The organism is Salinisphaera sp. RV14 (assembly GCF_052044135.1).
Lineage (GTDB): Bacteria > Pseudomonadota > Gammaproteobacteria > Nevskiales > Salinisphaeraceae > Salinisphaera.
Window position 1 is genome coordinate 115,343 of the sequence record NZ_JBQDYF010000009.1, and the last position, 46,134, is coordinate 161,476.

Consider the following 46,134-nt stretch of genomic DNA (forward strand, 5'->3'; position numbering starts at 1 on the left):
GGCAACGTCGCCGATGTGCCAGAGCCCGGCTCGCTGGCAATGTTCGGCCTGGGCCTGCTGTTTATGGTCGGCCGCATCGGTCTCCGTCGACGCTACCGGCAACCAGGCTTCTAGGGTCCGACTTATATGTGTCTTATCGCATGAGCGCGAGATATCTGCGTGCCGACCCGGGCACCAAGCCAAGCCAAGTCACGGCAATGCGACGGCGTAGGTTTGCGCCGCCATCAGGCGCGGTCTCGCTGCGCGCAATGCGCGATTAATGACGAAACAACGCGCGCCGGCCACGCCGCTGCGCACTTTGTGTCCCGGACTGAATCGAGCGCCCTGTCTCGTTACCGTACAAGGAGAATTTCATGACTGACCGTCCCTCTGACGACTCTAAGCAACTGCTGGAACAACTGGCCCGTGTGCCAGAGCTCAAGAGAAGAAGTCTGCTCAAAACGCTGGCCATCGCCCCGCTGGCCTCGCTTTATGGCTCCAGGGCACTGGCCGCATCAAGCGGGCAGACCGCATCGAGCGACAGCACCAGGCGATCGACCTTCTGCGTGCCGGTCCTGCCGGATACCCAGTACTATCCGCGTTACGCCTCGGAAAAGATGGGCAAGCTATTCCAGAAGAAATATCAAGGCATCCTTCCGCAGTATGACAACCCCTTCAAGACCCAGACCCAGTGGATCGTACGGAATCGCTATTTGCTGAACATTCCGTTCGTGATACACGTCGGCGACGTCGTCGACCAATCCTGGTATTACACGGCCGAGGGCTCTCAGCCATGGCATGCGAACCAGGATCTGGTCTATGGCAACCAGCTCGGCAATGGCAGCGTGAACAAGGAATGGGAATTGGCCAGCCAAGCCATGCAGGTGCTCGAAGACAGCCACTGCCCGTACTCGATCTGTGCCGGCAACCACGACATCGGGGCGATCGGCACAAATATCCAGTGGGGCCCGGACTGGGGCGTGGGCGTAACGGGCTTCAAAAACGACGATGGCTATCAGGACGGCGGCTTCCATCGACGCAATCTATTCGAACCCTATTTGCAGGTGTTCCCGACAGCGCGCGCCCAGCAGCAGAGCACGTTCGGTAGCCGACACCATTCCGGTTTCCACGAATATCACGTGTTCGAAGCCGAAGGTAACCGGTTCCTCGTACTCTCGCTGTCCTGGCGTGCCTCGGACGATGCGCTGAACTGGGCCAATCAGGTCATCGCCTCAAACCCCACCCTGCCGGTGATCCTGATCAACCATCAGCTGATGGGCATTGGCGACGACGGAACGACGGCCGCCGAAACCGGCTATTTCGAGTATTTATGGAAACACCTGATCCGGGACAACGATCAAATATTCATGGCCATCAGCGGCCACTATCACGGCTCTTGCCGCGTCACCAAGAAGAACAGTGCGGGCCATGATGTACTGCTGATCGTTGTCGATTATCAAATGTCGTATATGGGCGGCAACGGCCTGATGCGGTTGTACGAGTTCGACCTGACCCACAACAAGATATATGCCAGCACCTTCTCGCCGTGGGTACCGCTGAAGCCGAGCAGCGAGATCAACCAATTCGACGTGGCCTGGAAGACGGAGGACAACCACAACTACGCGCTGGACTTCGACTTCCAGCAGCGCTTTGCCGGCTTCTCCGATACGTTCCAGGTCCAGGCAGGCACACGTCCTGTCGGGCTCACCGACATCGCCCAGCAGCTGATCCTGGCCAACTATACCCAACCCGCCCAAGCCCAGCCCGTGCCGGCCCGGGACAGTGAAGACTATCCCAAGGTCAGCGGCACGCTCGCTCACTGGCGGTTCTTCAAGACCGGGGTCCGCGACGGCACCCAATTCAACTTTGACCATCGCAGCGGCGACTGGCCAATCGCCGATGTCTCGCCCGACGACGCCAACGCCAACCCGCTGTTCGTTAACACCTGGATGAAGCGGAACAGCAATCTGCTGTGGTCGACCGACCATCACCCGGCCTCGGCGGCACCCGGCAGCCTCCAGTTCGTGAACACCAAAAAACACGACTCGCCGTATTTTACAACCGACCGCAACGCCCCGATCAACACCGAACTGTTTGAAAACGGCTATACCATCGAGGCTTTCGTCAAGATCGGGGCCGATTTCGACGCCAAAAAAAATGCCTGGATGGGCATCCTCTATCGCCTGGGCGCCCGCTGGAATCTCTATAGTGGCGGCAGCGGAGACACCACGATGATGATGGCAATCTCCAATCTGATGGAGGTCCAGTGGGAGGTCGTGCCGGTCGGTCGATACACCAATATGACCTGTTGGTCGGGTAGCATCTCGGCTACCCAGTGGTATCACATCGCCGCTGTTAACGATCCAAACGACGACAATTCCGTGATCCTGTATGTCGAGGGCGCGCCGGTGCTGCGCAATATCGCCTCCTCCGCTCCCGGCATCCAGTATGTCAATGTTCAGACCGGCCTGCAGATGGCGATCGGCTGCAGCCAGTACGGCGGCCACATGGACAACGGTTTCCTCGGCAACCTGGGCGAAATCCGGCTCGTGAACCGACCGCTGTCCAGTGACCAGTGGCTAACCGCGCGGCGCCACACCAGCGCCTAGAAGAACAAGTGGCGGCCCCTTCGATCACTTCGACGGAGCCCTTATAAACCTCCCGAGCGCGGCCCGAGCGAGCGGCCGCGCTCTTTGTTGTCAGCCGACGGCGCGCGGCGCGACGACCGCGCGCCGGGATTCGTGATCACGGCTTCTTTTTGTCTCTCCATTTCAGATCGCCGCGCCGCGCCAACGTTCGTTGGATCGATTTGTTCCTATCGTTATTAACCCGGCACAAAAATAGATTATTTTTCGGGTTAATAGCGCGAGCATGCGACCGCATGCCCGCCGTGGCCATCGGGCGCCAAGCATTTGAAAATAAAAGACAGACAGGCGACGCCTTTTATTTTTCAAGACGTTGAAAACAGCTGACGAAGTCAGCTGTTTTGACGCTGGATTAATAACCCAAAATTCACGCAGACTGACATGGGTTCACGACACGGGCCCATCACTTGAAGCGCACTCATCTGCGTAGATCTGCGAAAAAAAGCGTCTTCCGATCCGAGCTTCCCATCCGCTGATTTATGCGCAGAGCAGACGCATATACCCAATCACAACACGAGCGACCGATGCCTGTCGATCGCGTTCTTGCGCGTAACCGAACGGCACCCGCCAGACCCATGTCCCCATTTGCCTAATCCGCGCCATCCGTGGATAAACCGCCTTTGGATCGAAGCCTTCGTTCTCTGGCTTGTTTGCAGATCAGGCAAATCTACACAAGATCACTTGACGCCATACCTGTCGCTAAAGCTCAGCTGCTGGCTGGCGCATCCTGTTGGACGGAATTGAGCTCGATAATTGTTTTCGCGCCGTAAGCACGAAGCGTAAGCAGCTCTTGGGGACTGCGTTTCGCGTATTTCCCGGCCAGGCGCACAAGCATTGCAACCCAGGCGTCTTCGTCCGACTTTTCTTGTTCCGTAGGCTCCTCCGGAAGCGTGAGACCATACTGCTCGTAGCGATAGTCAAACTCCGCAAGTTCATAGATAGTTTCACTACCGTCAACGTGTGAGTTGGGATTTGCCCCGTAACGCAGAAGCAACTCAACGACCTCAAATCGCCCATTGAAGATCGCTGCCATCATCTCGCAACCGCCACCACTGGGATGATTAGGCTTTGCTCCAGCTTCCAGAAGTAGCCTTACCGTGTCTGCGGGAAATTGGTTCGTTTCCCATGCCGTGCACGCCAGCCGGATAAGCCCTTCTCCTGATTCCGAAACAGTATCGGGATCGACGCCATTTTGCAGCAGCTTTCTGAGCAGTACGAGATCACCGTACCTGACTGCGAATGCTATGGATTCAGCCATACGATCCAATGCTGCCTCCTTGTTCGTGGCCAGATAGCGCCTAAGAGCCAGTGTTCCTCATTTGTGCAATCTGCGGATAAAAAGCCGACGCTTTCGTTCCTTGGTTTGTCCGCAGATGTCGCAATGTACGCAGATTCACAATAAAGAGGATTGGGTACCTCGGTTAATCGCGTATACATTCACGACTGTCCAGCTGAATATCGCCACCGCTCAGTCGACTTCGGCCTCGTGGCCGCGGGCCTCCAGCCAATCGCGGCGGTCAGCGGCGCGTTTCTTGGCCAGCAGCATATCCAGCATCTCGTCGACGCTCGCGCTCGCCTCGGCCGACGGCTCGATACCGAGCTGGACCAGGCGGCGCGTATCCGGCGCCATGGTGGTCTCGCGCAGCTGCAACGCGCTCATCTCGCCGAGGCCCTTGAAGCGGGTCACGCTGATCTTGCGCTGTTTCTTCTCGTTCTCCAGGCGCTTGAAGATGGCGTCGCGCTCGTCGCGATCCAGCGCATAAAACACTTCCTTGCCGGCGTCGATGCGAAACAGCGGCGGCATCGCGACGAACACGTGTCCGTGGGCCACCAACGGCCGGAAATGCTTGACGAACAGTGCGCACAGCAGCGTGGCGATATGCAGGCCGTCGGAATCGGCATCCGCCAGGATGCAGATCTTGTGGTAGCGCAGCCGGCTGAGGTCGGCCGAGCCGGGATCGAGGCCGAGCGCGACCGAGATATCGTGGATCTCGTTCGAGGCCATGATGTCCGCCGGCTCCACTTCCCAGGAATTGAGGATCTTGCCCCGCAGCGGCATCACCGCCTGGAAGTTGCGATCACGGGCCTGCTTGGCCGAGCCGCCGGCCGAGTCGCCCTCGACCAGAAACAGCTCGGACCGCGCCGGGTCATCGGTCACGCAGTCGGTGAGCTTGCCGGGCAGTGCCGGGCCCTGGGTCACCTTCTTGCGCTTGACCTTCTTGGCCGAGCGCGCCCGCGCCTGGGCGTTGCCGATGATCTGCTGGGCCAGCGTTTCGCCGGTTTCGGCGTGCCGGTTCAGCCATAGCGAGAACGCATCCTTGACCGCGCCGGACACGAAGCCACTGATATCGCGCGACGACAATCGCTCCTTGGTCTGGCCCGAGAACTGCGGCTCGTTCATCTTCACCGACAGTACATAGGTGCAACCCGACCAGACATCCTCCGGGGCGATCTTGACGCCTCGGGGCAACAGGTTGCGGAATTCGCAGAATTCGCGCACGGCTTCTGTCAGGCCCGACCGAAGGCCGTTCACGTGCGTGCCGCCCCCGGCGGTCGGGATCAGGTTGACGTAGGACTCGGCCACCGCGTCCACGCCGGGCTGCTCGGGCGCGATCCAGGTCAGGGCCCAGTCGACTGCCTGGCCACCCTCGTTCACGCCGCCCGTGAAGGCTGGCGAGATGACGGTGTCCACGCCCTCGAGCGCATCCGCCATGTAATCGGCGAGCCCGTCGGCATACTGCCAGACGAGGTCTTCCTCGGCCGCCTCGTCGACGAAGCGCACGCGCAGGTTCGGGCACAGCACGGCCTTGGCGCGCAGCAGATGCTTGAGGCGGCCGGTGGCGAAGCGGGGGCTGTCGAAATAACTCTCGTCGGGCGAGAACTGGAGCATCGTGCCGGTCTTGTTCTTCGCACAGCTGCCGATCTCGGTCAGATCCTGGGTCTTGTAGCCGCCGGCGAAACGCATTTCATAATGCTTGCCGTCGCGCCAGACCTGCACGATCAACTCGGTGGACAGGGCGTTGACCACCGAAACGCCCACCCCGTGCAGGCCGCCGGAGAACTGGTACTGCTTGTTCGAGAACTTGCCGCCCGCGTGCAGCCGCGTGAGGATCAGCTCCACCCCGGAGACGCCGTGCTGGCTGTGGGTATCGACCGGCATGCCGCGGCCGTCATCGACTACCGACAGGCTACCGTCGGCATGCAGGGTGACGTCGATCGCCTTGGCGTGCCCGGCGAGCGCTTCATCCACGCTGTTGTCGATGACTTCCTGGGCCAGATGATTGGGCCGCGCGGTATCGGTATACATGCCCGGCCGCTTGCGGACGGGGTCGAGCCCCGTGAGGACCTCGATATCGGCGGCATCGTATTGACTGGCCATCCATGCCTCGTGAAAAAACGAATAGTCGTACCGGCCGGCACGTTAAGCGTTTGGCCCGACCGTGGCAAGATGAACCGCCATCGCGCCGTCGGCACGACCTTGCATGACACGCTAAACTTCCGGCGCAATCACCCGGGCCTTCCTGTCATGAGCAAAGCCAAATCCGATAACGCGGCAAACACCGACGCCGATACGACCGATGCCCCGCCGCTGGCGGCCTTCGAGAGCTCGGTCGCGGAACTGGAGTCGCTGGTCGAGTCACTCGAGGCCGGCGATATCAGCCTCGAACAGGCCCTGGCCAAGTTCGAGCGCGGCGTCACGCTCGCGCGCCAGTGCCAGACCATGCTCAAGAGTGCGGAACTGCGGGTCGACCAACTGGTCGGCCAGGCGCCGGACGAGCGTACCGAACCGTTCACCGGCCCCGCCGAAGACGCCGCCGACTGAGCCCGCCCCGCCCTGGGCCAGGCGGCACGTCACTGCAACATGCAGTCGGAGTGCGGTGCGGGCATGGGCCGGATGTCGTCGCGCGCCTGAAACAGGCGCACGCTGGCCTTGCCCTCGTACTTGACGCGATACAAGGCGGAATCGGCATTGTGCATGAGTTCGTCGGCGTCGCCGCCGTGCTCGGGGTAAAAGGCGACGCCGAGACTGGCGCTGATTGCGACATCGATTTCCCCGGTTGATGTCGGCACCGCGATGGGCGCCGACAGGGCGTCGAGCAATTCCCGACAACGGGCCAGACACGACGGCTCGGATTCGACGTCCTCGATCAGGAGGGCGAACTCGTCACCGCCGAAGCGCGCGGCCGTGTCGACATCCTGCAGCGTCTGCTCGAGCCGGCGCGCCACGTGCTCAAGCACGACATCGCCCGCGCGATGGCCGTAGGCATCGTTGACCGGCTTGAAGCCGTCCAGATCCATGTAGCCGATCGCGAAACGCCCGGACCGACGGCGCGCGCGTTTGGTCATGCTGCTCAAGCGATCCACGAACAACAGGCGGTTGGGCAGCCCCGTGAGCGCGTCGTGCGTGGCCAGATGCTGGGCGCGCGCCTCGGCACGGCGCCGGATGTCGATCTCGCCACGGAGTTGGGTGTTCACCGCGTCCAGTTCGTCGCGCGCGCGCCGCAACGCCCGGCGGCTGTCGTACAGCTCGACGAAATTACGGACCTTGGCCTGCAACAGGCGTTCGTCGATGGGCTTCGTGATGTAGTCCACGGCGCCCAGGCGATAGCCCTTGAGGCGATCCATGTCGTCGCTTGAATCCGCGGTGACGAAGATCACGGCCGTATCGCGCGTGGATTGTTCGCCGTTGAGCAGTTCCGCGACTTCCATGCCGTCCATGCCGGGCATCTGCACATCGAGCAGGATCAAGGCGAACTCGTGATCCAGGCAGGCAGCGAGCGCATCGTTGCCGTTGCCGGCCTCGATCACGCTCACGTCAAGATGCTTGAGCACCCGGCGCATGGCCACGCGGTTGGCATACAGATCGTCGACCACGAGAACCTTGGAGGCCGGCTGATCGATGTGCTCGGGGTCAGACATGCGCGCGCTGCCTCCCGGCAGAGCCGGCACCGGCCCGCGGCCATGCGGCCGGCGCGGTCGCGCGCGGTGTGGCAACCGCCGCGCGGGGCGCCTGCACCGAGGGTTCAGGCTTCATGTAGCGGCCATGCCCGTTTGAGCCGGTAGATGCGATGGGTGTCACTGACGGCCTCGAAACAGGATGCGAGTGAAGAGAATTGCAACGTCTCCCGCGTGCCGAGCACAAGATACCCGCCGCGCACGAGACTGTCGGCAAACAAGCGCAATACACGCTCCTTGAGCGCCTGCGAGAAATAGATCAGGACATTGCGGCACATCACCAGGTGGGTTTCCGCAAAGACGCCGTCGGTCACAAGATTATGGTGTGCAAAGACCACCCGATCGCGCAGCGTTCGCCGCATCCGCATCAGATCATATCGGCTGCGGTAGTAATCCGCGAAATCGCCCCGGCCGCCCGCGCTGTCGTAATTCGCGGCGAAGCCCGGGATACGCCGTGCCGCAAAAATGCCTTCCGAAGCCCGCGCCAGCGCCTGATCGTTGATATCCGTGGCATAGAAGCGACAACGTGACAGCAGACCGGCCTCCTCGGCCAGGATCGCGGTGGAATACACCTCCTCGCCCTGGGCGCAGCCGGCCTGCCAGATGTTCACCCGCGGATACGACGACAGCACCGGCAGGACCTGCTCGCGCAACGCGGCGAACACCGCCGGATCCCGGAACATGTCCGAAACCGGCACCGACAGCCGCGCGATCACCTCGCCGAGCACGGCGGGCTCATAGATCAGTCGCGGAATCAGGTGCCCGATACCCGGCGCGCCGAGATCGGCCGCCAGCTGCTCGGCACGGCGCTTGAGCGAGGCGCGCGCATAGCCGGAAAAGTCGTAGCCGTGACAGGCATTGAGAGCGTGCACGAACAGATCCAGCGCGCGATCTTCGGTGGCCACCGGATCGCTCATGACAACAAGGCCGCCATGCGCCGGAGCAGATCGTCCACGTCCAGCGGCTTGGACAGATAATCGTCGGCGCCGGCGGCGAGACAGGCCTCGCGATCACCGCTCATGGCCTTCGCGGTCAGCGCCACGATCGGCACGCGTGGATGATTCGAGCCGTCCCGGATACGGCGGATCGTGTCGTAGCCATCCATGCCCGGCATCATGATGTCCATCAGCACCAGATCAAGGCGCTCGGCCCCGGCCAGCCGATCGAGCGCCTTGAAGCCATCGGCGGCCATCGTGACCTCGACCCCATGGCCCCGCAACAATCGCGACAGGGCGAAGGTGTTGCGCATGTCATCGTCCACCACGAGCACATGGGCGCCGCTCAGCCCGGGCGCCGGGGTATCGGCCGGCGGCGCGGCGGGCGTGCTCAGCGGCGCGGGCGGCGGCGCCAGGCGATGCATGAACAACGAGATCTCGTCCAGCAGCCGATCCTGCGCGTGGCTGCCCTTGATCACGATACTGTCGGTGTGGTCGCGCAGGCGCTCGGTTTCTTCTGCCGACAGATCGCGCGCCGAATAGACCACCACCGGCGGTGCATCGGCCCGTCTGGCGATGGTATCCAGCAGATCGAAACCGGACACATCGGGCAGCTTCAGATCCAGCACCAGGCAATCGAAGGTTTCCTCGTCGAGCCGCGACAGGGCCGCCGCGCCGGAATCCACCGCGACCGTCGACACCTGCTCGCTGCGCAACAGACGCGCGATCGCTGCATGCGCATCCGGGTCGTCGTCGACCACAAGCACGCGGCGGGCCTTGCGCCCGGACAGCGTTTCCGCACGCGCCAGCAGCGTCTCGAGGTTGTCGCGCGTCACCGGCTTGCGCAGATAGCCGACCGCGCCGGCGCTGGCCGAGCGCCCGGTGTCGTCGGCCGCCGACACGATGTGCACGGGAATGTCGCGTGTGTCCGCGTCAGCCTTGATCCGGTCGAGCACGGACCAGCCGTCGAGCTCGCCCGGCAGCCCCAGATCGAGAATCACGGCATCCGGGGCGCACTCGGCCATGGCGGCGAGTGCGCCCCGGCCATCGCCCGCGGCTTCGGCCTCGAAACCGCGCTGGCGCGCGGTCTTGCACACGATATCGGCGAAGGCGGCGTCGTCATCGACGATCAACACACGCGGTGCCTGTCCTGCCGGGCGCGCACGGCGTCGCGGCCGTGGTGGCTCGTTGGCCGCCGGTGGGAGCGCTTCTGGCGCGGCATCGGCTCTGGCCCGATCGACTTCCCCCGCTGCTTCCCCGGCCGGTGCGAGATCCGTGCGTACGAACGCCGTGAAGCAACTGCCCTCGCCCGGCGTGCTTTGTACCCGCACTTCGCCGCCCAGCAGGCCCACCAACTCACGCGTGATCGACAGCCCCAGCCCGGTCCCGCTGTAATTGCGGCTGCTGCTGCCGTCGACCTGTTCGAAGGCATGGAAGATGCCCTCCAGGTGATCCGCGGGAATGCCGATCCCGTCGTCACGGACCTCGATCGCCAACGCATTGTCGTGCGCCAGTTGGTCGCGCTCGAAGCGGGCATCGGCCGCCGGCCGCATGAAACGCACGTCGACACACCCCTCGCGCGTGAACTTGATGGCATTGCCCACCAGGTTGCGCACGATCTGTTCCAGCTTGCCGGCGTCGGTCACGAGTTGTGCGGGCGCGTCCGCGCTCAACTCGACCTCGAACGCCAGTCCCTGGGCCTCGGCCATGTGCGCGAACTGGCGCCGTATGCGCGCCGCGAAACCGGCGGTGTCCACCCGATCGGTCAACACCCGCATCTTGCCGGCCTCGATCTTCGACAGATCGAGGATGTCGTTGATCAACGCCAGCAGGCTGGTGCCCGAATCATGGATGATGCGTGCAGCCTCGACCTGCTCCTCGTCGAGATTGCCCGGTTCGTTTTCGGCCAGGCTGCGCGAGAGAATCAACAGGCTGTTAAGCGGCGTGCGCAACTCATGCGACATGTTCGCCAGAAAATCGGACTTGTAGGCACTGGCCCGTTCGAGCTCCTCGGCGCGCTCCTCGGCCTCGGCGTGCAGGGCCGACAGCTCCTCCTGCTTGTCGCGCAGATCCGCATTGGCCGCCTGCAATGCGTCGGCCTGTGACTGCAGCTCTTCCTCCGACGCGCGCAACTCGGCCGCCTGGGACGACAGCTCCTCGCTCTGCGTCCGCAGTTCGGTATTGGCCCGCTGGAGGCTGGCCTGCTGCTCGGACAGCCGTTTTTCCGAACGGCTGAGTGCCTGCATCTGTTGCCGGCTCTGCGTCAGCAATTCGCTGGTTCGCCGCGCGCGCATCTGCGTCAACACCGCCATCCCGATATTCGGCAGCAACGTGTCCAGCAGTTCGCGCTCGGTTTCCGTCAGCGGGTGGAACAGGGCCAGTTCGATCACGGCGACCACTCGATCCGCGATGACCGCCGGGGCGACGAACAGAATGCTCGGCCGCGCCTCGCCCAGCCCGGAACGGATCGTGATGTAACCAGCCGGCAGGTCGGCCAGCTCGATCGGACGCCGGGTCTCCAGCGCAGCGCCCACCAGGCCCTCGCCGGGCGCGAACCGCTGCTCGGCCTCGGGCGAATAGCCATACGCCGCCAATAGATTGAAATCGGCCTCGTCGTCTTCGAGCGAAGCCCGCGTGAACATGGCGGCATAGCCCGCATGCATCAGCGGCGCCAGGTCGCGCAGCAGGCTCTGGCCCAGTTCGCGCTCATCCGCAGCGTGATACAGCATGGCCGTCATGCGCCCGCGGTGGTCGCGGATCCAGTAATCGCGATCCTGGCGCACGATGATCTGGCGAAACTTCTCCAGCGCGCGCGACATCGCACCGATCTCGTCGCCGCGATGCTGGAACCGGACCTGCACGTTGCGCTCGCCGTCCGCCAGACGCCCGGTGGTATCGGTCAACTGGGACAAGGGCGCGGCAATACGCCGGCGCACGCCGATCACCGTGGCCAGACCGATCATCAGCCCCACGACGAGCAGACTCACCAGCGTGACATCCGCGACCCACTGGCGCTGCGCCACATTGGCGTTGCGGCCCGACAGATCGCGCTTGAGCCGCATGCGGTAATCCGACAAAGCCTGCTGCATGGGATCGAAATACGCCACGCTCGCGCCGTGCACCAGCGTCTGGCGCGCCGCCTGCATGGCACCGGTGTCCACGCGCGCCATCACCGGCTCGGCCACCTGCGCCTGCCAGCTCGATTCCAGCCGGTCGATCTTGCTGAGCAACTGCTCCTTGGCCCGGTCGTGCACCCCCGCGTCCTGCAGTTGATGCAGGTGATTCTCGACCGCGGCGTTGGCGCCGCGCAGCTGGTTTTCGTAGCGCTTCGAGGCAGTCAGGACGTAGGCGCGTAGCGCGGATTCCTGCGCGGTGATCGCCGTCCCCAGCTCCTGGGAGCGCGCCAGCGAAGCATGGGTCCGCCCGGCGCTCAGACGCGCGCTATTCACGCTCGCCAGCGCGATCAGGCTGATCACGCAGGATGCGCCGAACAGCACCAGGATCAGCGCGATCGAACCGATGAGCTGGCGTCGAATCGATAGACCGCCCAGCAGTCGGGCGAGCGCGCCCGCTGACGTTAGATGCCGTTCCACCATCCCCCTGCGGCCCATCACGGCCCCTCGACAAACACCCCCAATATACGATAACGGCGGATGGGCGGCGAGTTTTAGGCGTCGGCGACGCAACTTTGCCACGCCTGCGCGGTCTTAAATGACGGCAGGCAGACACCGCGGCATCGCTGCATCTGCCACCCAGATATGGCACGCACGACACAGCGTGCTAGCCTTGCAGCAAGCTGATAACGAGGTAAACGATGAGCGTCGAAAATTCGACCTATACCGCGCGTGCGCAGACCGCGCTGGCCACCAACAGTGTGCTACGCAACACCTACATGCTGCTGTCGGCCACGCTGCTGTTCTCGGCCGTCGTCGCGGGGGCCACGGCCACACTGCATCTGCCCTATCCCGGCTTCATCATCACGCTGGTCGGCATGTTCGGGTTGATGTTTCTCGTGCAGGCCACCGCGAACAGCGGCTGGGGCCTGGTGTCGATCTTTGCCTTCACCGGGTTCATGGGCTACACGCTCGGCCCGATCATCGACATGTACCTGCAGCACTTTTCCAATGGGCCGCAGCTGGTGACGATGGCCATGGGCGGCACCGGCGCCATCTTCGTCGGCATGTCGGGGTATGCCCTGGTCTCCGGCAAGCGCTTCAACCAGTGGGGCGGCATGCTCACGATGGGCATCCTGGTGGCCTTCGTGATGAGCCTGATCGCGGTGCTGTTCTCCATCCCCGCCCTGTCGCTCGCGGTGTCGATGATGTTCGTGCTGCTGATGAGCGGCCTGATCGTCTACCAGACCGGCGAGATCATTCACGGCGGCGAAACGAATTACATTCGCGCCACCCTGACGCTGTTCGTCACGATCTACAATCTGTTCATCAGCCTGCTTCAGTTGCTCGGCGTGTTCGCCGGCGACGACTGATCGCGGCGTAATCGGCGAATCGGCGAAAAAGCCCGGCCATGCGCGGCCGGGTTTTTTTTGTGGCCGCGCCGTGCGCGTGGCAGTCTCAGTCGGCCGCGACCGTTCGGATGGTCAGGCGTCCACGCACCAGATCGCGCGCGCCGGCGGCCACGCGAAATGCATAGATCGAGCCGCTGGCATCCGCCATCAGACGCTCGGCGTGAATATCGATCGAGGCCAGGTCGGCCACGGCTTCGGGGTCGGCCAGCAACTCGATATGCCGCAGCCCCACCAGCCGGCCGGCAGCGGCCGACCCCGCGCCACCAGCCGCACGGGCGCGCAACGACCCGTGGGCCGCGGTTGCCTGCGCCGCGTATTCGATCAGCGCGGTCACCGGCATCACGCCGCCATCGGCCAGCGGATGCGCCGTCGGCGCAGGCAGCCGGCTGCGGCAATGAATGCAGTCATCGGCCCAGGCGACGACCTCGTCGAGCAGACACATCATGCCGGCATGCGGCACGAGTCCGGCCACCCGCACCGGGCTCACAGCGGCGTGATCGGCACGCACCAGTGCCCTTGTTCCGATTCGATGACCGGCGCGGCCGGCAGGTTCGCGGCCAGCGCCGCGAACAACGGCAGGCTGCGCGCACTGGCGTTCAGGCATCGAAGCCGCTCCAGCTCGGGCCCAACCATCGAGGCCGGCGCGTCGTTCACCGGTTGCGGCCGATCGATGGCGGCCATGGCCCCGTCGGTGCGCGTATCCAGCCACCAGGCCATGGCGAAGGTCGCGCCGATATCGCGGCGCGCCTCGGCCAGCATGCCGGTGCCGTCCATGTCGTAGCACACCAGCAGAACCGGGCGTCGGCGTTGCGCCAGCAGCCCCCAGGCTTCGCACAGAGCGACGGCGAATCCGCCCGCCCCGGCCGACAGGCTGGTCGAGGGTTCGCGCGCGCCGGTGGCGATACTCCAGTAGCCCGCGGGCGCGTTATGCACCGAGTTGTGAAAACGGGTGGGTGAAATCGCACGCTCCGCCGTGTTCACCGCCGCGCACAGCTGATCGGCGATATCGATATCGCCCGCCGACGACGAGAACACCGCCGCGACCGTCGACGCATCGCACCCGTGGCTGGCCTGTTCGGCCACGCGAAACGCCAGATGTACCGCAGCGCCGGCGCGGCGCGCCTCATTGCGCGGCAGCAAGCGGGTGCGGAGCGGGGCCAGCGGCTCGCGGACATAGGCGGTCTCGCCGGCCAGCACCGGGCGCGCGGCCGGCCAGCCGTCGAGCCCGGGCGCGGCGATGCCGAGGCCATGCAGATACGCGCGCCGCATCAGACATCCTCCGCGGCCAGCAACAGACTGCAATTGCTGCCGCCGAAGCCGAAGGTGTTGCTCAACACGCGACGGACCCCGCCGGGCTCGGGCGCCGTGAGCAGACGACACCGCAATGCCGGATCGAGGTCCTGCGTATTCAGGGTCGCCGGGCGATAATCGTGCGCGATCGCGAGACAGGCGATGACCGCCTCCACAATGCCGGCAGCGCCCAGCGTATGCCCGGTCCAGCCCTTGGTGGCGGAGGCCGGCGTCGCGGTGCCGAACAGGCTGACCACCGCGCGATCCTCGGCCTGGTCATTGGCGGGGGTCGCGGTGCCGTGCAGGTTGATGTAATCGACCGCCCCGGGGGCCAGGCCGGCGCTGTCGAGCGCACGCCGCATGGCCAGCGCCGCGCCGCGCCCCTCGGGCTCGGGCGCCGCCATGTGATACGCATCGGCCGATTCTCCCACGCCGATCACGCGCGGCCCCGGCGCGGCGCCGGCCGCCGGGCCGACCAGTGCGAAACCGCCCGCCTCACCGATCGAGATCCCGCGGCGATGGGCATCCCAGGGCCGGCAGGGTTCGGGCGAGGTCAGCTGGAGCGAGGCGAAACCGTAAAGGGTGGTCAGACAGAGGCTGTCGACGCCCCCGACCACCGCCATGTCGCAGAATCCCGCTTCGATCGAACGCGCCGCGGACGCAAACACCTTGGCGCTCGAAGAACAGGCGGTGGACACAGTCAACGCCGGACCGGCCAGGCCGAGCCGCCGCTGCACGTAGCCGCACAGGGCGAAATAGTCATGCGTATGCTCGAACGAGAACCACGCCGGCAAGCGACCGTCGGCCACCTCGCGATAGGCGCGCTCGGTGGTGCCGATGCCGGAGGTGCTGGTGCCCAGGAACAGGCCGATACGCTCGGGCGCGCATACCCGCTTGGCGGTTTCCACCGCATCGATGAAGCCATCCTGTTGCAGTGCCAGCTCGGCGAGCTGATGGTTGCGACAATGCCAGTCCGACCATGCCGCGGGCAGCGCGACGTCCTCGCAGCCGGGCACGCGGCCGATCCACGTGGCCAGATCCGCGCCGTCGAAATCGCAGGGCACGAGGCCGCTGCGTTGCTCGCGCAGCGCCTGCCACAGTGCGTCGCACCCGGCGCCCACGGCGGTGGTCGCGGTATAGGCCCGGATGGCCATTGGCTTCATCGCTCGATGCTCCATTGCGCTCATGTTCACGCGGTCCGGCCGGCGCGCGCTGTGCCCGTGCCTCGGGCGATGACACGCGGCGGGCTCAGTGCCAGAACTGATAGAAATTGAACCAATTGTACGGGGCTTGCCGCACGTGCTCAGCCAGCCGATCGGCGTAGGCCTGGGTCCAGGCGCCGGCACGCTGCATGCGTTCGCCGCGCGGCAGCGACAGACCGGGGCTGAACTGCTCGCAATACAGGTCATAATGCCCGCCGCCCCGATACAGACCGAAGGCGAGAAACACCGGCACGCCCAGCATGCCGGCCAGCAGCCAGGGCGTCGCCGGGAACGGCGCCGTGCCGCCGAGGAAATCGCAATCCACCGTGCGCTCGCCCGCATGAACGCGATCCGCCATGATGCCGACCATCTCGCCGCGATCGAGCGCCGCCTTGACCTTGAGCACGCGATCGACATCGGCAGTGGCGGTGTCGATCACGCGATCGCCGAAACCCGGATCGAGCTTCTGCAGCACGGCGTTCATCTTCGCCCCGGTCGCCCAGTTCATGAGGATGCGCACGGTCAGGTCGTCGCGCCGGTCGCTGAGGGCACGCAGCGCCTCGAAGCTGCCGAGATGCGACACCATGATGATCCCGCCCTGGCGGCGCTCCACGCAATCGCGAAACGACTGCACCCCATGATGGGCGATCGACAACGGTGAGTCGGCGCCGCCGAGCATGTACATGCGATCGAGAAACACGGTCGCGAACGCATACAAATGGCGGTAGCTGTGATACCAGCGCGGGCGACGCGCAAGCACGCGGGCGAGATAATCCCGCGAGGCGCGGCGCGCGGCCGGCGCGGCGATCATGAAATAGGCCACGCCCAGGTGCAGCATCGCGCGCGCCGCGCCGCGGCCCAGACATCGGGCCACCCAGGCGACGGCATGGAGCACGAACGGATGGCTGCGCTCGGTACGGCGGGTCCAGGCTTCAGCCATCGATCGGGGCACTCCATGCGATCACGCCGTGGGCGACACAGCCGGCCGGCCCGGTGCAGGCGAATTGCAGACGGCCGCCGGTCCTGGTTGTAAGCGAAACGACACAGTGCTGCTCCGGATACAGCGCGGCCACGAACTTGCAGCGCAGGATCCCTCGCATGCGGCCGCCGTACCGGCGCCCCGCCGCCCGGCCGACGTGGTCGAGCAGCACGACACCGGGCACGATCGGCGCCCCCGGGAAATGCCCGTCGAGACAGGGGTGATCGGCCGCGATGGAAAACACGTAATCAGCCACGGACGCCGCGCTCCGGGCGCCGCGCGGCGCGCCAGGCCGCCACCACATCGGCGTGCGCCAGCTTGCCCATGCTGTTGCGTGGCAGCCGCTCGACCTTGACCAGCGGCCGCGGCACGAAGACCGGGTCCACGCGTTGCGCCAGTTCGGCGCCCAGCGCGCGCACCGTGCGCGACGGCGCCACCACCAGCGCGGTCGGACGCTCCGCGGCCGGAGCCTCGGGTGAGGCGAATACCACTGCATCCTCCACGCCCTCGATATCCAGCAGCGCCGCGGTCAACCCCGCCAGCGATATGCGCTTGCCGGCCACCTTGAGCATATCCGCCGAGCGCCCGATCAGTCGGAAACATGTCGCGTCGAGAACGTCCAGCTCGTCCGCCAGCGCCACCGGGCGCGGCAGCTGGCCGCCGCGGACCACGACCTGCTCATCGCCCTGCGCCAGCTGCAGGCCGTCATACAGCTGCCAGCGATCGTCCACGGCCGTGCGCCGGCTGGCCATGCTGCCGGTCTCGCTGCTGCCGTAGATCTCGTGGACTTCCGTGTGCCAATGCCGCTCGGCGGCCGCGGCCAATGCGCTCGACAACGGCGCAGTCGCCGAAATGATGCGCGTGACGGCCGGCAGCGCGACCTCGGCGTCGAGGCAGGCCTTGAGCTGGATCGGGGTCGTGAACAGGGCCCGCGGCGCGGGCAGGCGCGCGAGTGCATCGGCGATCTGCCAGGGCATGAACGGGCGGGCGCTGTCGGCGGCGAACCCGCCGTGCAAGGCCAGCAGCACGGAATTTTCCAGGCCGTACATATGCTGGGGCGGCACGCTGGCGACCACATTCATGGCCGGCGTCGCCGGGAAGAACCGGCGACGCAACAGCGCGCTTCCGATCGCAAGATCGCCCCACCGCTTGCGTTGCGGCGCCGGCTCGCCGGTGCTGCCCGAGGTGAACACCACCGCCACCGCGCGCGTCGCCGGGATTTCCGGCGGAGCCGGCATGGGCGGCGATTCGCCGCCGAGCCGAGCCGCCACCCAGGCGTCGTCGACCGCGATCGCCCCCGGATAGCGCGCGCGTATCCGATCCAGCGTGGCGGCCTGGCGTGTCTGCGGCAAAAGATTCAGCGCCCCGGCCCAGCAGCCGGCGGCAAAGGCCACGGTAAACAGATAACGATCGTCGCAGAGATTGAAAAACGCGGTGCGGCCGGCGAGCGCGTCCGCCACCGATCGCATATCCGCGAGCGCCGCCGCGGCGCTGACGGGCACGCCCCGGCGCCAGGCGAACACACGCCCGGGACGGTAATCGGCAAGCAAAGCCCGGGCCGACTCAGCCATGTCGCAGATCGCGGTAGTCGATGCGCCGCAGGGCAGCCATGTATTGGCGCCAGCTCATGTGCTCGTACTCACCGATGGCGCGCCGACGCACGAACCATTCAGCCACGAACAGCAATCCCACGATCAGATAGTTCAGGAAATTCGCGCATAGCGACCAGATTTCGGCGGATGCGAACACCGCCAGGCATAGATTGGCGAGCGCCATCACCAGCATCGTGGCGCACCAGAAACGCGTCACCGCGCGCGTGTAACGCGCCACCGGGCCCGGCAGGGGGCCACGGATCGCCCGTGCCACAAGCGTGATCAACGGGGTCTGACCGGGCAGCAGCGTGCGGCCGAACAACCAGGCCAGCGCCAGACAGATGAGCACGGGCGTGGCGTAGAAGAATACCAGCGCGTCCACCGTGTGCACGCTGAGCGCGGCGATCGCGATCAGCACCAACAGCGCCAGCCAGGCCCCCGGACGCCGGCGAATCAACCATGGGCCGAGCCCATTGACGATCAGCACCGCCAGGGCGACGAAGCGCAGCCCGGGCCAGCCCGTCACCACCGCGGCGTGGACCAGCACCGGATAGAGCAGCGGCACGAGGCCCGCGACCAAGCCCAGACGCCGCATGAATCAGCGCACGGCCCCGGGCCGGCCCGCACCGCAATGGCCGGCGGCGCCCGCGTTCGGCATGCCTGCGGGATGCATCAGCAACGTGTAACCGCGCCAGCGCGACAAAAAAACCTCAAGCCTCGGCGCGTTCGCGCTCGATGTGCGCGCTCAGCGATCGCAGCGTAGCGAATATGCGGCTGTTGGCTTCATCGTCGGCGCGCAACTCGATGCCATAGGCCTGATTCACGGCCAGCGCGATTTCCAGGGCGTCGATCGAATCGAGGCCCAGGCCGTCGGCCTCCGGCCCGAACAGCGGCGCCGTGGGTTCGATCTCCGCGGCGACCACATCTTCCAGATCCAGAGACGTCACCAGCAGCTGTGCGACATCGCGCTCGAGATCGCTTTGCTCACTCATAATCTTTCACTCGTTGTTGTACTTGCGCCGCGGTACGTGCGCCCGCGCATTCGATATGCCCGGCATGGGTCACCGGGCTCGTCGCCCGCGGCGTTCCGGCATCGCGGGCCATTCGCGGCACTCAGCCTGCCTATTGTCCACGAACCGAGGCTTCGATTCACCCCGCCACGCACGCGCACCGGGTATCGACACGATCGCGCTCGGCGTCCATCATCCGCCCCACGCGGCGTCGCTGCGCCTGTCGGCTCGTTGTCGCCAAACCCGAGCGCCCCTTGCCGAGCGCGACCGGGTCACGCCGGGGCGCGCGATCGGATTTTCCTCTATTCGGCCTGAACCGTGATCGAACACCGCAGCCACATCGAGTTCCAGGTGCCGTTTTTCGACGTCGACTCCATGCATATCGCCTGGCACGGCCACTATGCGAAGTACTTCGAGCTGGCCCGATGCCAGCTGCTGGAAGACCTCGGGCACGATTACGACGCCATGGCCGCCTCCGGTTTTTCCTGGCCCGTGGTCGATCTTCGCGTGCGCTACATGCGGTCGCTGACCTTCAAGCAATGGGTCCGCGTCACCGCCACCCTGAAACAGTGGGATCAGCAGTTGCGCATCGCCTATCGGCTTCGCGATCGCGATTCAGGCACCAGTCTGGCGCGCGGCAGCACCCTGCAGGTGCCGGTGGCAATCGAATCGGGCCAACGCTACCCGGGCACGCCGGCGGCCGTACGCGAGGCCCTCGCCCGGTTCGCCGAACGATCGAAAACAGCGGAGCCGAATCAATGATACAAGCGCGCCGACGCCTGCAACACGCCGTACTGGCACGGCTGATCGTCCTGGTGATCGCGCTGGCCGCCGGCCCGATGGCGCTGGCGGCACAGTCCGGCCAGGGCGACATGCCGGCCCTGGGCCACGAAGCCCCCGGCCATGTGCTGCGGGGCCGCTTCGTTCAGCACAAGCATCTGGCCGAACTCGACCGGGCGCTGGTGTCGCGCGGCCATTATGTCGTGGCGCGCAATCGCGGGTTGCTGTGGCAGGTCGACAAACCGGTACACAGCACGCTGGTGATCACGCCCCAGGCCCTGACCGAATCCAGTCAGGGGCAGCAGACCGCACACATCAGCGCGCAACAACAGCCCGCGCTCGGCGCCGTCGCCTCGATTCTGCTCGCGGTGTTCCAGGGCAACACGGATCAGCTGTCGCGCTACTTCAAGATTCAACGCCCGGGCCAGGGTTCCGGCGGCAAGGCGCTCACGCTCATCCCCCGGACCGACGCCGTGAAGCACTTCATCACCCGGCTCAAGATCAGCGGCGGCGACCGCGTGCGCCGTATCCGCATCGATCAGCCGGGCGGGGACTACAGCGTCATCGACCTCCATCCCGCGCAGCACACCGCCAAGGCACTGACCCCCGCCGAACGGCGGGCCTTCGCGCGGTAACCGGCCGCCGGCCCCGCGGCAGCTGACAAGGAGTCCGATCTTGCCTGTTGCGAGTACACAGCGAACGACGCCGCCCCGGCGCGCCCGAGTGCGCGTTGCCGATGGCGCCCGCACGCGGCGTGACGGGGCCGCCGCGCCTTGAAGATGCGGGCGGTCATCTGGCTGCTCGGGGTTATCGCCCTGGGCGCCATTCTCGCGGCGCTGGCGAGCACCGGCCGGCTGAGCGTGCGCACCGACCTGATGGCGCTGTTGCCGAAGCCACAGCACGATGCGCTGGTCAATGCGACCGTGCAGCGCATGGCTACTTTCGGCCAGCGGCGCGTCACCGTCCTGCTGTCCGGCGACAGCCGGGCGCATCGCCGGCGCGCGATCCAGGCCATGGCCACGGTGCTGACGGCGAGTCCGGCCTTCGACCAGGTCATCGCCCGCGCCGACGATGCGCTCGGCGCCGGCCAGCGCAGCGATCTCGACCAGCTGTATTTCGCCCACCGCTTCCATTTGCTGGCACCCGCCGATGCCCGGGCACTGGCCACACTGGCCAAGGCGCCGGCGGCAAGCGCCGCGGCGCGCCACGCCCGCGAACACTTCACCAACCGCGCCCAGAGCCGGCTTTACGGGCTCGGCGTGAACGGCGGCGGCCGGTTCATCGACGACCCCTTCGGCCTCGCGGATGCCTACCAGCGCACTGCGCTGCCCAACCCCGCCCCCAATCTGCGCATCGCGGGCGACGGCACGTTCTATGTGGTCGGGCCGCAGGGGCATCGAGCCGATGTGATGTTCGCGCAGACACGCCACAATCCGTTCTCGCTGGCCAGCGAGAGCCAGGCCTCGGCGGCGCTGGCCAAGGCGCGCGCGGCGGCCCACGCGGCCGCGCCCGCGGCCACGATCCGTATCTCGGGCGTGGTTCGCCATGCCGCGGTCGCGGCCCAACGGGCCAAGTTCGAGATGTCGGTCATCGGCACCGGCTCGCTGATCGGCATCGTGCTGCTCATGTTCTGGGCCTTCGGGCGCGTGCGGCCGTTCGTCCTCAGCCTGACCGCGGTCGGCGGCGGCATCCTGCTGGCCGTGGTGGTCACCGATCTCGTGTTCGGCGGCATCCACATGCTCACGCTCGTGTTCGGCACGAGCCTGGTCGGCGTGTCGATCGATTATTGTCTGCATTTCTTTGCCCAGCGCCTGGCCACCCCCGATCCGGCCACCGCCCTGGCCCGCGTGCGCCGGCCGGTGCTGCTCGGGCTCACGACCAGCGTAATCGCCTACGGCGGCATGGTGATCGCCCCCTTCCCGGGGCTGCGTCAGATCGCGGTCTTCACCGCAACCGGACTCATCGGGGGCTGGCTCGGCATGTGGCTGCTCCTGCCCGGCGCCGGCGGACCCGCGCCGCGGCCGGGTCGTGCGTTACGGCTGGCGGCACTGTGGCGCTCGCACGGCCCGGCGCGACTGGCCGCCGGCCACGAACGCGTTCTGGTGGCGGCACTGTCGGCGCTCGCCCTCGTGCTCGGCGGCTTCGCGCTCTGGCAGCTCAGCCCCGACGACAGCGTCCGTGTGCTCTACAATCCGCCGGCGCAGCTGGTCAAAACCGATCGCGAGGTCGCCCGGCTGCTCGGGGCCACGCTGTCCACCCACGCCATCGTGGTCAGCGGCGGCACGACCGCCCGGGTACTGGCCACCGAGCAACAGTTGACCGATCGGCTCGAGGCGGGCGCCAGGCCGGCCGCCGACGTGCGTGCGATCACCGATGCCTACCCCCCGGTCGCCCGGCAGCAGCGCAATTACGCCCGGCTGGCGCAGACGCTGTATGCGCCGCACGGCGCGTTGACACAGGTTCTGCAATCGGCCGGTTTCAAGCCGCCGCAGATCGCGGCGGCGCGCCATGCCTTTGTTGCCGCCAAGGGCCGGACGCTGTCGCTGGCCGACTGGTTGTCCAGCCCGGCCAGCCTGGGGCTGCGCGGGCTCTGGCTCGGGCGCGTGAACGGCGCCGATGCGGCGATTGTCCGCATCGACCGAATCCACGATGCCGCGCGCCTGAAGCAGATCGTCGCCCAATACCCGCACGCCGAATACATCGACAGCGTCGCGCGCATCTCGAGCCTGTTGTCGCATTATCGCCGGCTGGCGACCTGGCTGCTGGGGCTGGAATACATTCTGGCCTGGCTGGTGCTGTGGCGCGCATTCGGCGCGCGCGGGGCGCTCGCCCTGCTGTTGCCGCCGGCACTGGCGAGCATCGCCGTACTGGCCATCTTCGCCGCCACCGGCGCGACCTTCGCCCTGTTCAATCTGGTGGCCCTGATCCTGTTGCTGGGGCTGGGCGCGGATTACGGTATCTTCCTGCGCACGGCGCCGGCGGATCATGCGCCCGCGATGCTGGCCGTGGGCCTGTCGGTCGCCACCACCCTGCTCGCGTTCGGCCTGCTGGGCGTCAGCCATACACCGGCGCTGCACGAGTTCGGGCTCACGCTCGCGCTGGGCCTGACGTTCACGTTCCTGCTAGCGTCATTGCTGGGCCGCCCCGTCCCCGACACGAGTCCTTCGCAACAGGAGTGATGTGAACAGGCAACACACCGACATCGCCATCATCGGCGCCGGCCCGGCGGGCGCGACCATGGCCGCGCTGCTGGCCGATCGCGGCTGGCGGGTGACCGTGCTCGAGCGCAGCCACTTCCCGCGCTTTGCCGTGGGCGAGAGCCTGCTGCCACGCTGCATGGACGCCCTGGCCGCCGCCGGCATGCTGCAGGCCGTGGAAAACGCCGGCTATCAGATCAAGCGCGGCGTCACCTTCAGCGAGAACGACCGCGACGCGAGCTTCACCTTCGACGAGCAGTTCACGCCCGGCTGGTCCTGGACCTGGCAGGTGCAGCGCGCCGATTTCGATCATCGGCTGGCCCGCGAGGCCGAGCGGCGCGGCGCGGCGCTGCGCTTCGGCCAGACGGTCGCGTCGGTGGATTTCGCCACACCGGGCGCGCCGCGGCTGAGTATCGTCGCCGACGACGGCACCCGCACCGAGCTGGCCGCGCGGTTCGTCTGCGATGCCAGCGGCTCGGCACGCGTGCTGCCGCGACTGCTGGGCCTCGACCGGCCGGGCAGCGCCCCGTCACGGGCCGCGCTGTTCACGCACGTCGCCGACCGTATCGACGATCCCGATTACCAACGCGACCGAATCCTGATCGGCATCCATCCCGAGCAGCCGGACGTCTGGTACTGGCTCATCGGCCTGGCCGACGGACGCGCCTCGGTCGGCATGATCGGCCCGCCCGAATGGCTGCAGGCCGCCGATGGCCCGCCGGTCGAGCGCCTGCGGCATTACCTGGCCCAGGAGCCACGGCTGGCCCGGCTGCTGGCGCAGGCCGAGTTCGACAGCCGGGTCGGCCAGACCGAAAACTATGCCTACGACATCGCCGCGCTGCACGGCCGGGACTATGCGCTGCTCGGCAACGCCGCCGGCTTCGTCGACCCGATCTTTTCCTCGGGCGTAACCATCGCGCTGGAATCCGCGCTGCGCGCGGTCGAGCCGATCGATGATCAATTGCGCGGCGCCGCACCCGACTGGCAGACCCGGTTCGAAGGCCCGATCCGCGACGGCCAGCGGGTATTCACCCGCTTCATCGCCGCCTGGTATCGCGGCGCACTCAAGCATGTGTTGTTCAACCCGGCGCCCGATCCCGCCATCCGCACCATGCTGAGCTCGATTCTGGCCGGCTATGTCTGGGACACCAACAACCCCTACGTTGCCGGGCCCGAACGCCGTCTCGACACCCTGTGCCGGCTGTGCGCGCCCGGCTCATCGTGAGGCGCGCGCTGCTGCGGGGGCTCATGGCCGGCGCCGTGGTCGCCACCTTGAGCGGTTGCATGCCGGGGCCATTGATCCGGCCACTCGGCCCGGGCGTGCTCGGGCAATCGGTCGAGGCGCGGCAGCAAGTGACCGTGCACTACCATGGCCATACGCGCAGCCTGCAGGTCGCGCTGCGCGTCGTGCCGAACAACCTCACGCTGGTCGGGCTGTCGGCCATGGGCCAACGCGTGTTCACGCTGGACTGGAACGGCCAGTCCATCGCGCGCGGCCAGGGGCTCGACACCGGCCAACGCATTCCGGCGAAGCGGATTCTGGCGGATCTGGAGCTCGCCTACTGGCCGCTGCCGGCCCTGCGCAAGGCGCTCGTCGATCCGGATCTGCGCCTGCGCCAGCTCGGCGACACGCGCACGCTTTGGCGCGGCAACAAGCTGTTGTGGCTGGCCGCCCGGGGCCACGGCGATCCCTGGCACAGCCGGTTGACGGTCTACGATGCCCGGCTCGGTTACCGGCTGGACGTCAAACCGCTGTCCTTCAATATCCCTTCGAATTCAGACACGCCATGAGCGACACCATTCTCGTCACCGGCGCCAGCCGCGGTATCGGCCGTGCGATCGCCGAGCGCCTGGCGCGCGACGGCTTCGACATCGTCGTGCACTACCGGCAGCGCGAAGCCGCGGCACAGGAAGTCGCCGAGACCATCCGCGCGCTGGGCCGCCGGGCCCGCCTGATCGCCTTCGACAGCGCCGACCGTGAACAGACCCGCGCAGCGCTCGAGGCGGACATCGCCGAACACGGCGCCTACTACGGCCTGGTACTCAACGCCGGCATCGCCCGCGATGCCGCCTTTCCGGCATTGACCGACGCCGCCTGGGACGCCGTGCTCGACACCAATCTCGACGGTTTCTACAACGTCGCCAAGCCCTGCGTGATGCCCATGATCCGACGGCGCCGGCCGGGGCGCATCGTCACGCTATCGTCCATCGCCGGTGTCATGGGCAATCGCGGCCAGGTCAACTACAGCGCCGCCAAGGCCGGGATCATCGGAGCGACCAAGGCCCTGGCGCTCGAGCTGGCCAAGCGTCGGATCACGGTCAACTGCGTGGCCCCGGGACTGATCGCAACCGACATGACCGACGAGCTCCCGGCCGACCAGCTCAAGCGCATGATTCCGCAGCAGCGCATGGGCCGCCCGGCGGAAGTCGCTGCCGCGGTCTCGTTTCTGTGCTCGGCGGACGCCAGCTACATCACTCGCCAGGTGATCTCGGTCAACGGCGGGCTGTGCTGACCGCAACGCCGCGGGTATTGGCATGACGCGGCTGAGTCTGGCGCTGTTCGTGTTCGACGACGCCATTGACCCGACGCGCCTGTGCGCGGCCTTGAGCCCGGCCGAACGCGCGCGGCATGCGCGTCTTCCCAGCGCACGCCGGCGGCGTGAATATCTCGCCAGCCGCTGGCTGCTGCGCCAGCATCTCGCCTGTATCCACCCGGCCGCGCCGCGGGCGTTGTCCATCGAATACCCGCCGGGCGCGCCCCCGCGCAGCGCCGATACGCCGTCGCATCTGGGCCTCAGCCATAGCGGGGTCGCCTGCCTGAGTCTGGTCGCGGATGGCGTGGCGGGCTGCGATATCGAGCAGGTACGCAGGCGCCGCTTCGCCCCCGAGCGATACGCCCGGCACTGTTTTCACCCCGACGAGACCGCCGCCCTGAGTATGGCGGCGCCCGGGCAGCGTATCGCCGATTTCCATCGTCTGTGGACGCTCAAGGAAGCCAGCCTCAAGGCCCGCGGGCTCGGCCTCGGCAGCGGCATGGCGCGGCCGAGTTTCGCGCTGCGACCGCGGTTGGCGTGTACCCGCCCGCCGGCCGACGGCGCCTGGTCTTTCGGCGCCTGCGATCTACAGTTGCCGGCCGGCCGGTTCGCGCTGGCGCTGGCCGCGGCAGCGCCCGAGATCACGCTGGTTCTGGCGCGTCTGCGGCCGGGGCGCGCCGCTGTGGTGGAGCGCGAGTTACTGTCGCCCGACTGGCAGATCATCCGCAGCGATGCCCACTGACGGCGCCCGGTAGCAAGTTCACTCCCCGGCGGCGGGATGAAACCAGCCAAGCCGCTCGTGCAGCCGCACGACTTCGCCGACAATCAGCAGCGCCGCGCCGGTCGAGCGCTCGGCGGCCACGCGATCCGGCAGGTCGTCCAGCGTCGCCGCGATCAGGCGCTGGCGCGCCGTGGTGCCATCGATGATCATCGCCGCCGGCCAGTCGCCCGGCAGGCCGTGCTCGATCAGGCGGGCGCAAATCGTCGCGAGATTGCGCCGCCCCATGAAGAACACCACCGTCTGGCCGCGCTGCGCCAGCTCCGCCCACGACAGATTCAACTCGCCGGCCTTGAGATGCCCGGTGACAAAAGTCACCGACTGCGCACAATCGCGATGCGTGAGCGGGATACCGGCATACGCCGCGCAGCCATTGGCCGCGGTGATGCCGGGCACGATCTGGAACGGGATACCCGCGGCAGCCAGCTCCGATATCTCTTCGCCGCCGCGGCCGAACACGAACGGATCGCCGCCCTTCAGCCGCAGCACGCGCTTGCCGTCGCGGGCCAGCGCCACCATCAACGCGTTGATATCGTCCTGCGGCAAAGTATGCTTCGCGGCCCGCTTGCCGACGTGAATCCGTTCGGCCTCGGGCGACACCAGCGCCAGGATCGCCGGCGCGATCAGGCTGTCGTAGAGCACGACATCGGCCCGCTGCATCAGGCGCAATGCGCGGAAAGTCAGCAGATCGGGCTCGCCCGGGCCGCTGCCCACGAGATAGACCTCGCCGCCAGGCGGCTTTCCGCCGGCATCGCCCTGGTCCAGCAGGGCACGCAAGGCATGGCGGGCGGCGTCCAGCCGGCCCGCGAACACCTGCTCGGCGATCGGGCCGTCGAACACCGCGTCCCAGAAGGCGGCGCGCTCGGGCCGGGCTATGCGGCGCCGGACCTCGGCCCGGAATTCACCCGCCAGCGCCGCCAGATCGCCATATGTGTGCGGCACCAGCGTTTCCAGCCGCGCGCGCAGGCGACGGGTGAGACTGGGTGCCGCCGCATCGCTGGATACGCTGATCTGCAACGGCCCGCGCTCGATCAGTGCCGGCACCAGAAAATCCGAATCCTCGGCCGCGTCGGCCCGCTGCACCGGTATGCCCTGCCCGCGCGCGGCCGCGGCAAAGCGCGCGTTCGCCTCGGCATCGTCGGTGGCGGCGAAGCACAGCACGGCGTCACGCGCGTCGGTGTCCGCGATGGGGCGCTGCTGCCATTCGATCGCGCCCGCCGTGGCGCGTTCGGCGAGCGCCGGGGTCACGCTCGGCGCAATCACGCGGATACGCGCGCCGGCCGCCAGCAGGCGTTCCACACGGCGTGCCGCGATCCGCCCGCCGCCGGCCACCACCACTCGGCGCCCTGCCAGCCGCAGCGCCACCGGGTACGGGGCAAAACGCGGGTCCACGGACTGTTCGCTCATCGGCTCGACTTGGCTCCCGATGTGTTGTGGGCGGTTGCCGTCAGGCGCCGAAATGCAGCGTCTTGTAGATCATGCTGACGGCCACGACAATCAATACGACGGCAATGATCGGGCGTAGCGCGCGATCGGGCAAACGCCGGCCGAGCCGGGTGCCGACATAGATCCCCGGCAACGAGCCCGCGAGCAGCAGGCCGAGTACGCCCAGATCGGTCGTGCCCAGCGTCAGGTGGCCGAGGCCGGCGATGAGCGTGAGCGGCACGGCATGGGTGATGTCGGTGCCGACAATGCGCACCGCGCGCGTGTTCGGATACAGAATCAGCAACATGGTGGTGCCGAGCACGCCCGCGCCCACCGACGACAGACTCACCAGCACCCCCAGCACCACGCCGCCCAGCACCGTGATCGCCGGGCGCCAGGCGAGCAGCTCGGCGCGGCTCTTGCCCGAGACGAACAGCATCCGCGCCTGCAGCCAGTGCACCAGCCGGTCGCGGGCGAAGGTCAGCAGCGCGGTCACGATCATGGTCACGGCCAGCGTCACCACCATCAGCTCCTGCACCCACGGCCGGAGTCCGACCATATGCAGCCAGGCAATGGTGAGGATGGCCGCCGGTACGCTGCCGGCGGCCATCAGGCCGACCACCGGCCAGTCGACCGTCTGCTGCCGGCCATGTAACACCGTACCGAACGCCTTGGTACCGGCGGCATACAACAGATCCGTACCCACGGCGGTCGAAGGCGAGAAACCGAAAAACAGGATCAGGATCGGCGTCATGAGCGAGCCGCCACCCACCCCGGTGAGACCCACGGCGGCCCCGACGAACAGGCCGGCGACGACAAAAGCGAGCATGCAGAGATCCTTGTCCGGCGCCCGGCCGGCGTTGCCTGTGGCCGACGCTGCAAGGCACCCGCCAGCCGATGAAGGGCGCCAAGCTACCAGCCACCCGACAAACCGAAAAGTAATATATGCTGATGCAGTAATGCCCCAATAGAATAAGCGAGCCGACATGAAGCTGCGACAGCTGGAGTACATCCACGAGGTGGCGCGACAGCAACTCAACATCACCGCCGCGGCGCGCAGCCTGCATACCTCCCAGCCCGGTGTCAGCAAGCAGATCCGTTTATTGGAGGAAGAGCTCGGGGTGCTGATCTTCGAGCGCAACGGCAAGCATCTCGACCGCATCACGCCGGCCGGCGAACGTATCCTGAACACCGCCCGCCGGATTCTTTCGGAAGTGGCCAACATCAACCGGACCGCCAGCGAATTCGCCGATACCGATCGCGGCTCGCTGCGGGTGGCCACCACGCATACCCAGGCGCGCTACGCCCTGCCGGCGACGATCGCCGGTTTCCGCCAGGCCTACCCCCGGGTATCGCTGCATATCAATCAGGGCGCCCCGCCCCAGATCGCAGGCTGGGCAGCCGCCGGCGACGCCGACTTCGCGATTGCCACCGAGGCGCTCGAGCATTTCGACGAACTGATCATGCTGCCCTGCTATCACTGGAACCGCTGCGTGCTGGTCCCCACCGGGCATCCGCTGGCCGACGGCAGCCCGCTTACCCTGGAACGCATTGCGGACTATCCGCTGGTGACCTACACCTTCGGCTTCACCGGCCGCTCGCAGCTGGACACCGCGTTTAACGAACACGGGCTGACCCCGGACGTGGTGCTCACGGCGGTCGATGCCGACGTGATCAAGACCTATGTCCGCCTCGGTCTGGGCGTGGGCGTGATCGCCAACATGGCGTACGACGCGGCGAGCGACCAGGACCTGGTGAGTCTCGATGCCAGCCATCTGTTCTCATCGAGCACCACCCACATCGGCTTTCGCCACAACCTGTTCCTGACCGGATTCATGCGTCGCTTCATCCGCATGTTCGCCGAGCATCTCACCGAGGACGTGGTCGATCGCGCGATCGAGGCCTATCCGGGCCCGAGCTTCGATACGCTGCTGGAAGAACTCTGGCCGCAGCTGCCAACGCGCTGAAAGACATGTACGGATTGGTGATCGGCCGCTCGCGAATACAGGCGGTTTATCCGCAGATTAAGCAGATTGCATAGATTAAAAGCGTCGTGTTTTCCGCTGCTTGCAACGAAAACAACGGAGTAAAGATGCCCCGCTAGATCGAGCCCGGCTCGACTGTCAGCCGACGATCTATCTTGTTTATCAATCTGCGTCATCTGCGCAATCTGTGGATGTGCTTGCCAGAACCTTACGTTCTCGCGCGACCAGGCGGCGCCGGCTCGATGACATCAATGCCGCCCATGTACGGCCGTAGCGCGGCGGGAATGCCGACGCTGCCGTCCGCGCGCTGGTGGTTTTCCAGCACCGCGACCAGCGCACGGCCGGCGGCCACGCCCGAACCGTTGAGGGTATGCAGCAGCCGCGGTTTGCCGGTGTCCGGGTCGCGGTAGCGCGCGCCCATGCGCCGCGCCTGAAAATCCCGCGTATTACTGATCGACGAGATCTCGCGATAGGTCTGCTGGCTGGGCAGCCAGACTTCCAGATCGAAGGTGCGCGCGGCCGAGAAGCCGATATCGCCACCGCACAGATCGACCACGCGATAGGCCAGCGCCAGGTCCTGCAGCACGCTCTCGGCGCTGGCGAGCATGGCCTGGTGGCAGGCATCCGAATCGTCCGGATGGGCGATATTGATCAGTTCGACCTTCTCGAACTGATGCTGGCGAATCATGCCGCGCACATCGCGCCCGGCCGCGCCGGCCTCGGCGCGGAAACACGGCGTGTGCGCCACGAAGCGCAGCGGCAGTTGCTCCGGCTCCAGGATTTCGTCCGCCACCATGTTCGACACCGGCACTTCGGCGGTGGGAATGAGGTAGTAGTCGTCCGGCTCGGCGAGACGGAACAGATCGTCGCCGAACTTGGGCAGCTGACCGGTGCCGTAAAGCGACTTCGAATTCACGATATAGGGCACGTTGACTTCGGTGTAGCCGGTGCCGATATGCTTGTCGAGCATGAAGGCGATCAACGCCCGGTGCAGCCGTGCAATGCCGCCGCGCAGCACGGTAAAGCGCGCGCCGGTGATCTTCGCGGCCGTCGCGGCGTCCAGCCCGTCCAGGCCCTCGCCGATCGCCACATGATCGGCCACCGCAAAGGTGAAATCCGGCGGCTCGCCCCAATGACGGATGACCGCATTGTCGGCTTCATCCGCGCCATCCGGCATGGCGGCATCCGGCAGATTGGGCAGGCCGGCCTGGATATCGGCAAGCTGCCCGGCCACGGTTTCCAGCTCGGCCTTGGCCCGGTCGAGCTCGGCGCCGAGCCCGGCCACGGCCTCCTTGAGCGGCTCGATGTCCTCGCCTGCAGCCTTGGCCTTGCCGATCGCCTTGGAACGCTGGTTGCGCTCGGCCTGCAGCGATTCGGCCCGCGTCTGCAGCGCCTTGCGTTTTTCTTCCAGCGCGCCGTAACCGGCCGCATCGAATTCGAAGCCGCGGCGGGCGAGCGCCGTGGCCACGCTTTGCGGGTCATTGCGCAGCAGTCGGGGGTCGAGCATCGCGAGATCAGGGTTAGAATGGCCGCGCGCATTATAGAGCCTGTTGCGGTTTCGTGCGGCACCGCGCCATCGGCCCGCAACCGCTGCGCGCCGTTGGCAATGCCGTGGCGCCGTGCTACACCAACGATCGACGCGACGGCCGCCTGCCGCTGCCCGCAGATCACGGCGCACGGCAACAGGCTACAAAACGGCACCGGCGCGGCCGGGCGCCGCGGGCCCAATCAGACACTGGCAGTGGGACTGCCCGGGAGCGACGCATCATCAGTGCCTGGATACTCATTACAATATCGCTGATCTACATCGGCGTTCTGTTCTATATCGCCTATGCCGGCGACCGCCGTGGCCGAATGATGCGCCGGCCCGGGCCGCGCCCGGTGGTTTATGCCCTGTCGCTGGCCGTGTTCTGCACATCGTGGGCGTTCTACGGCAGCGTCGGCAGCGCGGCGAGCGATGGCTGGAGCTACCTGCCGGTCTATCTCGGCCCGATGATCGCGCTGCTGATCCTGGCGCCGGTGCTGCGCAAGATGCTGTTGATCGCCAAGCAGCAGAACACAACTTCGATCGCCGACTTCATCGCCGCCCGTTACGGCAAGTCACAGGGGCTGGCCGCGCTGGTCTCGGGCATCGCGCTGCTGGTCGTGCTGCCGTATATCGCGCTGCAGCTGGATGCGCTGACCACCTCGTTCAACATCATCGTGCACGGTGCCTACAGCCGCCCGCAAACCGAAGTCACGCTGGCCGGCTGGACCGACACCGGTCTGCTCGTGGCCATCGCCATGGCGGTGTTCTCGATCGCCTTCGGCACCCGCCACGTCAATCCGCGCGAATCGCACCAGGGCATCATCCGCGCAATCGCGTTCGAGTCGATCGTCAAACTGGGCGCTTTTCTCATCGTCGGCGCGGTCGTCACCTTCGGCATGTTCGGCGGCGTGCACGACCTGTTCGCCCAGGCGAAAAACGTACCCGCGTTCCGCGACCTGTTCAATCAACCCCTGATCACGCCGCGTTTCATCACGGTCTTGATTCTGTCCACGTCGGCCACGCTGTGCCTGCCCCGCCAGTTCCATGTCGGCGTGGTCGAGAACACCGAAACACGGGACCTGAATACCGCGCGCTGGTTGTTCCCGCTGTATCTGTTCCTCATGTCGCTGTTCGTGTTGCCGCTGGCCGCCGCGGGGCTGACGGTGTTCGGCGCCAATACGGTCGACCCGGACCGCTTCGTGATCGCCTTGCCAATGCATGCGGACATGCCCTGGCTGACGCTGGTGGCCTACGTCGGCGGCGTGTCGGCGGCGACGAGCATGGTGATCATGGCCACCGTCACCCTTGCCACCATGATCTGCAACGAGATCGTGGTGCCGATCGCGCTGCGCCTGCCGGGCGCGCAATTCGGACACCGCCAGGATCTGTCGCGCGCGCTGCTCAACACCCGGCGGATTCTGATCGTCGTCATTCTGATCCTGGCCTGGGCGTTTTACCGCATGTTCGCCACCAGCCAGACGCTGGCCGGGATCGGACTGCTGTCGCTGTCGGGCGTGGTGATGTTCGTACCGCCCATGATCGGCGGCATATTCATTCGCCGCATCACCCGCCGCGGCGCCATCAGCGGTCTGCTGGCCGGCCTGCTGATCTGGCTGTACACGCTGGTGGTGCCGATCATGGTCACCCAGGGCTGGCTGCCCGGCGGCTGGATGGCGGCCGGACCGTTCGATATCGGCTGGCTGGCGCCACAGGCGCTATTCGGCACGCACTTCGGCGACACGCTCACCCACGGCGTGTTCTGGACGCTGGCGGGCGAGATCGCGGTCATGGCGTCGGTGTCGCTGAACACATCGATCACGCTGATCGAACGCGCCCAGGCCGTGGCCTTCGTGGATCTCGGCATGCGGCGCCAGCCGCGCAGCACCACCGACGTACGTCCGCCCGCGATCCGGGTCGGTGAACTGGAAGTCCTGCTGCAGCGCTTTCTCGGCCCGCAGGCCGCGCGCGCCGCCCTCCACGAGTACTCCGGCCATCACGATCGCCAGCTGCTGTCCAACCAGATCGTGGACGCATCGCTGCTGCAGTTTGCCGAACAGCGCCTGGCCGGCGTGGTCGGCAGCGCCTCGGCCCGTCTCATGCTGGCCTCGGGGCTGCGCCAGCGCGATCTGGCCCTGGAAGACATGGTCCGCCTGCTCGATCGCACCGCGGACGCCGTGCAGTTCAATCGCAACGTGCTCCAGGCCGCACTCGAGAATATCGACCAGGGCATCTCCGTGGTGGACCAGGACCTGCGGCTCATCGCCTGGAACTCGCGCTATCTCGAAGTATTCGAATACCCGCCCGGCATGGTCCGTACGGGGCGCCATATCGCCGATCTGATCCGCTTCAACGCCATGCGCGGCGAATGCGGACCGGGCCCGGTCGAGGAACATGTCCGCAAGCGGCTCGAACACCTGCGCGAAGGCAAGCCGCACCGCTTCGAGCGTCATCGCCGCAACGGCACGGTGCTGCAGATGACGGGCAACCCCATGCCCGGCGGCGGTTTCGTGACCACGTTCAACGACATCACCGAGTTCAAGCGCAACGAAGCCGCGCTGACGCGCATGAACGAGGAACTCGAGGCGCGCGTGGCCAAGCGCACCGAGGAACTCTCGCGCGCCAACGAAGGGCTGCGCCGGGAGAACCAGCAGCGCGCCGAGGCCCAGCGCGCCGCACTCGAGGCCCGGCGTGAAGCCGAACGGGCGAACCTGTCCAAGACCCGCTTCCTGGCCGCAGCCAGCCACGACCTGCTGCAGCCGCTCAACGCCGCGCGGCTGTTCGCCGCCGGCGCCGAACAGGGCAGCGCCAGCGCCCAGAGCACCGCGCTGCAGCAGATCCAGATGTCGCTGGAGGCGGCCCAGGCCCTGCTGGAACCCCTGCTGGATATTTCCAAGATCGACGCCGGCGCCTGGGACGTCAAATACCAGGCGTTCCCGCTGTCGCGCATCCTCGACCCACTCACTCGCGAGTTCGATGTGCTGGCCCGCAACGCGGGGCTCGTCCTGCATGCCGTGCCCTCGAACGCCTGGGTCCGGAGCGACCCCAACCTGCTGCGCCGGATTCTGCAGAACTTCCTGTCCAACGCGGTGCGCTACACCGAGAGCGGCCGCGTGCTGATCGGCGTGCGGCGCCGGGCCGATCACGTGCGTATCGAAGTCTGGGATACCGGCCCCGGCATTAGCGAGGACCAGCTCGAATCCGTTTTCGAGGAATTCCAGCGCGGCACCTCGAGCCACGCCTCCGGCGAGCGCGGCCTCGGCCTCGGTCTGTCCCTGGCCGACCGCATGGCCCGGCTGCTGGGCCACGAGATCAAGGTCAATTCCAAGCCGGGGCACGGCACCGTGTTTCGCATTCATATCGAACGCGTGGCGCCGGAAACCCCGGCCGCGGATTCGCCGGCAATCGAACCGGTCGCCGCCCAGCCGATCCACCGCGCATTGTGCGTGGACGACGACAACGCATCGCTGGACGCACTGGTCGGCCTGCTCGAACGCTGGGACATCGATTGCATGACCGCGCCGCCCGAGGACGCCCACGCCATTCTGGCCGACGAGCCATTCGATATCGCGATCTTCGACTACGACCTCGGCGAACATAACGCCAACGGCCTGGAACTGATCGAATCGCTGGGTCAGCGCTTCGAGGACACGCGCTTCATCCTGGTCACGGCCAATCGCAGCCAGGACATCATCGCCCGTGCCGAAGCCATGAACATCGGCCTGGTCTACAAACCGATCGGGCCGGAGAAACTCCGCGAAACCGTGCGCCGGCCAGTGCGCGGCGGCGAGATCGAAGCCGTATGAGCCAAGGGACAGGTGACAGCCCGCGGCGCCCTTTGATCGAGCGGTTGCAGGCCGGATTAGCCGAAGGCGTAATCCGACAAGCGGGCCGCTCTGGCGGGGAAGATGAGCGCGACCCGCGAGGCATAGCCTGTCGGCTTACGGCCTGCGCTGCAGGCCTGCCGACGATGGGCGGGCGGAATGTACGGATTCGCGCCGGCTCAGGGGTTCGAGTCGTTCAACTCGCGGCGGGCGTAATTGCCCCAGTCGATCTCGAGGCTACGCGCGGCAATCACGGCCTGGGTGCGTGTATGCACTTCCAGCTTGCGCAGGATTGCCGTGATATGCGCCTTGACCGTGGCCTCGGAAATATCGAGATCGATCGCAATCTGCTTGTTGAGCAAGCCATCGGTGAGCATCATCAGCACCCGCTGTTGCTGCGGGGTCAGGGTGGCGAGTTTCTCGGTAAAGCTGTCCTTGTCCGGTTCCGCGTTCTCCGCATGCTCGGGAATCCAGCGCTGGCCCGACAGCACCGCCGAAATCGCCTCGGCCATGGTCTCGGGCGACGACGATTTCGGAATGAAACCGGCCGCGCCATGTTCGAGCGAGGCCTGGGCAATGCTCGCGCCCTCGTGCGCGGACACCACGATAACCGGCAGTGAAGACGCCACGCTGCGCGCATGCACCAACGCCGAATAACCACGCGCGCCCGGCATGTTCAGGTCAAGCAGCAACAGGTCGGCGTCGCCATGACTATCCGCGAGCAACGCGGTCAATTCATCCACGCTGCCCACGGTCAGCAGTTCAGGCTCCCCCAGCGCCTGGGACACGGCCTGGCTGAGCGCGGTGCGAAACAGCGGATGGTCGTCGGCAATGATGACCCGATGTGCGCTTCCGGCTTTTGAACTTGTATTCATATAGTAGACGGCCTCGGCGTTTTTCCCCCACCCATCATATACGACCTAGCGATGATAGACCTATTGCTGATAGTGACAGCCGGCGGGTCGTTGCACGGTGCAGAGATACCATGAAGATTGTTGCGCGCGACTGCTCGCAAACAGCTTATCTGAATCCCGCCGCTTCGCGAACCGGCGGCGGGGGAAGTCGCGCTGTATGTGCGTTCCGCGTCCCGATCACGCATCGACCCATAGTTATTTTCAATCGGTTTCTGCGCTGCATTGCCGCGTTCAATACCCTCCGTCCCGGGTCCTGTTGTCGATTCCGGCGACGCCGCGTTGCGTCACCAGCCGGATCCCCCTAGCCTTCGATGTATTGCTCATACCCACAAACCCCATATGCCGACGCGCCATTTGGTATTCGACGTCAACGAAACATTGCTCGACCTTTCGACCCTGGACCCCGTTTTTGCCGACTTGTTCGGTGACCCGCACAGCCGCAGGGAATGGTTCGCAAGTCTGCTGCATTGGTCCACCGTCACGACCCTGACCGGATCGTTTGTCGATTTCACGCAGCTTGCCGGTCATTGCCTGGATCAACTGGCCACCCGGCGCGAGATCGCACTTGATGCCGGTCAACGCCAACGCGTTTTCGACGCCGTCGCCACGCTGGCGCCGCACGACGATGTACGCCCTGCCCTGGCGCGACTGCGCGCGGCCGGCTTCACGCTGACCGCGCTGACCAATTCCGCCCAATCGACCGTCGATGCCCAATTCACCAACGCCGGCCTCGATGCGGCATTCGACAACGTGCTTTCGGTGGCCGGCGCCGGCTGTTACAAGCCGCATCCGGCGGCATATGGCGTCGCTCTGAAGGCCCTGGACGCCACGCCCGAATCCCTGCGCCTGATCGCCTGCCACGATTGGGACGTCACCGGCGCATTACGCGCCGGCCTCAAGGCCGCCTTCGTCGCCCGCGGCGACGGCTCGCTCAATGCCGCCGGCGAGCGCCCCGACATTGTGGGCCACGGCCTCGCGGACGTCGCCGAGCGCATCATCGCCGCCGACCAACACGCGTAGGTCGGCTTGGGCCGTAAGCCGACAGGCCATGCCCGGTGGCCCGGCCCATCGCCGGTGCCGGAGCGGCCTGCAGGTCGGTCGACGTGGACGGGTCCGGGCTCAGGCGTCGTTGGATGTGCCATCGACAGCGTCGTTTTCGCCGGGATGGCTTCGGGTCTGGCGCGGGTCCTGGCCGGCGTCGAGCTCGCGCAGCCGTCTCAGCTTTTCACCGATCTTGATCTCGAGGCCGCGCGGGGCCGGTTCGTAGTAGCGCGTGCCGACCAGCGCTTCCGGCAGGTAGGTTTCTCCGGCGGCATAGGCCTCGGTCTCGTTGTGGGCGTAGCGGTAGCCTTCGCTGTAGCCGAGATCCTTCATCAGGCGCGTGGGGGCGTTGCGGATGTGCATCGGCACTTCCAGCGAGCCGCGGTTCCTGGCATCTGCCCAGGCCGCGTTGAAGGCCATGTACACCGCATTCGACTTGGGCGCACAGGCCATGTAGGCCGCCGCCTGCGCGATCGCCAGCTCACCTTCCGGCGATCCGAGCCGTTCGTAGGTTTCCCAGGCATCGAGGGCGATACGCAGGGCGCGCGGGTCGGCGTTGCCGATATCCTCACTGGCCATACGCGTGACGCGCCGGGCGACGTAGCGCGGATCGGCACCGGCCTCGAGCATGCGCGACAACCAATACAGGGCGGCATCGGGGTCGGTGCCGCGCACGCTCTTGTGCAGCGCCGACATCTGGTCGTAGAAGTAATCGCCGCCCTTGTCGAAACGGCGCAGGCCCGCGCTGAGTACTTCTTCCAGCTCGGCCTGGGTCACGACGCGCTCGTCGGTGCCGGCGGCAATCTCGGCGGCCAGTTCGAGCAGGTTCAGCGCCCGGCGGGCATCGCCGTCGGATCGCGCGGCGAGTTGATCGCGCAGCGCATCGTCCATGGTCACGCCGAGCCCGGCGAGCCCGCGCTCGGAATCGCTCAGCGCCCGGTCGATCAAAAGTCGGATCGAGTCGGCATCCAGTGCCCGCAGTACGTAGGTTCGGGTGCGCGAGAGCAACGCGTTATTCACCTCGAACGAGGGATTCTCGGTCGTCGCCCCGACCAGGACCAGGGTGCCGTCCTCGACGTAGGGCAACAAGCCATCCTGTTGCGCCTTGTTGAAGCGATGCACCTCGTCGACGAACAGCAGCGTGCCCTCGCCGCTTGCCTGTTGTGCCGTCTGGGCCTCGGCGACCGCGGCGCGAATGTCCTTGACGCCGGCCATGACGGCCGAAATCTGCACGAAGCGCATCGCCACGCGCGCGGCGAGCAGGCGTGCCAGCGTCGTCTTGCCGGTGCCCGGCGGGCCCCAGAGGATCATGGAATGGATGCGCCCGGCGGCCAGCGCGCGCGTCAGCGGCTTGTCCGGCCCCAAGATATGCGTCTGGCCGACGTATTCTTCCAGCGTCGCGGGGCGCATGCGATCCGCCAGCGGCCGCGCGCTCGGCTCCGCGCCGGTCGCCAAGTCGATTTCCTGTTGTGTTGACACGAGATAGTCTGTGTTGCGCTATGAATGCGGAACGCGCGCCGGCCAGGCCGGTCGCGCTGTCGTTCGATATCGCGCGAATGTAACACTGGGGCGCACCGGGCGCGCCCGGAATCAGGCGCGCTTTCGGCCTGCCGTACCCAGACGGGTGGCCACCCATGCGACCCAGTCAATATCCAACAGGCGAAGCAGTACAAGGGCCACGACCGCCCCGGCCGTATCGGCCATCCAGTCGTACGGGTCGCCATCGCGGTAGCCGCTGGCCCACTGCATGAGTTCGGTCGCCGCCGCAAAAACCGAAAGCGCGAGCAGTACGCGTAGCGGCGCGCGCAGATACAGCGCGCCGAACCAGGCGCCCATGACGAGAAAGGCCGAGCCGTGTTCGAATTTATCGAAAAATGGGATGCCCGGCGCGGACGGCGGGTTCGGCATCAGGCAGCCATAGACGAAGATCGCGCACAAAACCAGACCGAGCGCCCACCACAGCCGCCGCACCCGGTGCGGGTTCAACGCGAGGCACCCTGCCCGCCATTCCCATTCGCGCGGCCGTCCACCACTTCCACGTTTTTCGGCACCTTCAGGGTGAACTTGGATTCCGGGATTTTCGGATTAATCTTGACGTTGCCGAAGTTGATGCTGGTGGTCTGTCCGAGGTGGTCGTGCAGCTTCATCAGCGCCGGTACGTCGTTCTTCAAACCCAGATCCACGGATTTGAAATCGGTGTCCTTGGCCTTGGGTGTCAGGTGCACCCAGGTCAGCCCGTCGCGCTGGCCGCCATTGGTGATCTTGAACGCGTCATTGAGGGCTTCGCCGCCGGTCAGCAGCAGCGCGGGGGTCGCCTTGAGCGTGGCGCCGATATCGCGCACCGTCACCTGCGCCAGATCGACATCGTAGAACTTGAAGACCTTGCCGTTGCTGACAATGATCTGCTTGTAGGGCTTTTTGTATTCCCAGCGGAATTTCTTCGGCCGCGACAGCAGGAACGTGCCGCTGGCCTGCTGCACGATATTGCCGTTGTCGTCGCGCTGGACCTGCTGGAAATCGGCCGACAGCGTATTGACCTTGTTGTAGAAACCCTGGAGGGCCTTGGACCCCGACTCGGCCTGGGCCAGACCGGCAACGCAGAAAAGCATCACAAACGCGATGAGCCAGCGGGTCATCCGCATACCTGAATCCTCGATGTCACGGGCGGGCAACTCGATGGCCGCCGCCAACTAGAATGGCGATGATGCCGGCGAGCGTGGCGACACTGCCGTGAATCATGCCTGAATTGTCCTGCGGGGCGCGCATCAGTCGTCGTCCGGCGGCGCCGGCGCCAGCACCTCACGCCCACCGCTGCCTTCGGCCGGGCCGACGACGCCGGCATTCTCCATCTGTTCGATCAGCCGCGCCGAGCGGTTGTAGCCCACGCGCAGCCGGCGCTGTACGTAGGAAATCGATGCCTTGCGCGACTTGAGCACGATGGCGACCGCCTGATCGTAGAGCGGATCGGCCTCGACATCGTCCTCGCCGTCCGCGCCGCCCTCGGCATCACCGGCGCCGCCTTCGAGAATCTCCTCGATATAGTCGGGCCGGCCGGTCTGCTTGAGGTATTCCACCACCTTGTGCACTTCATGGTCGTCCACGAAAGCGCCATGCACGCGATTGGAAAACCCGGTGCCGGGCGGCAAATAGAGCATGTCGCCGTGGCCGAGCAGGCTTTCCGCGCCCTGTTGGTCGAGAATGGTGCGCGAATCGATCTTAGAGGCCACCTGGAAGGCGACACGCGTCGGGATATTGGCCTTGATCAGGCCGGTGATTACGTCCACCGACGGGCGCTGCGTGGCCAGAATCATGTGCAGCCCGGCCGCGCGCGCCTTCTGCGCGATACGCGCGATCAACTCTTCCACCTTCTTGCCGACCACCATCATCATGTCGGCCAGCTCGTCGACGATGATCACCACCGCCGGCAGGGGCACGAGCGTCGGCAGCTCTTCGCCGGCCTCGGCGGCCTCGTTGGACTGCGCGTTCTTCGCGATCGGGTCCTCGATCGGCTGGCCGGCCTCGATGGCTTTTTTCACCTTGGTGTTGAAGCCGGCCATGTTGCGCACGCCGAGCGCGGCCATGAGCTTGTAGCGCCGCTCCATCTCGCCCACGCACCAGCGCAGCGCGTTGGCCGCGTCCTTCATGTCGGTGACCACCGGCGCCAGCAGATGCGGGATGCCTTCGTAGACCGAAAGCTCGAGCATCTTCGGGTCGATCATGATCAGGCGGACCTCTTCGGCCGTCGCCTTGTGCAGGATCGACAGAATCATGGCGTTCACCGCCACCGACTTGCCCGAACCCGTGGTGCCGGCCACCAGCATATGCGGCATCTTGGCCAGATCGGCGGTGACCGGGCTGCCGCCGATGTCCTTGCCGAGTGCGAGCGTGAGCGGCGACGTGGCATTGGCATAACGCGCCGAGTCGAGAATCTCGCGCAGCGCGACGATCTCGCGATCGGCATTGGGGATCTCCAGGCCCACCACCGACTTGCCCGGGATCACCTCCACCACGCGCACGCTGGTGGTCGACATCGCCCGCGCCAGATCCTTGGACAGATTGGAGATCTGGTTGACCTTCACGCCCGGCGCCGGGTCGATCTCGAAGCGCGTGACCACCGGGCCCGGCTGCACCGCCACTACCTTGGCCTGTACGTTGAAATCCGCCAGATGCTGTTCGAGCTGCGCCGACATATGCTGCAGCACGGCCTCGTCCTGGTCGCTCTTGGGCTCACGCGCGGGATCCAGCAGCTCAATGGGCGGAATCGGACTGTCGCGTTCGGGATCGTACCGGGGCACATCGACCGGCTGTTCGCTGATCGGCAGATCGAGCTGGGTCGCCTTGTTCTTGCTGCTCTTGTCTTTCTTCCCGGGCTTTTTGACCGCAACGGAGCCACGGCCGGCGGCGGGTTCCGGCGAGGCCGCGGCGGGCTTCGGCGCAGTCTCGCCGGGGTCCAGGGTCGGCGCCTTGCGTTTCTTGTCGCGTCGTCTCTCGCGCCTGCTGGGTTTCGGCGGCGCCGCGGCGCGCTGTGCCGCGCGTTCGGCCCGGTTCGCGCGCCAGGCGCCGACGCGGTCGACCATCGCCATCAGCATGCCGATGGCCCCACCCAGCACGAAATGGCCGATGCGTTCGGCCACCGCCAGCCAGGAAAAACCGAGCCCCATGGAAAGCGTGATCACGAACACGGTGGTCAAGGCCCAGGCCGCGCCGATCATGTTGATCACGCCGGCCAGCGGGCGCGCCGCGGCCACGCCCACGACCCCGCCGCTGCCCTGGGGCAGACCGGTCGCCTGAATGCCGCCGAATATCAACCAGGCCAGGCCGCAGGCCGAAATCAGGCACAGCAACAACGAACCCGCCCGGATACTCTTGGACATGAGCTCGCCGCTCGGCCGCTTGCGATCGACGAAAATCAGCCAACCGCCGTAAAGCACCAGAAACGGAAAAATAAACCCGAGATAACCGAACAGGCTGAGCAGGACATCCGCAAACCAGGCGCCGGGCACCCCGAGCAGATTGTGCACCGCGGTGCCGTTGCCGTTATCGGACCAGCCCGGGTCGGCCGGGTTGTATGAGATCAACGCCGCCAGCAGAAACAGCGTGATCGCCATGGCGATGAACAGCGCCGCTTCACGCAACAAGCGGCCGAGACGCTGGCGATAGGCGCTCGGCGCCGCGTCGACGTCGTTGGCCGCACTGCGTGCGCGGCTTTTGGGGCCGGCCTTGGCGGCCTTGGACGCGGAATCCGCCTTGCCCTGCCTGCTCGCTGCCCTGGCCATTACCGCTGCGCTCCACGGAGGCGATCGAAGTCGATGGGTTGTGGTTCCGTAGTCCTCATGCGCATAGTGTAACCGAGGCTCATTGCTAGCTGTTGTGAGCGTCGGCGCAGACCCTTGAATTCAGGCTGTTTGCGCCAATATCGACGACACAAGAGGCTAATACGAGGTAACGATGTCGGTCCGCCATTTCCTGCTTACCGAAGACGGCGCGATGGAGGAGTTCACCGAAGACGAGGCATCGGCGGTTGCTGAAGGCAAGCGCGATCTGCCCCGCTTCGCCGAGCAGCAGTTGCGCTATGTACAGGTCGCCTTCGACGATCAAGCCAACGACGAGGGCGAGATCCAGGTCAAGACCCTGGGCGCCATCGTGAAATTCGATGATGCCGGACGCCTGACCGAGGCCGATCGCGCGCACGATGCCCAGGACGAACTCAACGAATTCGAGCACGACGCCTGCGTGCAATTCGCGCTGCGCGACACCCTGCCCCGGAGTTATGCCCTGAATTGATGGGCGCGGATGCCCGCGTGTTCCAAGGGCGCCCGGCCGGGCGGCGCTTCATTCCACCCCCGATATCATGGCGACACTGACGCAGGCCGAAAGCATTCTCGATGTGGATGCCGCCGAGTGGAATGCGCTCTGTGGTACCGACCAGCCGTTCATCCAGCACGGTTTTCTGGCGTCGCTGGAAGCCAGCGGCAGCGTGTCGCCGGAGCTCGGCTGGCAGCCGGCCCATGCCTTGCTGCGCACCGACGACGGCGCCCTCGTTGCCGCGGCACCCTTGTATCTGAAAGATCATTCCATGGGCGAATTCGTATTCGATTTCGCCTGGGCCAACGCTTATGCCCAGGTCGGGCTGAATTACTACCCGAAACTGCTCAACGCCGTGCCGTTCACGCCCGTCTCCGGTCCGCGCCTGCTGGCCCGCGACGATGGCGCGCGCCGCGCGCTGGCCGGGGCGCTGGCCAAACTGCCCGAGCACATGGGCGTATCGTCGTTGCACAGCCTGTTCGGTGACGACGGCTCCACCGCGGCCATGCTCGGCGCCGATGCGCACGCCCGCCGCGGCTGCCAGTACCGCTGGTTCAACCGCGGCTACGCCGATTTCGATGCATTCCTGCAGCAACTCTCGTCCAAACGGCGCAAGGAAATCCGGCGCGAGCGCCGCCGCATGACCGATGCCGGCGTGGCCGTCGTCGTACGCCGCCCGGATGAGATCCCGGCGGCACTGTGGGACACGCTCTACGCATTCTATGACCGCACCTACGCCATCCGCGGCCAGGATCCGTATCTGACCCCCGCATTCTTCGCCGAGCTGACGACGCGCCTGCGCGATCAGGTGTTGTTCTTCATCGCCTACCACAACGACCACCCCGTGGGCATGGCCTTCATGATGCGCAGCGCCGACACGCTGTACGGTCGTCACTGGGGCTGCGAGACCGATTACCACAGCCTGCATTTCGAGACCTGTTACTACGCCGGCATCGAATACTGCATCGAACACGGGCTGGCCTGCTTCGATGCCGGCGCCCAGGGCGAACACAAGATACGGCGCGGTTTCGAGCCGGTCGCCACCTGGTCCACGCATGTGATCGCCGATCCGCGGCTGGAACACGCCATCGGCGACTTCGTGGAACGCGAGGCCGCCATGATGGCGGACTTCGAGGCCGAACAACGCCAGCGCTGCAATTTCGAACAAGCACCGGCGACACCGCCGTGAGTGGCCTCCGACTCTACTGGCTGGACCCCAACCAGCCGGACGGCGCATTTCCCGATCCCGAGCTGGCCCTGGAAGAACCCAACGGCCTGCTCGCCATGGGCGGCGACCTCTCGCCCCAGCGCCTGCTTCGCGCCTATTCGCTCGGCATATTCCCCTGGTACAACCCGGACGAATCCATTCTGTGGTGGTCGCCGGACCCGCGTACCGTATTTCCCACGGACGGCGTCCGGGTCTCGCGGCGCTTTCAACGCACGCTCGCGCGGCCGGACTATGCCGTATCGCTCGACCACGCGTTTTGCCGCGTCATCCAGCAATGCGCCGCGCTGCGTGCCCATCGCGAAGGCACCTGGCTGGGCCCCGAAATGCGGGCGGCCTACATCCGGCTGCACGAACTCGGCCATGCCCATTCGGTCGAAGTATGGCGCGAGGGTGAACTCATCGGCGGCCTGTACGGCGTCGCCCGCGGGCGCGTGTTCTTCGGCGAATCCATGTTCAGCACGGCCACCGATGCCAGCAAGATCGCGCTGACGTGGCTCGCGCGCCAACTCCATGCCTGGGGTTATCGCTATCTCGACGGCCAGGTGGGTTCACCGCATCTGTATCGCATGGGCGCGATCGACATCCCGCGCGCGCATTTTCTGGATGCCATCCGCCAGCCGGAACCCGCCGCGCCCCCCGAATGGCCCTGGCATTTCACCATCGACGCGCCCCGGGACCCGGCGCATCTTGAAAAAAACCAGCGCACCAATACATCACGTACCAACTAAGCCATTGATGCGCCGGTCGCTTAAAACCGGGGCGCGAGCCGCCGTATCCACAGCGCGATTGAACCCCGCGCGCACATGGCAGATAATTCGGCGCGTCAAACCGCGCAGAGCAAGAGATCAGGAGCTAATGGCAAAAGAAGACCACATCGAGATGGAAGGCACCGTCGTCGAGACGCTGCCCAACACCACATTCCGCGTGAAGCTGGAAAACGGCCACATCGTGACCGCCCACATCTCCGGCAAGATGCGCAAGCATTACATCCGAATCCTGCGCGGCGACAGCGTCACCGTCCAGATCACCCCCTACGACCTCACGAAGGGGCGCATCACCTACCGCGGCCGCTAACACGGCCCGCAAGTGACGCGTTGCGTCACTCTCTGACGCCTGCAGCATCAAATGGCGCCCTGGCGTTCAGGCCAACATTCTGATTACACTGCGATTCCCGACTGGCACAACTCGTGCTTCCATATGCGTGCGTCCAGTCGACATGACTATTTTTAGCACTCAAGGGGGAACCCGCAATGAAGAAGCAACAAGGCTTCACACTGATCGAACTGATGATCGTGGTCGCGATCATCGGCATTCTCGCGGCGATCGCTATTCCGCAGTATCAGAATTATGTAGCTCGATCCCAGATGAGTGAAGCACTCAGCTTGGCCAGCGGACTCAAGACCAATCTGATGGAGTATTACTCGCAAAACGGCTCTTGTCCGACGAACAACAGCGATATGCACGCTTCGGCTGCTACCAACATTAATGGCACCTATGTAGACAATGTCACCGTAGCGACTGGTTGTAAGATCACTGCCACCATGAAGTCTAGCGGCGTTTCCTCTGGAATAAGTGGGAAAACGCTAAGCCTGCAAGCAGGCGAAGGCTCGGGAAGCTCTTTTACGGCCTTCGGGGGAAGTAGTGGCAGTGCAACTGGAGGTAGTGTCCAGTGGCGTTGTACTAGTGATGCAAATTCTAAATACCTCCCTGGATCCTGTACCAGCACGGCCAGCTAGCCTGCTGGTTACTTGACAATAATTTTCCAAGGCGACTGATCTGATCAGTCGCCTTTTTTATTGTGATGAAGTAGTTAAACCCGAAAACCGGATTAGTTAGTGGCCAATGGGCACAACGGGGGATAAAGGGGTCAGATACATTAGCTCTAGTCCTGATATAGCGGGGATAAAGGGGTCAGATACATTAGCTCCAGTCCTGATATAGCGGGGATAAAGGGGTCAGATACATTAGCTCCAGTCCTGATATAG

At 66.0% G+C, this 46,134-nt stretch carries 40 protein-coding genes (1 of these 40 running past the window's edge); 19 read left to right on the forward strand and 21 right to left on the reverse strand.

Annotation, left to right across the window (positions count from 1 at the left end):
• Both ACS8Y6_RS11025 and ACS8Y6_RS11030 read left to right on the forward strand, forming a co-directional pair.
• Nucleotides 1-114: the end of a PEP-CTERM sorting domain-containing protein gene (locus ACS8Y6_RS11025; RefSeq protein ID WP_440855561.1), read on the forward strand. Its footprint begins 579 nt before the window's first position; 114 of the gene's 693 nt are visible here — the last part of the coding sequence; its start codon lies off the left edge, out of view; it ends in the stop codon at nucleotides 112-114.
• A gap of 239 nt (nucleotides 115-353) precedes the next feature.
• A complete protein-coding gene (locus ACS8Y6_RS11030) occupies nucleotides 354-2,588 on the forward strand; it encodes a LamG-like jellyroll fold domain-containing protein (RefSeq protein ID WP_440855562.1) in 2,235 nt (744 codons plus the stop codon).
• Nucleotides 2,589-3,330: 742 nt separating this feature from the next.
• Here ACS8Y6_RS11030 and ACS8Y6_RS11035 read toward each other — a convergent pair.
• Nucleotides 3,331-3,882, reverse strand: a complete 552-nt coding sequence (locus tag ACS8Y6_RS11035) for an ankyrin repeat domain-containing protein (RefSeq protein WP_440849970.1) — start codon at nucleotides 3,880-3,882, stop codon at nucleotides 3,331-3,333.
• Nucleotides 3,883-4,092: 210 nt separating this feature from the next.
• Complete coding sequence (parE, locus tag ACS8Y6_RS11040) at nucleotides 4,093-6,003, reverse strand: DNA topoisomerase IV subunit B (RefSeq protein ID WP_440849952.1); 1,911 nt, start codon at nucleotides 6,001-6,003, stop codon at nucleotides 4,093-4,095.
• Between the two features lie 147 nt (nucleotides 6,004-6,150).
• Here parE and ACS8Y6_RS11045 point away from each other — a divergent pair, with 147 nt between their 5' ends.
• A complete protein-coding gene (locus tag ACS8Y6_RS11045; RefSeq protein ID WP_440849951.1) occupies nucleotides 6,151-6,447 on the forward strand; it encodes an exodeoxyribonuclease VII small subunit in 297 nt (98 codons plus the stop codon).
• A gap of 29 nt (nucleotides 6,448-6,476) precedes the next feature.
• Here the strand turns inward: ACS8Y6_RS11045 and ACS8Y6_RS11050 are convergent, their stop codons facing one another.
• The 3 genes from ACS8Y6_RS11050 to ACS8Y6_RS11060 all read right to left on the reverse strand — a co-directional run bounded on the left by ACS8Y6_RS11050 (nucleotide 6,477) and on the right by ACS8Y6_RS11060 (nucleotide 12,126).
• Entirely contained in the window at nucleotides 6,477-7,544 is a 1,068-nt protein-coding gene (locus ACS8Y6_RS11050; RefSeq protein ID WP_440849950.1) for a diguanylate cyclase domain-containing protein, read from the reverse strand.
• 104 nt (nucleotides 7,545-7,648) lie between these two features.
• On the reverse strand, nucleotides 7,649-8,497 hold the full coding sequence (locus tag ACS8Y6_RS11055; RefSeq protein WP_440855563.1) for a CheR family methyltransferase: 849 nt from the start codon (nucleotides 8,495-8,497) through the stop codon (nucleotides 7,649-7,651).
• The gene (locus ACS8Y6_RS11060) at nucleotides 8,494-12,126 is read right to left on the reverse strand and encodes a response regulator (protein ID WP_440855564.1); all 3,633 of its coding nucleotides are present in this window, start codon (nucleotides 12,124-12,126) and stop codon (nucleotides 8,494-8,496) included. The genes ACS8Y6_RS11055 and ACS8Y6_RS11060 overlap by 4 nt, the downstream gene beginning before the upstream one ends.
• Before the next feature lie 203 nt (nucleotides 12,127-12,329).
• Here ACS8Y6_RS11060 and ACS8Y6_RS11065 point away from each other — a divergent pair, with 203 nt between their 5' ends.
• Entirely contained in the window at nucleotides 12,330-13,001 is a 672-nt protein-coding gene (locus tag ACS8Y6_RS11065) for a Bax inhibitor-1/YccA family protein (RefSeq protein ID WP_109995504.1), read from the forward strand.
• An 85-nt stretch (nucleotides 13,002-13,086) separates the two neighbouring features.
• Here ACS8Y6_RS11065 and ACS8Y6_RS11070 read toward each other — a convergent pair whose 3' ends face one another.
• From ACS8Y6_RS11070 to ACS8Y6_RS11105, 8 genes are all read right to left on the reverse strand, one after another.
• Nucleotides 13,087-13,548 carry a phosphotransferase gene (locus ACS8Y6_RS11070; protein ID WP_440849946.1) on the reverse strand — a complete coding sequence of 154 codons (462 nt, stop codon included), beginning with the start codon at nucleotides 13,546-13,548 and terminating at the stop codon, nucleotides 13,087-13,089.
• Nucleotides 13,524-14,309: a beta-ketoacyl synthase chain length factor gene (locus tag ACS8Y6_RS11075; RefSeq protein ID WP_440855565.1), complete on the reverse strand. Its 786-nt coding sequence runs from the start codon at nucleotides 14,307-14,309 to the stop codon at nucleotides 13,524-13,526. The genes ACS8Y6_RS11070 and ACS8Y6_RS11075 overlap by 25 nt, the downstream gene beginning before the upstream one ends.
• A complete protein-coding gene (locus ACS8Y6_RS11080; protein WP_440855566.1) occupies nucleotides 14,309-15,493 on the reverse strand; it encodes a beta-ketoacyl-[acyl-carrier-protein] synthase family protein in 1,185 nt (394 codons plus the stop codon). The genes ACS8Y6_RS11075 and ACS8Y6_RS11080 overlap by 1 nt, the downstream gene beginning before the upstream one ends.
• Nucleotides 15,494-15,578: 85 nt before the next feature.
• A complete protein-coding gene (locus ACS8Y6_RS11085) occupies nucleotides 15,579-16,472 on the reverse strand; it encodes an LpxL/LpxP family acyltransferase (protein ID WP_440855567.1) in 894 nt (297 codons plus the stop codon).
• Nucleotides 16,465-16,767: a hydroxymyristoyl-ACP dehydratase gene (locus ACS8Y6_RS11090; protein ID WP_440855568.1), complete on the reverse strand. Its 303-nt coding sequence runs from the start codon at nucleotides 16,765-16,767 to the stop codon at nucleotides 16,465-16,467. Before ACS8Y6_RS11090 ends, ACS8Y6_RS11085 begins: the two co-directional genes overlap by 8 nt.
• The gene (locus ACS8Y6_RS11095; protein WP_440855569.1) at nucleotides 16,760-18,082 is read right to left on the reverse strand and encodes an AMP-binding protein; all 1,323 of its coding nucleotides are present in this window, start codon (nucleotides 18,080-18,082) and stop codon (nucleotides 16,760-16,762) included. The genes ACS8Y6_RS11090 and ACS8Y6_RS11095 overlap by 8 nt, the downstream gene beginning before the upstream one ends.
• Nucleotides 18,075-18,698 carry a hypothetical protein gene (locus tag ACS8Y6_RS11100; protein ID WP_440855570.1) on the reverse strand — a complete coding sequence of 208 codons (624 nt, stop codon included), beginning with the start codon at nucleotides 18,696-18,698 and terminating at the stop codon, nucleotides 18,075-18,077. The genes ACS8Y6_RS11095 and ACS8Y6_RS11100 overlap by 8 nt, the downstream gene beginning before the upstream one ends.
• A 115-nt stretch (nucleotides 18,699-18,813) precedes the next feature.
• Nucleotides 18,814-19,095 carry a phosphopantetheine-binding protein gene (locus ACS8Y6_RS11105; RefSeq protein WP_440849939.1) on the reverse strand — a complete coding sequence of 94 codons (282 nt, stop codon included), beginning with the start codon at nucleotides 19,093-19,095 and terminating at the stop codon, nucleotides 18,814-18,816.
• A gap of 336 nt (nucleotides 19,096-19,431) precedes the next feature.
• On the opposite strand from ACS8Y6_RS11105, the gene ACS8Y6_RS11110 reads away from it, so the two are divergent.
• The 7 genes from ACS8Y6_RS11110 to ACS8Y6_RS11140 all read left to right on the forward strand — a co-directional run bounded on the left by ACS8Y6_RS11110 (nucleotide 19,432) and on the right by ACS8Y6_RS11140 (nucleotide 26,366).
• A complete protein-coding gene (locus ACS8Y6_RS11110; RefSeq protein ID WP_440849938.1) occupies nucleotides 19,432-19,875 on the forward strand; it encodes an acyl-CoA thioesterase in 444 nt (147 codons plus the stop codon).
• Nucleotides 19,872-20,528 (forward strand): LolA family protein, encoded by a 657-nt coding sequence (locus tag ACS8Y6_RS11115; protein ID WP_440849937.1) that lies wholly within the window; start codon nucleotides 19,872-19,874, stop codon nucleotides 20,526-20,528. Before ACS8Y6_RS11110 ends, ACS8Y6_RS11115 begins: the two co-directional genes overlap by 4 nt.
• Nucleotides 20,529-20,666: 138 nt before the next feature.
• Nucleotides 20,667-23,072 (forward strand): MMPL family transporter, encoded by a 2,406-nt coding sequence (locus ACS8Y6_RS11120; protein WP_440855571.1) that lies wholly within the window; start codon nucleotides 20,667-20,669, stop codon nucleotides 23,070-23,072.
• 1 nt (nucleotide 23,073) lies between these two features.
• Nucleotides 23,074-24,315 carry an NAD(P)/FAD-dependent oxidoreductase gene (locus tag ACS8Y6_RS11125; protein ID WP_440855572.1) on the forward strand — a complete coding sequence of 414 codons (1,242 nt, stop codon included), beginning with the start codon at nucleotides 23,074-23,076 and terminating at the stop codon, nucleotides 24,313-24,315.
• Entirely contained in the window at nucleotides 24,312-24,881 is a 570-nt protein-coding gene (locus ACS8Y6_RS11130) for a DUF3261 domain-containing protein (RefSeq protein WP_440855573.1), read from the forward strand. The genes ACS8Y6_RS11125 and ACS8Y6_RS11130 overlap by 4 nt, the downstream gene beginning before the upstream one ends.
• Nucleotides 24,878-25,603 (forward strand): 3-oxoacyl-ACP reductase FabG, encoded by a 726-nt coding sequence (gene fabG, locus ACS8Y6_RS11135; RefSeq protein ID WP_440849933.1) that lies wholly within the window; start codon nucleotides 24,878-24,880, stop codon nucleotides 25,601-25,603. Before ACS8Y6_RS11130 ends, fabG begins: the two co-directional genes overlap by 4 nt.
• Nucleotides 25,604-25,625: 22 nt before the next feature.
• On the forward strand, nucleotides 25,626-26,366 hold the full coding sequence (locus ACS8Y6_RS11140; protein ID WP_440855574.1) for a 4'-phosphopantetheinyl transferase family protein: 741 nt from the start codon (nucleotides 25,626-25,628) through the stop codon (nucleotides 26,364-26,366).
• A gap of 18 nt (nucleotides 26,367-26,384) precedes the next feature.
• Here the strand turns inward: ACS8Y6_RS11140 and cysG are convergent, their stop codons facing one another.
• Together cysG and ACS8Y6_RS11150 are read right to left on the reverse strand one after the other, a co-directional pair.
• The gene (cysG, locus tag ACS8Y6_RS11145) at nucleotides 26,385-27,809 is read right to left on the reverse strand and encodes a siroheme synthase CysG (RefSeq protein ID WP_440855575.1); all 1,425 of its coding nucleotides are present in this window, start codon (nucleotides 27,807-27,809) and stop codon (nucleotides 26,385-26,387) included.
• A 40-nt stretch (nucleotides 27,810-27,849) separates the two neighbouring features.
• Nucleotides 27,850-28,656: a sulfite exporter TauE/SafE family protein gene (locus ACS8Y6_RS11150; RefSeq protein ID WP_440855576.1), complete on the reverse strand. Its 807-nt coding sequence runs from the start codon at nucleotides 28,654-28,656 to the stop codon at nucleotides 27,850-27,852.
• A 157-nt stretch (nucleotides 28,657-28,813) separates the two neighbouring features.
• On the opposite strand from ACS8Y6_RS11150, the gene cysB reads away from it, so the two are divergent.
• Nucleotides 28,814-29,794, forward strand: coding sequence for an HTH-type transcriptional regulator CysB (gene cysB / locus ACS8Y6_RS11155; RefSeq protein ID WP_440849929.1), 981 nt, complete (start codon nucleotides 28,814-28,816; stop codon nucleotides 29,792-29,794).
• A 226-nt stretch (nucleotides 29,795-30,020) separates the two neighbouring features.
• Here the strand turns inward: cysB and serS are convergent, their stop codons facing one another.
• Nucleotides 30,021-31,319 (reverse strand): serine--tRNA ligase, encoded by a 1,299-nt coding sequence (gene serS / locus ACS8Y6_RS11160; protein ID WP_440855577.1) that lies wholly within the window; start codon nucleotides 31,317-31,319, stop codon nucleotides 30,021-30,023.
• A gap of 347 nt (nucleotides 31,320-31,666) precedes the next feature.
• Here serS and ACS8Y6_RS11165 point away from each other — a divergent pair, with 347 nt between their 5' ends.
• Nucleotides 31,667-35,143, forward strand: a complete 3,477-nt coding sequence (locus tag ACS8Y6_RS11165; protein ID WP_440855578.1) for a PAS-domain containing protein — start codon at nucleotides 31,667-31,669, stop codon at nucleotides 35,141-35,143.
• Between the two features lie 197 nt (nucleotides 35,144-35,340).
• On the opposite strand, the gene ACS8Y6_RS11170 is transcribed toward ACS8Y6_RS11165, so the two are convergent.
• On the reverse strand, nucleotides 35,341-36,036 hold the full coding sequence (locus ACS8Y6_RS11170; protein WP_440849926.1) for a response regulator: 696 nt from the start codon (nucleotides 36,034-36,036) through the stop codon (nucleotides 35,341-35,343).
• A 378-nt stretch (nucleotides 36,037-36,414) separates the two neighbouring features.
• Between ACS8Y6_RS11170 and ACS8Y6_RS11175 the strand changes: the two genes are divergently transcribed.
• The gene (locus ACS8Y6_RS11175) at nucleotides 36,415-37,095 is read left to right on the forward strand and encodes a haloacid dehalogenase type II (protein ID WP_440855579.1); all 681 of its coding nucleotides are present in this window, start codon (nucleotides 36,415-36,417) and stop codon (nucleotides 37,093-37,095) included.
• Between the two features lie 99 nt (nucleotides 37,096-37,194).
• Here the strand turns inward: ACS8Y6_RS11175 and ACS8Y6_RS11180 are convergent, their stop codons facing one another.
• The 4 genes from ACS8Y6_RS11180 to ACS8Y6_RS11195 all read right to left on the reverse strand — a co-directional run bounded on the left by ACS8Y6_RS11180 (nucleotide 37,195) and on the right by ACS8Y6_RS11195 (nucleotide 42,392).
• Nucleotides 37,195-38,526, reverse strand: a complete 1,332-nt coding sequence (locus ACS8Y6_RS11180; RefSeq protein ID WP_440855586.1) for a replication-associated recombination protein A — start codon at nucleotides 38,524-38,526, stop codon at nucleotides 37,195-37,197.
• Between the two features lie 180 nt (nucleotides 38,527-38,706).
• Nucleotides 38,707-39,102: a VanZ family protein gene (locus ACS8Y6_RS11185; protein ID WP_440855580.1), complete on the reverse strand. Its 396-nt coding sequence runs from the start codon at nucleotides 39,100-39,102 to the stop codon at nucleotides 38,707-38,709.
• Nucleotides 39,099-39,758, reverse strand: coding sequence for an outer membrane lipoprotein chaperone LolA (gene lolA / locus ACS8Y6_RS11190; RefSeq protein ID WP_440849923.1), 660 nt, complete (start codon nucleotides 39,756-39,758; stop codon nucleotides 39,099-39,101). Before lolA ends, ACS8Y6_RS11185 begins: the two co-directional genes overlap by 4 nt.
• A 123-nt stretch (nucleotides 39,759-39,881) precedes the next feature.
• The gene (locus ACS8Y6_RS11195; RefSeq protein WP_440855581.1) at nucleotides 39,882-42,392 is read right to left on the reverse strand and encodes a DNA translocase FtsK; all 2,511 of its coding nucleotides are present in this window, start codon (nucleotides 42,390-42,392) and stop codon (nucleotides 39,882-39,884) included.
• A gap of 172 nt (nucleotides 42,393-42,564) precedes the next feature.
• On the opposite strand from ACS8Y6_RS11195, the gene ACS8Y6_RS11200 reads away from it, so the two are divergent.
• The 5 genes from ACS8Y6_RS11200 (at nucleotide 42,565) to ACS8Y6_RS11220 (ending at nucleotide 45,885) form a co-directional block, all read left to right on the forward strand.
• Nucleotides 42,565-42,900 (forward strand): hypothetical protein, encoded by a 336-nt coding sequence (locus tag ACS8Y6_RS11200; protein WP_440849921.1) that lies wholly within the window; start codon nucleotides 42,565-42,567, stop codon nucleotides 42,898-42,900.
• Between the two features lie 67 nt (nucleotides 42,901-42,967).
• Entirely contained in the window at nucleotides 42,968-44,110 is a 1,143-nt protein-coding gene (locus ACS8Y6_RS11205) for a GNAT family N-acetyltransferase (RefSeq protein WP_440855582.1), read from the forward strand.
• Nucleotides 44,107-44,877, forward strand: a complete 771-nt coding sequence (gene aat, locus ACS8Y6_RS11210; RefSeq protein WP_440855583.1) for a leucyl/phenylalanyl-tRNA--protein transferase — start codon at nucleotides 44,107-44,109, stop codon at nucleotides 44,875-44,877. Before ACS8Y6_RS11205 ends, aat begins: the two co-directional genes overlap by 4 nt.
• 127 nt (nucleotides 44,878-45,004) lie before the next feature.
• Entirely contained in the window at nucleotides 45,005-45,223 is a 219-nt protein-coding gene (gene infA, locus ACS8Y6_RS11215) for a translation initiation factor IF-1 (RefSeq protein WP_109994791.1), read from the forward strand.
• Between the two features lie 176 nt (nucleotides 45,224-45,399).
• A complete protein-coding gene (locus ACS8Y6_RS11220) occupies nucleotides 45,400-45,885 on the forward strand; it encodes a pilin (RefSeq protein ID WP_440855584.1) in 486 nt (161 codons plus the stop codon).
• The last annotated feature ends 249 nt before the right edge of the window (nucleotides 45,886-46,134 follow it).

Bases quoted from the DNA above. Each gene is read 5' to 3' on its own strand.
- ACS8Y6_RS11100 (WP_440855570.1), bottom strand. From the start codon at position 18,698: ATGCGGCGTCTGGGCTTGGTCGCGGGCCTCGTGCCGCTGCTCTATCCG.
- ACS8Y6_RS11205 (WP_440855582.1), top strand. From the start codon at position 42,968: ATGGCGACACTGACGCAGGCCGAAAGCATTCTCGATGTGGATGCCGCC.
- ACS8Y6_RS11080 (WP_440855566.1), bottom strand. From the start codon at position 15,493: ATGAAGCCAATGGCCATCCGGGCCTATACCGCGACCACCGCCGTGGGC.
- ACS8Y6_RS11170 (WP_440849926.1), bottom strand. From the start codon at position 36,036: ATGAATACAAGTTCAAAAGCCGGAAGCGCACATCGGGTCATCATTGCC.
- ACS8Y6_RS11165 (WP_440855578.1), top strand. From the start codon at position 31,667: ATGATGCGCCGGCCCGGGCCGCGCCCGGTGGTTTATGCCCTGTCGCTG.
- serS (WP_440855577.1), bottom strand. From the start codon at position 31,319: ATGCTCGACCCCCGACTGCTGCGCAATGACCCGCAAAGCGTGGCCACG.
- lolA (WP_440849923.1), bottom strand. From the start codon at position 39,758: ATGCGGATGACCCGCTGGCTCATCGCGTTTGTGATGCTTTTCTGCGTT.
- ACS8Y6_RS11140 (WP_440855574.1), top strand. From the start codon at position 25,626: ATGACGCGGCTGAGTCTGGCGCTGTTCGTGTTCGACGACGCCATTGAC.
- ACS8Y6_RS11115 (WP_440849937.1), top strand. From the start codon at position 19,872: ATGATACAAGCGCGCCGACGCCTGCAACACGCCGTACTGGCACGGCTG.
- ACS8Y6_RS11045 (WP_440849951.1), top strand. From the start codon at position 6,151: ATGAGCAAAGCCAAATCCGATAACGCGGCAAACACCGACGCCGATACG.
- cysG (WP_440855575.1), bottom strand. From the start codon at position 27,809: ATGAGCGAACAGTCCGTGGACCCGCGTTTTGCCCCGTACCCGGTGGCG.
- ACS8Y6_RS11180 (WP_440855586.1), bottom strand. From the start codon at position 38,526: ATGCGCCCCGCGACGCTGGAAGAATACGTCGGCCAGACGCATATCTTG.
- cysB (WP_440849929.1), top strand. From the start codon at position 28,814: ATGAAGCTGCGACAGCTGGAGTACATCCACGAGGTGGCGCGACAGCAA.
- ACS8Y6_RS11085 (WP_440855567.1), bottom strand. From the start codon at position 16,472: ATGGCTGAAGCCTGGACCCGCCGTACCGAGCGCAGCCATCCGTTCGTG.
- ACS8Y6_RS11195 (WP_440855581.1), bottom strand. From the start codon at position 42,392: ATGGCCAGGGCAGCGAGCAGGCAGGGCAAGGCGGATTCCGCGTCCAAG.
- ACS8Y6_RS11105 (WP_440849939.1), bottom strand. From the start codon at position 19,095: ATGAGTGAGCAAAGCGATCTCGAGCGCGATGTCGCACAGCTGCTGGTG.
- ACS8Y6_RS11035 (WP_440849970.1), bottom strand. From the start codon at position 3,882: ATGGCTGAATCCATAGCATTCGCAGTCAGGTACGGTGATCTCGTACTG.
- parE (WP_440849952.1), bottom strand. From the start codon at position 6,003: ATGGCCAGTCAATACGATGCCGCCGATATCGAGGTCCTCACGGGGCTC.
- ACS8Y6_RS11075 (WP_440855565.1), bottom strand. From the start codon at position 14,309: ATGCGGCGCGCGTATCTGCATGGCCTCGGCATCGCCGCGCCCGGGCTC.
- ACS8Y6_RS11200 (WP_440849921.1), top strand. From the start codon at position 42,565: ATGTCGGTCCGCCATTTCCTGCTTACCGAAGACGGCGCGATGGAGGAG.
- ACS8Y6_RS11150 (WP_440855576.1), bottom strand. From the start codon at position 28,656: ATGCTCGCTTTTGTCGTCGCCGGCCTGTTCGTCGGGGCCGCCGTGGGT.
- ACS8Y6_RS11055 (WP_440855563.1), bottom strand. From the start codon at position 8,497: ATGAGCGATCCGGTGGCCACCGAAGATCGCGCGCTGGATCTGTTCGTG.
- fabG (WP_440849933.1), top strand. From the start codon at position 24,878: ATGAGCGACACCATTCTCGTCACCGGCGCCAGCCGCGGTATCGGCCGT.
- ACS8Y6_RS11095 (WP_440855569.1), bottom strand. From the start codon at position 18,082: ATGGCTGAGTCGGCCCGGGCTTTGCTTGCCGATTACCGTCCCGGGCGT.
- ACS8Y6_RS11030 (WP_440855562.1), top strand. From the start codon at position 354: ATGACTGACCGTCCCTCTGACGACTCTAAGCAACTGCTGGAACAACTG.
- ACS8Y6_RS11220 (WP_440855584.1), top strand. From the start codon at position 45,400: ATGAAGAAGCAACAAGGCTTCACACTGATCGAACTGATGATCGTGGTC.
- ACS8Y6_RS11060 (WP_440855564.1), bottom strand. From the start codon at position 12,126: ATGGGCCGCAGGGGGATGGTGGAACGGCATCTAACGTCAGCGGGCGCG.
- ACS8Y6_RS11065 (WP_109995504.1), top strand. From the start codon at position 12,330: ATGAGCGTCGAAAATTCGACCTATACCGCGCGTGCGCAGACCGCGCTG.
- infA (WP_109994791.1), top strand. From the start codon at position 45,005: ATGGCAAAAGAAGACCACATCGAGATGGAAGGCACCGTCGTCGAGACG.
- ACS8Y6_RS11175 (WP_440855579.1), top strand. From the start codon at position 36,415: ATGCCGACGCGCCATTTGGTATTCGACGTCAACGAAACATTGCTCGAC.
- ACS8Y6_RS11050 (WP_440849950.1), bottom strand. From the start codon at position 7,544: ATGTCTGACCCCGAGCACATCGATCAGCCGGCCTCCAAGGTTCTCGTG.